Here is a 40,580-nt window from a genome sequence, read left to right as displayed (position 1 = left end):
GTATTGCGAAATCTGGCACCTGTCTCAGAGGCATTAGACGCTTCTCTGGATCGCGATGCGTTGGAGGAACGGATTGCTGAATTGGAAGCTCTAGTGGACCGCCTGACTATTGAGCTTTCTGATCAGACCAACGCCCGAAAAGCCGCCGAGGAACTGGCCGCTAGCGATGGCTTCAGAGCGAATTTTTTAAGGTCGGCAGGAAAAGCCGCGGGGTATGGGAGTTTTTCCGCCGCCGCTTCAATTGTTGCGGTCGGAGTGCCCACGGTGGCTGTGCATTTCCTAGGCGTTGACCATCCAGTTGTTACCGCATTTCTCACCGTCCTAGGACGATTGCCAAAATAAATGTTATCTTGCCGCCATTTCTCCACGCAGCCGCATTGACCGTCCGCAAAGTCCCGCAAAGCCGCCCCACCCCACACCCCCGCTTGACACCCGCCGCCGTTTCCCGCATAGGACAGCTTCCGTTCGGGCATGCGGTCCGCGCGGGGTATGGGTATTGCCCGCAAATGCGGGCACGCCGCCCGAGGCAGATCAACGCCCGCATCAGCGCGGGGGCCACAGGGCGCGGCAAAAGATGAAGGAACAGACCGATGTTTGCGGTCCTTAAAACTGGTGGCAAGCAATACCGTGTGCAGGCAGGCGATGTGCTGCGCGTGGAACGTATTGCCGCACAAGCTGGTGAAAAAGTCCAGTTCAACGAAATTCTGATGCTGGGCGGTGATGCGCCTGTGATCGGCGCGCCTGTTGTTGACGGTGCTGCCGTGCAGGCCGAAGTGATCGACCAGATCAAGGCCGACAAGGTCATCCATTATGTCAAGCGCCGCCGCAAGCACAGCTCGCAGCGCACCAAAGGCCACCGCCAGAAACTGACACTGGTGCGTGTGACCGACATTCTGGCATCGGGTGCAGATAAAACCGGCGTCATGGCCGCCATCGGCACCGGCTCCGTGTCCGGCTTCGCGATCGAAGCGGCCGCCCCTGCAAAAGCGCCCAAAGCGGCCAAGAAGCCTGCAAAAGCCGCCAAGGCCGAAGCAGACGCGCCCGCCGTCGAAGGGTCCAAGCCCGCCAACCTGCTAACCGAAGCGCGCGACGGCAAGGCAGACGACCTGAAAAAGATTTCCGGCGTTGGTCCCAAGCTGGAAGGGTTGCTGAATCAGAATGGTGTGTTCCATTTTGACCAGATTGCCGCTTGGAATACCGCCGAGATTGCCTATATGGATGATCAACTGTCATTCAAGGGCCGGATCGAACGTGATGGCTGGATTGACCAAGCCAAACAATTCGCAGCCGAGAAGGAGTAAAACCTCATGGCACACAAGAAAGCAGGCGGTTCCTCCCGCAACGGTCGCGACTCAGCCGGTCGCCGCCTTGGCGTCAAGCTCTATGGTGGGCAGCACGCGATTCCCGGCAACATTATCGTGCGTCAGCGCGGCACCAAGCATTGGGCCGGCGAAGGCGTGGGTATGGGCCGCGATCACACCCTGTTTGCACTGTCCGAAGGGCGTGTAACCTTTACCAAGGGTCTGAAGGGTCGCAGCTATGTGTCCGTAACCCCTATGGTGGATGCAGCAGAATAAGCCGAACTTTTACATTTGAAGTGTAAAAACAGGGTCGGCAGAAATGCCGGCCCTGTTGCTTTTCGGGCATTCCCGCGCCTGGAGGAGGGCGCAGGGCCGTGTCAAAGACTTGTTGGAGGAGTGGAATGACCGTGACGACCCAGATACTTGCGGACCAACCGATACTGACATCGGAACGGCTGGTGCTGCGGCCCCTGCAGAAATCCGACTCGGCGCTTCTGGCCCTGCATTCGGGGGACAGGCGCGTGGCCGAAGGTACGCGGTCCATCCCGCACCCGCTGCCGCCGGGGGCCACCGAACAATTCATCGAACGCGCCCTGTCGGCCAAGCGCGATGAAGATGTGTGGGTCATGGACGGGTCGGCCACGGGATCGGCGCATGTTCTGGGCCTGTTGTCGCTGAAACCGCTGGACCGCCAGCAAAGCCAGATCGGCTTCTGGGTGGCGCCTGCCTTCTGGAATGCGGGCTATGCGTCCGAAGCGTTGCGCTGCGTCATCAAGGCCAACCCGCACCAGTCCCGCACCCTGTTTGCAGAAGTGTTTCAGGACAACACAGCGTCTGCGCATGTGCTGACGAATGCCGCGTTCGACTATCTGGGCGATGCGGAGGCGTTTTCCGTCGCGCGCCGCGCCACTGTGCCGACCTGGACCTATATCCGGCGCATGTCTGCCTGATCGGGGGCGCGTGGGGGCCGAAGCGGTCCTTCGCACTTTGATAAGGCCCGCGCTATCGGCAGGCCGCGGGACGGCCCGCCGATGGTGCGGGCCACCTACGGCCTTGTCCCGCACCTTGGGGGAATGCCTAACGCCCCCTGCAAGCCAAACACCGCACCGTCCAGCCGACTGATATGCCCCCCAAGTGATCAATTCTTGCACGCTGGCCACTGTTTTCCGACCTGCCCCCTCGACCTTTCGTCGGGGTTTGCTACACTGGCCTATCACTGCAACAGGACAGGCAATGCGCAGACCAGTCGTCGGGATTATCGGCAATTCATATCTGATCAATGATCAATACCCTGCCCATGCAGGCGGAACCATGAATTCGGAAGCCATCGCGCAGGTGTCAAGGTGTTTGCCACTTCTTGTGCCGTCAGACCCGCAGCTTGTCAGTGTTGCGGAATTGCTGGATGTCTGCGACGGGTTTTTGCTGACGGGCGGGCGGCCCAATGTCCACCCCGAGGAATATGGAGAGGCCGAAACCCCCGCGCATGGCGATTTCGACCGCGCGCGTGATGCGGTTGCCCTGCCGCTGGTGCGCGCCTGTGTGGAACGCGGCCAGCCGTTTTTCGGCGTCTGTCGCGGGTTTCAGGAAGTGAATGTGGCAATGGGCGGCACGCTATATCCCGAAATCCGTGACTTGCCGGGCCGGATGAACCACCGCATGCCCCCCGATGGCACGTTAGAGGAGAAATTCGCCCTGCGCCACAAGGTCCGGTTTTCGGATGGCGGGGTGTTTCACCGCCTGATGGGTGCGCCGGAAGTCATGACCAACACCCTGCATGGGCAGGGAATCAAGACGCCCGGTGCTCGGGTGGTGATTGACGGGCACGCCCCCGATGGCACACCAGAGGCGATCTATATCGAGGGCGCGCAGGGTTTCACCCTTTCGGTGCAATGGCACCCCGAATGGCAGGCGGGCGCGGACCCTGTGTCGCGCCCGTTATTCGAGGCATTTGGCGACGCGGTGCGCGCATGGGCCGACGGGCGCAGGGCTTGGCCGCTAAGCGCATAGGGACGGGCGTTTCTGGTCTTAAGATGCCCTTCGCACTTGGATAAAGCCCGCGCTATCGGTGGGCCGGGGTCTGCCGATCCGACGCTCAAGGAACGCACTTTATGCCGGCTGCATACTCCTGACTTCAAAGGCTTGGCCTGCCATCAGGGCAATCGGCAGGCCGCGGGACGGCCCGCCGATGGTGCGGCGGCCTGCGGCCTTGATTCCGCACCTTGGGGCAATACCCAATGACCGCAACAGGCCAAAAACGCTTTGCAGCCACGCTCAGGACATGCGCGGCCCCCCGCCATGCGCGCATTGTCAGATCGTCACAACGCGGGTGCCGTTGGGAACGCGGGAATACAGGTCGATCACGTCATGGTTGACCATGCGAATGCAGCCCGATGACACATATTGCCCGATCAGCCACCATTCCGGCGTGCCGTGAATGCGGTAGCCCCGATCCTGTCCGCCACTCATCAGATACAGGGCGCGCGCGCCCAGCGGGTTCTGTGGCCCCCCCGGCATGCCGCCCGCAAAGCGCTGCAACCCCGGATCGCGCCGGATCATGTTGGCCGTGGGCGTCCATGTCGGCCAATGCGCGCGCCGGTATATCGTGCCCGTGCCGCGCCAAGTGAACCCCTCGCGCCCGACTGCAATCCCGTAGCGCAGCGCATGCCCGTCCGGCAGCACCAGAAACAGCTTGCGCTCGGGGTTGTCGATAACAATCGTGCCGGGGCCGAAGCGGGTGGGGTAGGGCACCACATCGCGGTGAAACTCTGCCGGAATAATGCTCATGCCTGTGGCGCGCAGCTCATGGGCGCCATCGGGCCGCGCCTCATAGCTGATGGGGCCAATGCCATAGCGTTCGGCCACCGGCGACATGGGTTCTGTGCGCGTGGTCGCAATGGGGCGGCCGTCATCGGTCATGCGCGGGCTGGCCGCAGGCGCTGTTGATGTGGTGGTCTGACAGCCGCCCAATGCAAGGGCGGACGCCACTGTTCCAGTCGTGATAAACCCGCGTCGGGAAAAAATAGTCATGGTGCAACCTGTTGTGGTTGCCTGTTATTTGCCTGCCTCTGCACTGACGATACGCAGCTATGGTCAGTCGCGTCCAGTGGGCTTAAGGGGCAATGGCCCTGTGTCAGGGGTTTCGGGGCGCGCAGTGTTGCCAATGCGCCACCCCGCCTGTGTCAGCGTGGCAGGCCGGATGCAGCGCGCGCCAGTTCCGTAATACCGGCCCAGTCGCCCGCATCCATCATCGCCTTGGGCGCAACCCAGCTGCCGCCAACACAGGCCACATTGGGCAGTTTCAGGTAATCGGGCGCAAGCGCGGGCGTAATGCTGCCTGTCGGGCAGAAATTCACCTGCGGCAATGGCCCGCCAATGGATTTCAGCGCGCCCGCCCCGCCAATCGATTCGGCAGGAAAGAATTTCTGCAGGGTGTAGCCTTGCTCCAGCAGGGTCATCACCTCGGAACAGGTTTGCGCACCGGGCAGCAGCGCCATGTCATTCACGCGCGCTGCGTCGATCAGTGCGGGCGTGGACCCCGGCGAGACTGCAAATATCGCGCCAGCGTTGCGCGCCGCTTCCATCTGGGTGGGCGTCAGCACTGTGCCCGCACCCAGAACCGCCCCCTCGACCTGCGCCATTTGCGCAATGGCATCCAGCGCGCAATCCGTGCGCAGCGTCACTTCCAGCACCGGCAGCCCGCCTGCGACCAGTGCTTCGGCCAGCGGGCGCGCATGGGCGGGATCATGGATCACCAGCACCGGAATGACAGGGGCCAGCTGGCACAGTTTCAGGGCGCGTTCGCTTTGTTCGGTGGGGGTCATCTGGGCCTCCTGCGGGCGACAAGGGTGGGGGTGGTTGCGCTAACGGCAATACCGCGAAGCGCGCCCCCGCGCAAGCGCGCGCCTAAAGTGGCCAGAATATCGGGATGAAAAACGCGGCAACAATTGCAAGCACGACATTCATCGGAATGCCCACGCGCAAAAAGTCAGTGAACTTGTAGCCCCCCGGTCCGTATACCAATGTGTTGGTCTGATACCCTATGGGCGTTGCAAAAGATGCGGATGCCCCCATCATTACAGCGACAACCAGCCCGCGCGGGTCAATCCCCAGTGCAAGCCCCAACCCGATCACAATCGGCGTCAGAATGACCGCAACAGCGTTATTGGTCACCAGCTCCGTCAGAAAACTGGTCAATGCGTATACAGCCAGAACCAGCATCACGGGCGACAAACCTGCCATATAAGGCGCCAGCGTCGAGACGATCAAGCTGACTGCCCCCGAACTTTCCAGTCCTGCCCCAACCCAGAGCATTGCAAAAATCAGCGCCAGCAACCGCCCGTCAATGAACCCGAACGCCTCATCCGCATCAATGCAGCGCGTCAGCAGCACCACCGCCACACCGGCGAAGGCCATCAGCGAAATCGGGGCCAGATTCAGCGCGGAAAAAATGACAATCGCCATCAGCGTGGCAATCACGATCGGCGCATGCCCGCGCCGGTAGGCCCGTTCCGATGTCAGCGTCACATCGCCCAGGTTCATATCCTGCGCCAGCCGCTGGATATCCTCGGGCGCGCCTTCCAGCAGCAGGGTATCGCCCACGCGCACCACCAGATTTTCAAAATTCGTGCCGATATTCTGGTTCCTGCGATGCACGGCCAGCGGATAGACCCCGTAGCGCCTGCGCAACCGCATTCCCCCCAGCGCGCGGCCCACCATCTTGCAATCCGGCGGGATCAGCACCTCGACGGTGGTGGTCTGTACCGATGACAGGCGGTCAACATCGCGCGCGGCCCCAAGGTCGGTGGGCAGAATGCCTGTCTCGCGCGCTTCCTCGACCTGCGCCACGTCCTTGTTGGCCTTCAGGCCCAGCACTTCGGAAATCTGGGTGCGCAGGACCACGCGGTCGCCCGCCTGCAACACCACCCCGCCCATATCCCAACGCAACGAGGTGTCGCCGCGCAACACATCAATGACGCGCGCGCCTTCGCGTTTGAACAGGTCCACCTCGCTGATGCGCTTGTCAATCAGCCCCGATGATTCGGGAATCGCCACCTCGGTAAAGAATTTGGTGCGCCCCCGGTCGGCCATGATATCGCTCATGGAACTGCGCTCGGGCAGCAGGTGGCGGCCCACCACCAACAGATAGGCGACGCCCACCACCGCCATGATCGCGCCCAGTTTGGTGATCTCGAACACCGTGAACGGCGCCAGCCCGTTGGCGCGCGCCACCCCGTCCACCAACAGGTTGGTGGATGTGCCGATCAAGGTCAGCGTGCCCCCCATGATGGACAGGTAACTTAGCGGTATCAACAGCTTGGATGACGTGGTTTTCAAGGTCTTGGCCAATGTGATGAACACGGGGATCATGACAACCACAATCGGGGTGTTGTTCACGAAGGCAGACAGGCCCAGCACCGTCAGCGTCAGAATGGACAGCGTCAGCACAGGGGCCGTTTTCACATGCTTTATTGCCAGTTGCGTGATCCAGTCCAGCGCGCCTGTGCGCACCAGCGCGCCCACAATGATAAACAGCGCGCCAATCGTCCATGGCGCATGGTTTGACAATGCCGCAAAGGCCGCATCGCGCGGCAGAATGCCCAGAACCAGCATCGCCACCGCGCCGCCTATGGCGGTCACTTCCACAGGGTAGATCTCTTTCATGAAGGCAACGAACATGCCTGCAACAATAGCCAAGGCGATGATGGCCTGCGTTGTCTGACCCAGTTCCAAACCCAGCATTCTACCCCCTGATGCCGCGACCCTGCGGTCTGGCCATTTTTGCAACTTATTGCCAGTTCACTGCATCATTGCAAGCCCGCGCAAGCTGCGGGCGGGGTCCGCGCCACCCCCCCTGGACAATCGCTGCATTGCTGTGCACGCGCGCCATGTCGCTGCGCGCCCCTGCCCCGCGCCGGTCCTTCATCTTGCAAAAAATACTCTCGGGGGGTGCGGGGGGGCAGACAGCCCCCCGCCTTTGCGGCGCGTCGGCGCGCGCCTTACCAGAAACGCCTGCCTTGGGGCAGGCCCACGCGGTTCAACCCGAACCCCCTGCCAGCCCTGACAGGTCCAGCGCTTCGGGGCCCGCCTGTGGCAACCGCCCGCCAATGCGTACCATCTCGATGCGGGTGGCCTGACCTGTGCGGTCATCGGTTTCAATATAGGTGCCCGACACGGTCACAGCCCCTTGCGCGGGTTCAAACCTTGCGCGCGGCATGCCGGTGATGAAGCGGCGCATGGGTTCGTCTTTTTGCATGCCGATCACGGAATCATAATCGCCGCACATGCCCGCATCCGACTGGAACGCGGTGCCGCCTGCCAGAATCTGTGCATCAGCGGTGGGAATATGGGTATGCGTGCCCACCACAAGGCTGGCGCGCCCGTCGCACCACAGCCCCATTGCGGCCTTTTCCGATGTGGCCTCGCAATGGATATCGACAATCGCGGCCTGCACCATGCCGCCGCGCGGATGGGCGCGCAGCACCGGATCAATCGCGGAAAACGGGTCGCCATAGGGCTGTTTCATGAACACCTGCCCAAGCGCCTGCGCCACCAGCACGCGCCGCCCGCCCGGCGCATCATATACCCGCGCCCCCGCGCCGGGCGCGCCGGATTTTGCAATATTCAGCGGTCTTATGATGCGCGGCTCCTGCGCGCAGAATTCGCGCATGGTTTTCTGGTCGAAGGCATGATCGCCCAATGTGATGACATCGGCGCCCGCGTCCAGCAGCGCTTTCGCATGCTCGGGCGTCAGCCCCATGCCGCCGGTGGCATTCTCGCCGTTCACGACGGCGAAATCCAGCCGCCAGTCGCGGCGCATCACGGGCAGATACGCCGCCACAGCAGCGCGTCCCGCCCGTCCCATCACATCGCCCAGAAACAATATCCGCATGGCCGCAGGTCATAGGGCTGCGCGCCCGCAGGGGCAAGGCGAAACCGCATCCACGCGTCAGCGCGCACTGACCTCAAGGCGCACCAGTTGCGTCAGTGGCACGCCCAGCGCGCGGAACCCGTCCAGCGACAACTGGCTGCCTGCCCCCGCGGGCGCGCCAGAGGGGCGCAACTCCACCATCGCGGTGGTTCCGTCCGGTGCCCTGACACGGCCCTGCATGACTTGCGTGACCAGCCCCGTGCGCAGCCATAATCCCGTGTCCGTGGGGGCGCCGAGGCCGGCCAGCGTGTCGCCCAGCACCTGCCCGCTGGCTACTGGACCAAGCGGCGCGGCGGGCGCGTCCGCGCCCTGACTGTCCCCATCAGGGCGCGTCACGGGGCGCGGTGTCTGCCCGTCGGCCACCTGCGCCACCGCCGCAGGCTCGCCCCGTTCCGGTGCGGATTGCCCGAACGGACCAGTGAACTGCCCGCAGGCTGGCAGGGCCAGCACAGGCAGCAGGATGAACAGCTTGCGCAACAGTGTTTTCATGCCCGCCACGTTAAGTCCATTCCCGCGCAAGAACAATCATCTTCGCGCTTGCCCCACGCATCAGTGATGGTTACCTTCCCCCTATGACAGCACCGCTTATAGATCCGTTTGCCCGCCCGATTTCCTACCTGCGTGTTTCGGTCACCGACAGGTGCGATTTCCGCTGTGTCTATTGCATGGCCGAAAACATGACCTTCCTGCCCAAGAAGGAATTGCTGACGCTGGAAGAACTGGACCGCATGTGTTCGACCTTCATCCGGCTGGGGGTCGAGAAGCTGCGCATCACAGGGGGCGAGCCGCTTGTGCGCAAGGGGATCATGACCTTCTTTCAGTCCATGACCCGCCATCTTGACGCAGGCACGTTGCGCGAACTGACGCTGACCACCAATGGCAGCCAGTTGCGCCGTTATGCGCAGGATCTGGCCGATTGCGGGGTGCGGCGGGTGAATATTTCGCTGGACACGCTGGATGACCGGAAATTCGCCGACATCACCCGCTGGGGCCGCCTGCCGCAGGTGCTGGACGGTATTGATGCCGCCCAGAATGCAGGTCTGCGCGTCAAGATTAACGCGGTCGCACTGAAGGGCTTTAACGAGGACGAGTTGTTCCGCATGGTCGACTGGTGCGCCAGCCGCGATATGGACCTGACCTATATCGAGGTGATGCCCATGGGCGATCTGGGCAATGAGGACCGGCTGGACCAGTACTGGCCCCTGTCGGACCTGCGCGCGCGGCTGGCCGAACGCTTCACCCTGACCGATCTGGCCGAACGATCAGGCGGGCCTGCGCGCTATGTCCGGCTAGAGGAGACGGGCCAGAAAATCGGCTTCATCACGCCGCTGACGCATAATTTCTGCGAAAGCTGCAACCGCGTGCGCCTGACCTGCACGGGCGAATTGTATATGTGCCTCGGGCAGGAAGATATGGCCGATCTGCGCGCGCCGCTGCGCGCCAGTGGCGATGACGCGGCGCTGGAACAGGCGATACGCAACGCCATTGCGCATAAACCCAAAGGCCATGATTTCGACTATTCCCGCCAGAAGGTTGACGGCCAGATGACCCGCCACATGAGCCATACCGGCGGCTAGCCGCGTGTCCTGCCGGTTTGCACCCCTTGCGGTCAAGGCCCCTGGCAGACCTGATCCGCAACAGACCTGACCCCCAACAGACTTGGCCCCCAACACATCAGGCCGGTGATCGCAGGCCCATCCCGCCTGCATAATCTGCGTCCCTGAAATACCCAATGCCCCGCCGCACCCTGCGCGCGCGGGCATCTTTCGCATGCCCTGCCGCCGCCGGTGTCAAGGCGCTCCCCCCTTCAACCCGCCCCCCGAACAGGCAGCGCACGCGCCCTTAGCAGGGTGCACAGGGTTTTGCGCTATCTTTGGGTTTCCGTGATTGGCGGGGTCCGAGGGGCGGGGGCGCGGGGTGCTGCGTTGCCGCCCTATTGCAGGGGCCAGAAGGACAGGCAGAACCTTATGAACAACGACGCGCATCCCGATACGCGGTCCGACGGGGGGCCGACACCTGAAAACATGGTGTCCTATTCCGAGCAGTTGCTGAACCATTCCATCGCGCGGCTGACGCGCATTCTTGAAACCTATGACGATATGCCCGCTGCGCTGGCTGGCAAGGAACTGGCCGAGGAGTTCCGCAGCCTGCGCAAGGCGTTGGAGATTGCTTATCATGAACGTGCCAATATCCAGAAACTCAGGGGCGGCGAAGATGCCCGTTCCACCAGCCTTGACCTTGGGGCCGCAAGGGACGAAATCGCCCGCAGACTGGCTTGCCTGCGCGCCGCCGGAAACCGTGGCGGAATTTCTGGACAGCTTAAGTGATCAGGCGCTGGCCGCGCTGCCATGGCTGTTCGAATTCTGGGCCGCGCCCCACCAACTGCCCCCCGCAGGTGACTGGCGCACATGGGTGTGCATGGGCGGGCGCGGCGCGGGCAAGACGCGCGCAGGCGCCGAATGGGTGCGCGCGCAGGTAGAAGGGGCGCGCCCGCTGGATGCGGGGGGCGCGCGGCGCGTGGCGCTGGTGGGCGAAACCTATGATCAGGCGCGCGATGTGATGGTGTTTGGCGACAGCGGCATCATGGCCTGTTCCCCCGCCGACCGCCTGCCGCATTGGGAAGCGGGCAAGCGGCGGCTGGTCTGGCCCAATGGCGCGGTTGCGCAATGCTTCAGCGCGTCCGACCCGCAGGCCCTGCGCGGCCCGCAATTTGACGCGGCATGGTGTGATGAGCTGGCCAAATGGCCCAAGGCCGAAGACGCATGGGACATGTTGCAATTCGCGCTGCGTCTGGGCACCCATCCGCGCCAGCTGGTCACCACCACCCCGCGCAATCAGGCCACGCTGAAGGGTATTCTGCGCGCGCCGTCCACAGTGCTGACCCATGCCGCGACCGAAGCGAACCGCGCGTGGCTGGCCCCGTCCTTTCTGGAAGAAATCCGCCACCGTTATCGCGGCACGCGGCTGGAACGGCAGGAACTGGACGGGCAGTTGCTGGAGGATGCGCAAGGCACGCTTTGGCCGCAATCGCTGCTGGAAGGGGCGCGCGTGGTCCAAGCGCCCGAATGTTCGCGCATCGTGGTCGCGGTGGACCCAGCCGTCAGCGCGCATGCGGGGTCCGACCTGTGCGGGATCGTGGTGGTGGGGGCGGTGACCGAAGGGCCGCCCGCCGACTGGCGCGCCTATGTGCTGGAAGATGCCAGCCTGCGCGCCACATCGCCCAGCCAATGGGCGCGCGCGGCCATTGACGCGCTGCACCGCCATGGCGGCGACCGTATCGTCGCCGAGGTCAATCAGGGCGGCAATCTGGTGGCCGAAGTGCTGCGCCAGATCGACCCGCTGGTGCCATTCCGTGCCGTGCATGCCAGCCGCGGCAAGGTGCTGCGCGCCGAACCTGTGGCGGCCCTTTATGAACAGGGGCGGGTGTTTCACGCAGCCCCCCTTGGCCCGCTGGAGGACCAGATGGCGCAGATGACGGCCCAAGGGTTCGCAGGCACCGGCAGCCCCGACCGCGTGGATGCGCTGGTCTGGGCGGTGCATGATCTGGTGCTGGCCCCTGCCGCGCGCTGGTCGCGGCCCATGGTGCGCACGCTGTGATAAGGGGGAATTCACCCCCCTGCGCTAGGGTGTGTTGACTTGAGCCCGCACAAGGGCGGCGGCAGTCCCGCGATCTGGCGCACCGCCCCGCCGCTGCCGCCGGATTTGAGTATTTTTGGCAAGATGAAGGGGCCAGGGAATGGAGCATATCCGACATGTTTGATATCTTTCGCAAATCACAGCCATCCGTGACAGCGGCCACACAGCCGGAACAGGCCAAGGCATCGGCCGTGGGGCCGCTGACGGCAGGGCGCATCGGGGCGAAAACCGCCGCTTTGGGCGGGGCGGGCAGTGGGACCGTGTCCATTGGCCTGCGCGACGGGGTGTCACTGGCGCGGGCCGGGTTTCTGGGCAACCCGATCGGGTTTCGCGCGGTGCGCCTGATCGCGGAAGCCGCCAGCGCGCTGCCGCTGGTGGTGCAGGACAGCGCGCGCCGCTACGAGGTGCACCCGCTGCTGGACCTGATTACCCGCCCCAACCCCGCGCAGGGGCGCGCCGAATTTTTTGAAGCGCTGTATTCGCAACTGCTGCTGACCGGCAATGCCTATGTCGAGGCGGTGACCGGTGCGGATGGCGCGGTGCAGGAATTGCATATCCTGCGGTCCGAACGCATGAGCGTGGTGCCCGGCCCTGATGGCTGGCCTGTGGCGTGGGAGTATACGGTGGGTGCGCGCAAACACCGTTTTCATGTGCGCGACGGGCTGGCGCCTGTTTGCCATATCCGGTCCTTTCACCCGCAGGACGACCATTACGGCCTGTCGCCACTGACGGCAGCCGCGCGTGCGGTCGATGTGCATAATGCCGCGTCGAACTGGTCCAAGGCGCTGTTGGACAATGCCGCGCGCCCCTCCGGTGCGATCATCTATCGCGGGCCGGACGGGCAGGGCAGCATGAGCGCCGAGCAGTTCGACCGCCTGCAATCGGAGATCGAGACCAACCATCAGGGCGCGCGCAACGCGGGCCGGCCCATGCTGCTGGAAGGGGGGCTGGACTGGAAGCCCATGGGGTTTTCGCCCTCGGACATGGAATTCCACCGCACCAAGGAAGCGGCAGCGCGTGAAATCGCCATTGCCTTCGGGGTGCCGCCCATGTTGCTGGGCATTCCGGGCGATGCGACCTATGCCAATTATCAGGAAGCCAACCGCGCCTTTTACCGCCTGACGGTCCTGCCCATGGCGCAGCGTGTTGCGGCGTCTGTGGCGCATTGGCTGTCGGGCTTTGTGCCCGGTGCCGTGGTGCTGAAGCCCGATCTGGATCAGGTGCCCGCACTGGCCGAGGAACGCGAACAGCAATGGCGCCGCATCGGGCAGGCCGGTTTTCTGGATGACGCTGAAAAACGCGCCCTTCTGGGCCTGCCCGCCCGCGTCGAGGGGGCATGAGTGCGCGCCGCCAGATTGGCGGGTCGCGCTATCTGTATGACAGTTTTGAAGCGGCGCAGGCGCGCATTGACGCACAGGAACGCGTGTTCGAGGTGCGCAAGGAAGCGCTGGAATTCCGCATGACGCGGTTGGAAAGCGCTGTCGAGCGGCTGGAGCGGCGCTTGTGGCTGGCGGTCTATGCCGTGGCCGCAGGTGTGTTGCTGCATGGCGCGCTGGCATTGCTGGCTGCAACCCAATGAAAGGGGGCATTATGGAATATAAATTCTGCAAACCCGACACCGGCCTGACGCTAAGTGACGGGCACGCCATCGCGGGCTATGCCAGCGTGTTCGGCCAGCGCGACAAGGGCGGCGACACGGTCCAGCGCGGGGCTTACGCCGCATCGCTGCAACGGCTGGCCGCGCGCGGTGATCATGTGCGCATGCTGTGGCAACACGACCCCGCCCAGCCCATCGGCATCTGGGATCAGGTCATTGAGGATGCCCATGGCCTGTTCGTCAAGGGCCGTCTGCTGCCCGATGTGGCGCGCGCGCGCGAAGCGCTGGCGCTGGTGCAGGCGGGCGCGCTGGACGGGCTGTCCATTGGCTACCGCACGGTGCGCGCGCAGGCGCTGGCCACTGGCGGGCGCAACCTGATTGAACTGGATTTATGGGAGGTCAGTCTGGTGACCTTTCCCATGCTGGCGCAGGCGCGCATCAGCGTGAAATCCGACCTGCTGGCAGGGCTGGCCACGGCAACCGCCAGCCTGCGCGATGCGCGCGCCGCTGTTGCGCGCCTGTAGGGGCTGCGCACGCTGGCTTCACCTGATCTTGGGGTGTCTGCGCTACTGTAGCCCCTGATCGCAACAATGTTTCCCATCCGCAGGAGAGCGACATGACCAACCCCGCGCCACCGGCTGCGGGCCAGACCGGCACATCCGCGCCGGACGCGCCCGAACTGAAAACCGCCCTACAGGACTTCACCACCGAATTCGGCGGCTTTCAGGCTGAAATCATCCAAAAGTTCCAACAACATGAAGAGCGACTGACCATGCTGGACCGCAAGACTGCCCTTTCCCCCGCCCGCCCCGCCCTGAGCGGTGCAGATGCAGGCGCAACCCTGCACCACAAGGCGTTCGACGCCTATCTGCGCTCGGGCGATGACAGCCCCATGCGCGGGCTGGAGCTGGACACCAAGGGCCTGAACACCCAGATTGCTGCCGATGGCGGCTATCTGGTGGACCCTGAAACCGCGCAGGCCATTCGCGGCGTGCTGCATGCGACCGCATCCATCCGCGCGATTGCGTCAGTGGTCAGTGTGGAATCGACATCGTTCGATGTGCTGGTCGATCATACGGATGTGTCCACCGGCTGGGCGACCGAGGCCCTGGCCACTGCTGATTCCGATACCCCCAAGATTGACCGCATCCCCATCCGGCTGCATGAATTGTCGGCCATGCCCAAGGCCAGCCAGCGCCTGCTGGATGACAGCGCCTTTGACATCGAAGGGTGGCTGGCCGCGCGCATCGCGTCGAAATTCGCGCGTGCGGAAGCCGCGGCCTTCATCAACGGGGACGGCGTGGACAAGCCGCGCGGGTTCCTGACGCATTCCGACATTCCTGATGAAATCTGGGAATGGGGCAGTCTGGGCTATATCGCAACGGGGGCCGCAGGCGATTTCGCCGCCACCAATGCATCGGATGCGATTGTCGATCTGGTCTATGCGCTGGGCGCCAGCTACCGCGCGAATGCGGTATTTGTGATGAATTCCAAAACCGCAGGCGCGGTGCGCAAGATGAAAGATGCCGATGGCCGTTTCCTGTGGTCGGACGGGCTGGCGGCGGGTGAACCTGCGCGCCTGATGGGTTATCCGGTGCTGGTGGCCGAGGATATGCCCGATATTGCCAATGATGCCTGCGCCATTGCCTTCGGCGATTTCGAGGCGGGCTATACCATTGCCGAACGCCCCGACATGCGGGTGCTGCGCGACCCGTTCAGCGCGAAACCGCATGTGTTGTTCTATGCCACCAAGCGCGTGGGCGGCGATGTGTCCGATTTCAAGGCGATCAAGCTGCTGAAATTCGCTGCCAGCTAGTGCATGTCGCTCAAAAGTGGGAACCGGTTTTGAGCTTCTCGAACATGCTCTAACGGGTGATCAGGGCTGTTGCGCAGCCCTGTCCCCATCCCATCCCGCCGCGCCGCATTCGGGCGCATAGGCGGGCAGGGGGCGCGCGGTGGCAGGTTCTGTCTGTCCGGTGCCCCATCTCGCGCCCCTGCATATGCAGGCAGGGCGCACCGCGTGCCCCCGTTTTCATTTTGACCCTTGCGCAAAGGCTGCTGTCATGGACCTGCAAGCAACAAGCCCCATTCCCCCTGCCGCGCTGCCTGTGGCGGCGTTTCGCGATCATCTGCGCCTGTCATCGGGCTTTGCCGATGGCGTGAGCGAAGATGCGCTGCTGGAACAGTATCTGCGCGCCGCGCTGGACTGCGTCGAAGGGCGCGTTTCGCGCGCGCTGTTCCTGCGCGACTACACGCTGCGCCTGACGTGCTGGCGCGATAACTATGCGCAGGTGCTGCCCCGCGCCCCTGTGGTGGCGGTCAGTGCGCTGACCTTGCGCGACCGTTCCGGCGCGCAAACCCTTGTGCCTGCGGATCGCTACATCCTGCAAGCGGACGGCGCACGCCCGCGCATTGTGGCCGCAGGTGCCGCCCTGCCCGCGATCCCGTCGCGCGGTGCAGTGGAAATCGCGTTTTCAGCGGGGTTTGGCCCCGCATGGCCGGATATTCCCGCCGATCTGCGCCAGGCCGTGCTGCTGCTGGCCGCGCAATATTATGAACACCGCGACACTGGCGGCGCGCAGGATATGGATTTCGGCATCCGCGCCCTGCTGGAACGCTGGCGCGACATCCGCATGGGGGGTAGGGCATGAATGCGCCTGCGCTGACCCGCGCGCTGGTGCTGGAAACCCCTGTGACGGTGCCTGATGGTGCTGGCGGGTTTTCCACCACATGGCAGGCGCTTGGCACGCTTTGGGCCGATATCCGTGCAGGCAGCGGGCGCGAACGTCTGGCCACGCTTGGCCCTTCGGGCGAAGTGCGGCTGCGCATCACCCTGCGCGCGGCCCCGCACGGGTCCACCCGCCGCCCCCGCCCCGACCAGCGCCTGCGCGAAGGCGCGCGTGTGTTCCGCATTCTGGCCGTGGCCGAAGCCGACCCGCAAGGCCGCCACCTGATCTGCACCGCCATTGAGGAGGCCCCCGCATGAGCTACGCCATGGCCCCCGCGCTGCAATCCGCGATTTTCCAGCATCTGGCCAATGACGCGCCCCTGCAAGCGGCGTTGCAGGGCGCGATCTATGACGCCATCCCGCCCGCCACACCGCCCGCAACCTATGCGCTGATCGGCACCGAAGACGCGGTGGACCGGTCCGACAAAACGGCGGCGGGCGCCGAACACCGGCTGACCATTGCGGTGGTCACCAATGCCACCGGTTTTCTGGCCGCCAAGGATATTGCCGCGCGCATTTGCGATGTGCTGGCCACACAGCCCCTGCCTGCGCTGGCGCGCGGGCGTCTGGTGGGGCTGTGGTTTGACCGCGCGCAGGCGCGCAAGCTGGAAGGCAACCTGACCCGCCGCATCGACCTGCGCTTTCGCGCGCGGGTCGAAGACAACACCTGATTTCCCTTTTCCCCGGAGGTATCGCCATGGGCGCACAGAACGGCAAGGACCTGCTGATCAAGGTCGACATGACTGGTGACGGCCAGTTTGAAACAATGGCAGGGCTGCGCGCCACGCGCGTGTCCTTCAACGCCGAAACGATTGATGTCACATCGCTGTCGTCCCAAGGGGGTTGGCGCGAATTGCTGGGGGGCGCTGGCGCGAAATCGGCCAGCATTTCGGGCGCGGGGGTGTTTCGCGATGCGGGCACGGATGAACGCGCGCGCGCCATCTTCTTCAATGGCGAAACGCCCGCGTTTCAGGTCATCATCCCCGATTTCGGCGTCATTGAAGGGCCGTTCATGATTACCGGCCTTGATTACGCAGGCAGCCATAACGGCGAGGCCACATTCGAAGTGTCGCTGGCATCGGCAGGCCGGCTTGATTTCGTGGCGGCATGATCATGGCCAACCCTTTCGCAGGCGAGGTAACGCTGAGCATTGACGGGCAAACCCATGTGCTGCGCCTGACGCTGGGCGCGCTGGCGGAACTGGAAACCGCCCTGCAGGCCGACACGATTCTGGCGCTGGTCGAACGGTTCGAAGGGGGGCAGTTTTCCAGCCGTGACGTGCTGGCGCTGGTGGTGGCGGGGTTGCGCGGGGGCGGCTGGCAAGGCAGCGCTGCCGATCTGGTCAGCGCCGAAATTGACGGCGGCTTGCAGGGCGCGGCCCGCGTGGCCGCCAGCCTGCTGGCCCATGCCTTCACCCCGCCACAATGAACAGCACCCCGCCCCCCTTTGACTGGCCCGCGCTGATGCGCCTTGGCCTGCACCGGCTGCGCCTGCATCCGCGCGATTTCTGGGCGCTGACGCCGGTGGAGTTGATGATCATGCTGGGGCTGGACAGCGCCCCCGCGCCGCTGACCCGCGCACGGCTGGAAGATCTGGCCGCGCGCTATCCCGACCAAGTGAAAGGGCCACAACCATGAGCCGCATTTCCGATTTTGAAACCCAGATCGACGCGCTTGAAACCCGCCTTGGGCAGTCTGCCGGACTGGTTGCCGATTTTGACGCCGAACTGGCGCAGCTGGGCCGCAGCCTGACCTTCACGGGGCGCGAGGTTGACAGCCTGTCGCGCAATTTCGGGTCCGGCCTGCGCCGGGCTTTTGACGGGGTGGTGTTTGACGGGATGCGCTTGCAGGACGCGCTGCGCGGTGTGGCGCAAAGCATGTCGCAATCGGTCTATAATACCGCCATGCGCCCTGTGCAAAACGCCTTCGGGTCCGCATTGGCCCAAGGGGTGGCAGGGATGATGGGGTCGGTCATGCCATTCGCGCAGGGCGGCGCGTTCAGCGCGGGCCGCGTGATGCCCTTTGCCAAGGGCGGCGTGGTCAGTCAGGCGACAGTGTTTCCCATGCGCGGCGGTGCCACAGGACTGATGGGCGAGGCCGGACCAGAAGCCATCATGCCGCTGTCGCGCGGCCCTGACGGGCGGTTGGGCGTGCGCGCGGCAGGTGGGGGCGGCGGCGGCATGAATGTCACCATCAATGTCTCGACCCCCGATGTGGCGGGGTTTGAACGCAGCCAGACCCAGATTGCCGCGCAAATGTCGCGCCTGCTGGCCCAGGGCCAGCGCAACCGCTGACACCAGACAAAAGGACGCCGCATCATGGCATTTCACGACATAAGATTTCCGCCCGCGCTGAGTTTCGGGGCATTGGGCGGGCCGGAACGGCGCACCGAAATCGTGCGCCTTGCCAACGGGTTTGAAGAACGCAACAGCCCGTGGTCCGCATCGCGCAGGCGCTATGACGCGGGAACGGGATTGCGCGCGCTGGATGATCTGGAAACCCTGATCGCGTTTTTCGAGGCCCGCCACGGCATGCTGCATGCCTTCCGCTGGAAGGATTGGGGCGATTTCCGGTCCGCGCCCGCATCGGTCGCGGTCACAGCGCAGGACCAGTTGCTGGGCCATGGCGACGGGCAGACGCGCGATTTCGCGCTGCGCAAGGGCTATGCATCGGGCGCGCAGACCTATTGGCGCGCGGTCACCAAACCCGTTGCGGGCAGTGTTCTGGCTGCGGTGGGGCAGGATGCGTTGCAGGCAGGCGATGACTACAGCGTGGACACTGCGCGCGGGGTCATCACCTTCCTGCGCCCGCCCGAAAACGGCGTGGAAATCCGCGCTGGGTTCGAATTCGATGTGCCGGTGCGGTTTGACACCGACATGTTGCAAATTTCCGTGGCCAGTTTCCGCGCGGGCGAAGTGCCCAAAGTGCCGCTGATCGAGGTGCGCCTATGACCGGCCTGCACCCCCATCTGGACAGCGGCGCGACCACGGTTGCGCGCGCATGGGCGGTCACGCGCGCCGATGGTGTGGTGCTGGGGTTCACCGACCATGACACCGATCTGGCCTTTGACGGCGTGACATTTGCCGCGCATTCGGGCCTGTCGGCGCGTGCGCTGGAACAGGTCACAGGGCTGGCGGTGGACAATTCCGAAGCTGTTGGCGCGCTGACGGATGCGGGCCTGCGCGAGTCTGACATCATGGCGGGGCGCTATGACGGGGCGGGGCTGGTCATCTGGCAGGTGAACTGGGCCGATGTGGCGCAACGCCAGATCCTGTTTCGCGGAACTCTGGGCGAGGTGACGCGCGCGGGCGGGGCCTTCCGCGTCGAATTGCGCGGGCTGTCCGAGGTTCTGAACACCCAGGGCGGCCGCGTCTATCACGCGGCCTGTGCGGCGGTGCTGGGGGATGGCGCGTGCCGGTTCGACCTGAACACGCCGGGGTATTTTGCGCAGGTGCCGCTGGTTGCTGCGGCGGGCGGGGTGTTGCGTTTTGCCGCCCTGCCATCCTTCACCGCAGGCTGGTTCAACCATGGCCGCGTTCTTGTCCAAAGCGGGCAGGCGGCGGGGCTGGTGGGGCTGGTGCGGACGGACCGGACGGACGCGGACGGGGCGCGCGTGATCACGCTGTGGGACAGCATTCGCGCGCCGCTTGTGGCGGGCGATCTGGTGCGGCTGGAAGCGGGCTGTGACAAGCAGGCGGACAGCTGCCGCCTGAAATTTGCCAATTTCCTGAATTTTCGCGGCTTTCCCCATATTCCGGGCGATGACTGGATGACGGCCTATCCCCGTCAGGGCCAGCCCAATAGCGGCGGCAGGATCAGGGGCTAGGATGATGGCCCCAGCACCCCATCTGAACGCGCGCGCGCTGGCGATTGCGCGCGGCTGGATCGGCACCCCCTACCGCCACCGCGCGGCGCTATGCGGGGCAGGGGCGGATTGTCTGGGCCTTGTGCGCGGTGTGTGGTGCGCGCTTTACGGGCGTGCGGGGCCGGATGTGCCGCCCTATGTGCCCGACTGGTCCGAACCGGCGGGGGTGGAGCCGCTTTGGGCCGCGTTGCGCACCCATCTGGCCGAAGTGCCGCAGCCCTGTGACGGGCAGGTGCTGCTGTTTCGCATGGGCCCCAATGCCATGGCCAAACATCTGGGCCTGCAATCGCGCGGGGGCGCAGCATTTGTCCATGCCTGCCCGCGCGCCGGCGTGACCGAGGCGCCGCTTTCTGCCCCATGGGCGCGGCGCATCGTGGCGCGGTTTGATTTTCCCGCCCTGCCAACAGGGTGACAACGGAGTAGCTTATCATGGCAACCATAGTGCTTGCAGCGGCCGGTGCGGCCATCGGATCAGGGTTTGGCGGGGCGGTGTTCGGCCTGTCGGGCATGGTTATCGGGCGCGCGGTGGGCGCAACGGTGGGGCGCATGATCGACCAGCGCCTGATGGGGGGCGCGGGGGGCGGTTCGCAAATCGTGGAAAGCGGGCGCATGGACCGGCTGCGCCTGACCGGCGCATCTGACGGCACGCCTGTTGCACAGGTCTGGGGGCGCGTGCGGCTGGGCGGTCAGGTGATCTGGGCCAGCGATTTCGTGGAACGCAGGCGCACCAGCGGGGGCGGGGGCGGCGGGGGCAAGACGCCGCCGCAACCCACGGTGCGCAGCTACAGCTATTCGGTGTCGCTGGCGGTGGCGCTGTGCGAAGGCCCCGTTCTGGGGGTCGGGCGTATCTGGGCGGACGGGCAGGAAATAACGCCTGCGGATCTGAACCTGCGCATCTATACCGGCACCGAGGACCAGTTGCCCGACCCGCTGATTGACGCGGTGCAGGGCGCTGGGCACGCGCCTGCCTATCGCGGGATTGCCTATGTCGTGATCGAGGATCTGGCCCTTGGGGCCTATGGCAACCGCGTGCCGCAGCTTAGTTTTGAAGTGATCCGCGCCACACCTGCCGACCACCCCCAGACGCTGGCCGGTCATGTGCGCGCGGTGGCCCTGATGCCCGGCAGCGGGGATTTCGCGCTGTCCACCACGCCCGTCTATACCCAAAAAGGCCCCGCGCTGCTGAACCGCCCGAAGGAAGTGCCCGAAAACCTGAACTCCCCCACCGGGCGGGTTGACCTGCTGGCCTCGCTCGATACGCTGGCGCGCGAATTGCCGGATTGCGGATCAAGCCTGCTGATCGTGTCATGGTTTGGCGATGATCTGCGCGCGGGGGACTGCCGGATCGAACCCAAGGTTGAATATTCCGACCGCGTGGCCCCTGCCGCGCCGTGGGTTGTTGCAGGGCGCACAGCCGCGCAAACCCCGCAAGTGCCCCGCGTGGACGGCAGGCTGGTTTACGGGGGCACCCCGTCAGATGCATCGGTGCGTCAGGCGATTGCGGCGCTGAAGGCGCGCGGGCAGAAGGTGGTCTATTACCCGTTCATCCTGATGGATATCTTGCAGGGAAATGCCCTGCCGGACCCGTGGTCGGACGCGAGTGCGCAGCCGCATTTGCCATGGCGCGGACGCATCACCACCGCCAAGGCCGCAGGCCAAAGCGACAGCACCGACGGCACAGCCGCAGCGGCGGCCGAGGTGGCTGCGTTTTTCGGCACCGCGTCGGCCAGCGATTTCGCCATTTCCGGCAGCAGTATCAGCTATTCCGGCCCATCCGAGTGGCGCTACCGGCGGTTCATCCTGCATCAGGCGGCGTTATGCGCGGCGGCGGGGGGTGTGGATGCGTTTTGCATCGGCTCGGAAATGCGCAGCCTGACGCAAATTCGGGGCGCGGACAACAGCTTTCCCGCCGTTGATGCCCTGATCGCCCTTGCCGCCGAGGTGCGCGCCATCCTTGGGCCGGATGTCAAGCTGACCTATGCCGCCGACTGGTCGGAATATTTCGGCTATATCACGGCGGACGGGGACCGTTTCTTCCATCTGGACCCGCTTTGGGCCGATGACACTATCGATTTTATCGGCATCGACAATTACATGCCCCTGTCGGACTGGCGGGACGGGACCGACCATCTGGATGCGCATTGGGGCGATGTGCATAATCTGGCCTATCTGAAGGCCAATGTCGCGGGCGGCGAGGGGTATGACTGGTATTATGCCAGCGACGCCGACCGCGCTGCACAAAACCGCACCCCGATTGTCGATGCGTCCGGCTGGGCCGAGGACTGGATCTGGCGCACCAAGGATCTGGCGGGCTGGTGGGGCAATGACCACCATGACCGCGTGAATGGCGTGCGCAGCGCCCAACCCACGGCATGGGTGCCGCGGTCCAAACCGGTCTGGTTTACCGAATATGGCTGCGCCGCGATTGATCGGGGCACCAACCAGCCCAATGTGTTTGTCGACCCCAAATCCAGCGAGAGTTTCGTGCCGCATTTTTCGCGCGGCTGGCGTGATGACGCCATCCAGATGCAATATTTCCGTGCAATGGGCGAATACTGGGCCGATCCCGCGCATAACCCTGTGTCGGAAATCTATGGCGGGCCAATGGTCGATATGTCGCGCGCGCATGCATGGGCATGGGATGCGCGGCCTTATCCGTGGTTTCCGGGCAATCGGGGCTTGTGGTCGGACGGGGCGAATTGGGCGCGCGGCCATTGGCTGACGGGGCGCGCAACGGGCCAGCCGCTGGATGCGGTGATTGCGGCGATCTGTGCGCAGGCCGGTCTGCGGGATGTGGATGTGTCGCGCGTGCATGGCGTGGTGCGCGGGTTCGCGGCCCCGTCCACGGACAGTGCGCGCGCGATGGTGCAATCGCTGATGCTGGCATACGGGGTCGAGGCTGCGGAACGCGACGGCAAACTGGTGTTTGCCATGCGCCATGGCCGCGCGCAGGCGCGGCTGACGCGCGATGATCTGGTGCAGGGGCAGGCGGGGGATCTGACGCTGCTGCGCGCGCCACAGGCCGATCTGACAGGGCGCATCCGGCTGGGCTATGTCGAGGAAGGCGCGGATTTCGACCTGCGGCTGGCCGAAGCGGCGTTTCCCGATGACAGTGCGCTGCGCGCGGCGGGGTCCGACCTGCCGCTGGTCATGACAGCGGGCGAGGCGCAGTTGATCGCGCAGCGCTGGCTGGCGGAATCGCGCGTGGCGCGCGACACGGCGCGGTTCGCGCTGCCCCCCTCCAGCCGTCTGGGCGCGGGCGATGTGGTCGCGCTGGACCATGATGACGGGCCGGATGTGGTGTCGGGGCTTTGGCGGATTGACCGCGCCACATTGTCCGACGCGAGAGAGGTCGAGGCCACCCGCGTGGAGCCGGACCTGTATGGCTGGGGCGACACAGACGGCGCGCGCGAGATGCTGACAGGCTATGAAGCGCCCGCGCCGGTGCAGGCGCTGTTTCTGGACCTGCCGCTGATCACCGGCGAGGAAGTGCCGCAGGCCCCATGGCTGGCGGTGACCGCGCAACCCTGGGGCGGGGCGGTGGCCGTGCACCGCGCGCGTGCCGCTGGCGCGTTTGATCTGGAGGCGGTGATCGGGGCGCCGGCACGCGTGGGGATCACGCAAACCGCGCTGTTTGCCGCGCCGGCAGGGATATGGGATCGCGGGCCTGCGCTGCGCGTGCATATGCTGTCGGGAGAGTTGGACAGCCGCGCGCCGCATGATGTGCTGGCGGGGGCAAACGTGATGGCCATAGGGGCGGGCGGGGATTGGGAGCTGTTCCAGTTTTCCGAGGCGGAACTGGTGGCGCCCGACACCTATGATCTGCGGCTGCGGTTGCGCGGCCAGCAGGGCACGGACGGGGTGATGCCGCAGGTCTGGCAGGCAGGCGCGGTGGTGGTGATGCTGGACGACCGGCTTGCGCAGCTTGGCCTGCCGCTGGACGCGTTGGGGCTGGAGCGCAGCTACAGGATCGGGCCTGCCAGCCGCCCGCTGAGTGATGCCAGCCATCGTGACCAAACTGCGGTGTTTGCAGGCGTGGGGCTGCGCCCCTACCGGCCGGTGCATCTGCGTGCACAGGTGCAGGCGGGGGGCGATGTGGCGATCACCTGGGTGCGGCGCACGCGGCGCGGTGGCGATGGCTGGGGGGCGGCGGATGTGGCGCTGTCGGAAGTGGCCGAACGCTATGCGCTGCGTGTGGTGCAGGGCGGGCAGGTGCTGCGCGAACAGCTGGTGGACAGCCCGGCCTGGAGCTACGCACTGGCCGCGCAGCAGGCCGACGGGGCAGGCACGTCCTTCGGGGTCGAGGTGGCGCAACTGTCCGACATCGTGGGCGCGGGGCCATTCGCGCGGCTGGATGTCACGCTGTGACCCGCAGCGCCATCCGGCCCCCGCGCAGATGGCCCACCCGCCCGCCCCGCTGTGGCACATGCGTGCCACAGCTTGCCATCCGCGCGCGGGCCGGATGGCGCTGCGGGTCCGGTGATGCGTGAAATCACCCATGGCGATATGCACGCGGCCGCCTGCGTCTTGCTGGCGTGCCCTTGCGGTGACTGGCCGCAGGTGATGGCGGGGTTGCTGGCGGATGCGCATAGTGCGGATTGCTATCGCAAGCATTCGGGGCGGGTGCATCCGCGCCTTGGCAATGGCACATTGATGGCTGTGGCACTGGCGCGCGCGCCTGATGCCGCTGCCAGCCGTGCGCGCCCGTCCGCGCCGCGCTATCAACAAGCGCTGGCTTGCGTGTTGTCCGCGCTCGAACTGTGGCGTGCGGCGCGGCAGGGGTAGGGCGCTGCACTGCCCCTTTCCCCCGTGCGCGCCAATCGCAAATTTCCGCTTTTCCCTGCGCGCGCACGCGCCTATACCGCGCGCATGGCACAAGCACCCCTTCTTCAGTTATCCGGCATTTCCCTGACCTTCGGGGGGGACCCCGTTTTTGACGGGCTTGATCTTGTGGTTCAGCCCGGCGACCGTGTGGCGCTGGTGGGGCGCAACGGGTCGGGCAAGTCCACCCTTTTGAAGGTCATGGCCGGTCTGGTCGAGGCGGATCGCGGGGCGCGCGCCCTCTCGCCCGGGGTGTCGGTGGGCTATATGGAGCAGGACCCCGATTTTTCGGGTTTTGCCACATTGGGGGCCTATGCCTGTCAGGGGCTGGACCCGGCCGAGCATTACAAGGTCGAAATGGCCGCCGAAGGGCTGGATTTCAACCCCGATCTGGACCCCGCGCGGGCCTCGGGGGGGGAACGGCGTCGTGCGGCACTGGCGAAACTGCTGGCCGAGGCGCCGGAACTGATGTTGCTGGACGAGCCGACGAACCATCTGGATATTTCCGCCATCGGCTGGCTGGAGGCGCGGCTGCGCGAAACGCGCGCGGGGTTTGTGCTGATCAGCCATGACCGCGCCTTCTTGCGGGCCTTGACGCGGGCAACATTATGGGTGGATCGCGGGCAGGTGCGCCGGCGAGAGGCCGGATTTGACGGGTTCGAGGACTGGCGTGACAAGATCTGGGCCGAGGAGGACGAGGCCCGCCACAAGCTGAACCGCAAGATCAAGGCCGAGGCGCGCTGGGCGGTCGAGGGGATCAGTGCGCGGCGCAAGCGCAATCAGGGGCGCGTGCGCGCGCTGGCGGCGCTGCGCGATGAACGGGCCAGCCAGATCAAGCGTCAGGGCGTGGCCGCCATGGCGCTGGAAACGGCCGCGCCGTCGGGCAAGCTGGTGGCGGAGTTGGACGGCGTGACCAAAGCCTATGACGGGCGGGTGATCCTGCGCGATTTTTCCTTGCGGGTCATGCGCGGGGAACGTGTGGCCTTTGTCGGGCCAAATGGTGTGGGCAAGACCACGCTGTTGCGGCTGATTACCGGCGCGGAAGATCCCGATAGCGGCACCATCCGGCGCGGCACCAATCTGGAAACGGCGATATTCGACCAAAGCCGCGCGCAGCTGGACCCTGATGCCAGCCTGTGGGAAAACCTGACGGGCGACCCGTTGATGCGCGTGTCGGGGCAGGCCGATCAGGTGATGGTGCGCGGCACGCCCAAGCATGTGGTGGGCTATCTTAAGGAATTCCTGTTCGATGAGGCGCAGGCGCGCGCGCCCGTGCGGTCGCTGTCGGGCGGCGAGAAGGCGCGGCTGTTGCTGGCGCGGATCATGGCGCAACCGGCCAATCTGCTGGTTCTGGATGAACCGACCAATGATCTGGATGTGGAAACGCTGGACCTGTTGCAGGATTTGTTGGGCGATTTTGACGGCACCGTGCTGTTGGTCAGCCATGACCGCGATTTCATTGACCGTGTGGCCAGCACGACGCTGGTATTTGAAGGGGCCGGTCAGGTGACGGCCTATGCCGGTGGCTGGTCGGATTATGTCGCGCAGCGCCCGGAGGGCACGGCGCGCGCGGGCGGCGCGCAGGCGGGCAGTGCGCCCCGCAGCGTCGAGAAGGGCAAGCCGCGCGCGAAGCAGGAGCAGCGCAAGACGGCGCTAAGCTATACCGAGGCGCACCGTCTGGAAAAACTGCCTGCCGAAATCGCGCGTCTGGAGGCCGAGATCGCAAAACTGACAGAATTACTGTCAGATCCTGCGCTTTTTACCCGCGAGCCGTTGAAATTTCGCAAGGCGACCGAGGCCCTGACCGAACGTCAGGAGAAGCTTGCCGCCGCCGAGGAGGATTGGTTGACACTGGCCGAGAAGGCCGAGGGGTAGCGCCGTCCGGTGTCTGCCCCCATGCGCTTGCCCGCAGCGGCAGCCCGATCAGGCGGTGTGTCACATGGCCAGCAGCCCCGCGCCCATGGCAAGGCTTGCAGCGAAGACCGGAACCGACCACAGGTGGAACTCGCGCCAGATCCCGCGCTGATGGCCCAGCCGCAACGCGATCAGATTGGCAAGCGACCCGATCGCCAGACCAAAACCGCCGACATTGACGCCCCAGGCAAGGGCGCGCCAGTCATCGGTGAACGGGGCCAGAAAGATCGCGGCGGGCACATTCGACATGCCCTGTGACAGCACTGCGCCGATGGCATAGGCCCCGCCGCGCCATTCCATGGACGCCGTGGCAAGCGCTGCAACCGCAGGCAGTTGGCCAAACAGTCCCAGATTTATGAACATGAGCACGAAGACCAGCAATAGCGGCCAGTCCACCCCGCGCAGCACATCCCGAAAGGCAAGGGCAAAGGCGGCGGTAACAACGCCTGCCCCGATCACCGCGCCCCCTGCATTCACCGCAAGCAGGAACACCGGATACGCCCCAAGCGAGACCAGCATCAGCGGCCGCCGCACTGCCATCCGGTCCGGCGCAGCCTGCAACGCCAGCCGGACCCGATTGAAGCCCAGCGGAACAAGGGCAAGCACCAGCACCAGCATGGAACCGGCGATGGGAAGCATGGCAAATGTGAAGTCCCAAAACCCCACGCCGGACCGTTGCCACAGGAACAGGTTTTGCGGATTGCCCACAGGCGAGAGTGCGGAGCCTGCATTCACTGCAAGCGCCTGAAATATGACCAGCCGCGCCACTGGCAAAGCAACAACCCGCGCCAGCCCGAGGGTCAGCGGCACGGTCACGAAAAGTGCGACATCATTGGTCACAACCGCTGATAGCAGGGCCGCGAATACCACAAGGGCGCATGCAAGGCTGCGTGCGCTGCGCAACCTTGCAAGCACCATGCGCCCAAGCCGGTCAATCAGCCCCGACAGTTCCAGCCCGCGGCTGAGCACCATCAACCCTGCAAGGGCCGCGACTGTTTTCCAGTCAACAAGCCGGACCAGATTGTCCGGCGCTGTCGGAACAGCCCAAAGCAGGACCGGCAACAGGCCGGTCAGGACCACCAGTAGCCATTCTGCCACCAGCCATGTCCCTATGCGCCGCAAGGTATAGATCATACGCTCAAGGATCGTGAAATGACGCCCAAGTCAATTCCGATCATGTGGCGCGCCTGCGCAGTGGACGCGTTCGGCCCTTGTTCGGGCGTGGCCTTCGCGCGTGCGACTGTGCGCATGGTATTTTTTGACTGGTTCCCGTGCAAAACAGCCCGCGCACCGGCGGCCCCCCGAACGCGGGATTCCCTGTTGCGCTTCTTGAAACGAGGTTGTAACCCTCTCAAGCTGAGCGGTGATGTTGTTTCTGCTTTACATCAAGGATCATGAGATCCCAAGGCGCCTTGCAGGCAGTCCTTGTGCGGTAGCCTGCAAGAATGCCCCTGTAGTTTGACCACCCGGCGCGACGCGCTGCGCGAGGATGTGCAATTTCGTATTCACGCGACATGCTTATTGGTTTGCATGTTCCATAAGCTCGAAACCGGTTCCCACCTTTGAGCAACATGCTCTTGTCCCTTGCCGTTTCAGCTGTCGGGCGGGCAAGGGCGTGTTCGGGCCGCGTTGCCCCCCACATAAGAACCACGATTTTTGCGGATAGTTCATTTTCAGAAGGGCCCGTGATTTGAGAACGGCATTCATTACTGGCACGGCCGGATTCATCGGGTTTCATCTTGCAGAATTACTGCTGCAAGAAGGGTGGGCCGTCCACGGCTTCGACGGGGTGACAGATTACTACGATGTCACCCTGAAGGAGCGCCGGTTGGAGGTCCTTGGCCAGCATGCGCAGTTCACCTTCACGCGCGCAATGCTTGAGGACAGTGACACACTGCGTCGGGCGGCCTGCGCCGCGCAGCCGGAGGTGATTGTGCATCTGGCCGCGCAGGCCGGTGTGCGCTACAGCCTGCAAAACCCGCGCGCCTATATCGATGCCAATATTGTCGGCACCTTCAATGTCATGGAAGCCGCGCGCGCAGTTCAGGTGCGCCACCTGCTGATGGCGTCGACCAGTTCGGTATATGGTGCGAATACCGATATGCCCTTTGGTGAAACGCAAAAGGCCGACACCCCCCTGACCATCTATGCCGCCACAAAAAAGGCGAATGAGGCGATGGGCCATTCTTATGCCCATATCTATGGCCTGCCGACCACAATGTTCCGGTTCTTCACTGTTTACGGGGCGTGGGGGCGGCCGGATATGGCGCTGTTCAAGTTTACCAAGGGTATTTTGGAAGGCACGCCCATCGACATCTATAACAACGGCGAGATGTGGCGGGATTTTACCTATGTCACGGACCTTGTGCGCGGCATTCGCCTGTTGATCGACGCGGTGCCCGGTGGTCAGGATACGGCCGTCGAAGGCGACAGCCTGTCACCGGCAGCACCGTTCCGCATTGTAAATATTGGAAATTCCGACAAGATTCGCCTGCTGGATTTTATTGAAGCGATTGAAGAGGAACTGGGGCAAAAAGCCATCCGGAATTACATGCCGATGCAAATCGGGGATGTGCCGGCAACATGGGCCGATGCCTCGGTGTTGAAGAATTTAACAGGATACCGCCCGCAAACACCGTTCCGCACAGGGGTGGCGCGCTTCGTGCGGTGGTATCGCGAGTATTATAGTACATGAGGCTGGAATGTTTGATCAGAAAATTGATGATGCGCGACTGGCCGTCATTGGGCTGGGCTATGTTGGTTTGCCGCTTGCGGTGGAATTTGGCAAAAAAACACCTGTCATGGGGTTCGATATCAACACCGCGCGCATCAGCACATTGCGTTGCGGCCATGATACAACACTTGAAGTGGGCGATGATGACCTTCGCGCGGCCCGATACCTGAATTTCACCCATGATGTCCGTGATCTGGCTGAGTGCAATGTGTATATCGCAACGGTTCCGACCCCGATTGATGCGCATAAACGTCCGGACCTGACGCCACTGATCAAGGCATCGGAAACGATTGGCAAGGTGCTTAAACGTGGCGATGTGGTCATCTATGAATCCACAGTCTACCCCGGTGCGACCGAAGAGGATTGCGTTCCGGTGCTGGAGCGCGTTTCGGGGCTGCGTTTCAACATCGATTTTTTCGCAGGCTACAGCCCTGAAAGGATCAACCCCGGTGACAGGCAGCACCGGCTGCCGACAATCACCAAGGTGACCTCCGGCTCTACTCCGGCGGTTGCCGAGTATGTTGACGCGCTTTATGCCTCGATCATCACGGCGGGGACGCATAAGGCACCGTCAATCCGCGTGGCAGAGGCCGCAAAGGTGATCGAGAACACCCAGCGCGACCTGAATATCGCATTGATCAACGAACTGGCCGTGATTTTCAACAAGCTGGGGCTTGATACAGAAGCGGTTCTGACGGCCGCAGGGACGAAATGGAACTTCCTGCCGTTTCGTCCCGGTCTGGTGGGCGGGCATTGCATAGGGGTTGACCCCTATTACCTGACCCACAAGGCCGAAGCGACCGGCTATCACCCGCAGATCATCCTTGCAGGGCGGCGCCTGAATGACGGGATGGGGGCCTATGTGGCGGGGCAGCTTGTCAAGGAAATGTTGCGAAAATGCATTCAGGTGCATGGTGCGCGGGTGCTGGTGATGGGGCTGGCCTTCAAGGAGAACTGCCCCGACCTGCGCAATACCCGTGTCGTTGATGTGGTGGCCGAATTATGTGATTTCGGGGTCGAGGTTGACATATTCGACCCTTGGGTTGATCCCGCCGAGGCGCGCCACGAATACGGGCGGTCCCTGATCACCGCGCCCGACGCAGGTGCATATGATGCAATCGTTCTTGCTGTGGCGCATGACCAGTTCCGCCAGATGTCCGCCGCCGAATTGCGCAGCTTCGGCAAGGATGCGCATGTGCTGTATGACCTGAAATACCTTTTGCCGGCAGACGCCAGCGATATTCGACTTTGACAAGGGGATTTCCATGAAACGATTTGCCTTGATCGGGGCGGCCGGCTATATCGCACCCCGTCATATGACGGCCATCCGCGATACGGGAAACGACCTTATTGCGGCCCTTGACCCCAGTGATTCAGTGGGCATCATCGACAGCCATTTTCCGGAAGCAAAGTTCTTTACCGAGTTCGAGCGCTTCGACCGGCATATCGACAAGCTGCGCCGCGCCGGAACGGGTGTGGACTATCTGTCGATCGCATCGCCAAACTACCTGCATGACAGCCATATGCGGTTTGCCCTGCGGTCCGGGGCCGATGCCATTTGCGAAAAACCATTGGTGCTGAACCCCTGGAATATTGATGGTCTGGGCGAAATAGAAAAGGATACCGGCCGGAAAATCCACACCATTTTGCAACTGCGCCTGCATCCGGTCATCATTGCATTGCGTGAAAAGGTGGCGGCACGTCATGACGCAAAATTCGATGTCGACCTGACCTATGTCACCTCGCGCGGGAACTGGTATCTGCAAAGCTGGAAAGGGGAGGAGCACAAGTCAGGTGGGATCGCCACGAATATCGGGGTGCATTTCTATGACATGCTGCACTTTGTGTTCGGGGCTGTGCAGCACAATATCGTCCATCTTTCCACGCCCACGAAGGCGGCGGGGTATCTGGAATATGAACACGCCCGCGTGCGCTGGTTCCTGTCGATCGATGTGAATGATGTGCCTGCACAACGGCGCACTGAGGGCCAGCGCACCTACCGCTCGATCACGGTTGACGGCGGGGAAATCGAGTTTTCGGGCGGGTTCACGGATTTGCACACGCGTTCCTACAGCGAAATTCTGGCGGGCCGCGGGTTCGGGTTGGACGAGAACCGCACCGCCATCCAGACAGTGGCGGATATTCGTCGCGCCGCAATCTCGACCACCGGCGAACGGCATCCTTTTGTTACAGGGGCACAATGATGGACATATCGCTACACCCAAGTGCCATTGTCGATGACGGCGCGCAAATCGGCGAGGGGAGCCGTGTGTGGCATTTCGCACATGTCTGTGCCGGTGCCCGAATTGGCTGTGGCGTGTCCTTGGGACAGAATGTTTTTGTGGGAAACAGGGTCACCATCGGGGACCGCTGCAAGATCCAGAATAATGTGTCCGTGTATGACGGGGTAACGCTTGAAGCGGGGGTGTTCTGTGGCCCTTCGGTGGTTTTCACCAATGTGCATAACCCCCGCGCGCTGATTGAACGCAAGACCGAATACAAGGATACACTTGTAAAGCATGGCGCGTCGCTTGGGGCGAACTGTACCATCATTTGCGGGGTCACCATTGGTGAATACGCCTTCGTTGGTGCAGGGGCGGTTGTCACCAGGGATGTTGCCCCATTTGCCTTAATGGTCGGAACGCCTGCGCGCCAGACCGGCTGGATGAGTGCTTTTGGCGAACGGCTGGACCTGCCGCTTTCGGGCAAGGCTGAATGCGTGTGTCCGCATACCGGTGACAGCTATGTGTTGCGCGATGGCCGCGTTTTGCGCAGTGCGGCGCCCGCATGATCCCCTTCATTGACCTTGCGGCGCAACAAGACCGCATTCGCCCGCAGATCGAGGCGGGGATCGCGCGTGTGCTGGCGCATGGGCAATATATTCTGGGGCCGGAAGTGTCCGAACTGGAAGAACGGCTTGTTGCCTATACAGGGGCCGCGCATTGCATCACTTGCGCCAATGGCACTGATGCGCTGCAAATCGCGCTGATGGCCTTGGGCCTTGGGCGTCGGACCGGGGGATGAGGTCATCACGCCGGGTTTCAGCTATATCGCCACTGCCGAAGTGGCGGCGCTTCTGGGGGCAAGGGTGGTTTATGTCGATATCGACCCGATAAGCTGCAATCTGGACCCCGACCTGCTTGAGGCCGCGATTACCCCGCGCACCAAGGCGATCATTCCGGTGTCGCTGTATGGGCAGCCTGCTGATTTTGACGCGATCAATGCGGTGGCTGGACAATACGGTATTCCGGTTATCGATGATGGCGCGCAAAGTTTCGGCGCGTGCTACAAGGGCCGTAAATCCTGCAACCTGACGACCATCGCCTGCACCAGCTTTTTCCCCTCCAAGCCCTTGGGGTGTTATGGCGATGGCGGGGCGATCTTCACCTCGGACCCCGCGCTTGCCATGGCGCTGCGCCAGATTGCGCGCCACGGGCAGGACCGCCGCTATCATCATGTCCGCGTGGGGGTGAATTCGCGGCTGGATACGCTGCAGGCGGCAATCCTGCTGCCGAAACTGGGGATACTGGACGACGAGATCATGGCCCGCCAGCGTGTCGCCGATGCCTATGGCACAGCGCTACGAGGGGTCGGGATCGACCCGCCGCAGATCGCCGCACACAGCCAGAGCGCGTGGGCGCAATACACCATCCGCGTGCAAGATCGCGTGGCAGTTCAGGCCGCGCTGAGGGATGCGGGCATCCCGACTGCGGTGCATTACCCCCTGCCGCTGAACCGCCAGCCCGCTGTGGCCGACCCCGCCGCCCATCTGCCCCACGGCGACCGCGCCGCGGATGAGGTGATGAGCCTGCCGATGCATCCGTATCTGACTGATGCATGTATCGGCACTGTTGTCGCGGCGCTGAAGCAAAGCGCCGGTTGAACGGGCCATGAGCATAAAGGACAGGATCGGGGCGCTGCGCCGCAGCAGTTTCGTGCGTTCGGCTGGTGTTCTGGTGGGGGGAACCGCCGCTGCGCAAGCCCTGACCATTCTGGCGCTGCCTGTCCTGACGCGGTTGTATTCACCCGAAGAATTCAGCATTCTTGCTGTCTATATTGCCCTGCTGACGATGATTTCGGTCATTGCCTGCCTGCGACTGGAAATCGCCATTCCCCTGCCGCAGGATGATGCCGAGGCCGCCAATCTGCTGGCGCTGGCGCTTGGGCTGGCCTTGGGATCGGCGCTGCTGGTCGGTGTTTGTGTATTCGCCTTCGGTGGCTGGTTTTTCGGGGCGCTTGGCCAGCCGCACCTGCGCCCGTATGGCTGGCTTTTGCCGTTCGGGGTGTGGCTGGCGGGCAGTTACGCGGCGCTGCAGTTCTGGAGCACGCGCAAGAAGCGATTCCCCACGATCGCGCGCACAAGGATGATGCAGGCCGGCAGCGGGCTGGGCGCGCAGCTTGGGCTGGGCTGGACAGGCGCGGGGCCGGTCGGGCTGCTTCTGGGGCATGCATTGATGGCGGGGGCAGGAGGCGTAAACCTTGCGCGGCAGGCATGGCGCAGCGACCGCCCCGCGCTGCGCGGCATCTCTCGCGCGGGAATGGCGCAAGCCCTGCGGCAGTATCGCCGCTTTCCGCAATATTCGACCTGGGAAGCGCTGGCAGATAATGCTTCAGTACAAATCCCGATGGTATTGATTGCGGTGCTCTTGGTCGGGCCAGAGGCGGGATTTATTTTGCTGGCGACGCGCGCGATGGGAGCGCCTGTAACGCTCCTAGGAAAGACAATAGCACAAGTATACTTGTCGCGCGCACCGGAAGAAATGCGCGCCGGCCGGCTGCCGGAATTCACGACAGATGTGCTCAAGGGGCTGGCGCGGGTCGCGGTTGCGCCGCTGGTCTTCATCGCCGTCATAGCCCCCCCGGCCTTCGCGCTGGTCTTCGGCGAGGAGTGGCGGCGCGCGGGCGAGCTGGTGATGTGGATGACGCCGTGGTTTATTTTGAAGCTGCTTTGCTGGCCGGTGTCAATGGTCATGCACGTCAAGATGATGCAGCGGACGATGTTGGGGTTAATGCTTTTTGGCCTTGTGTTGCGCGTTGGCGCAACGTTTGCGGCATACTCGATTGCACAGATATACATCGCTGAAAGCTACGCTATATCGGGATTTTTGTTTTATTTAGTGTCACTTTCCCTTTTTCTGTCAAGGGCTGGAATAAATATAGCTGATTCCATTTCGATTCTTAGAGTCGTTTTCGTTGCAATTTTTGCGGCAGCGGCGATAGCAACTACGATTCGGTGGGTCTTTTTGTCTTGAGGGTGGCGCGTTTTGTTAAATATAGTTAAGATTCTGTATTTTATATCTATTTCGACATCATCAATATACTTATTTCAAAGTGGGTTGCCGCAGCCAGCAGACTTTGTGATGTCGTCGGCAATACTTTTTGGATTCTTTTATGCATTAATCCATCGTGGGGATATGGGGCTTGGGTCTATCCCAAATAGTTTATTTTTTTTGAGTATATGGGTTGCTTTGGTTGGCATTGTTTGGGCAATTGTTTTTTCAAGCGGTCTGTTTTTAATGGAGCCAATTTTCTGGGTATATAATGTCCTTGTTTCTTCAATGACGTTGTTTATTTTACGAGATGGAAAAAATGGTCAGGGGTTGATTTCACAAGCCATAATCATTGCACTTACCCTGTCTGCACTAGGCGCGACACTAGCGCTACGTGATCCTATGGGTAGGAATGCAGGTTTCTTCAATAATCCAAATCAGCTTGCATACTTTTCTATTTGCGCGACAGCGTGTTTGATGGTGTTGAACGATTTTCGTATGTCGGCTACAAAAATTATAGTCGGATACGTTCTCGGCGGTGTGGGGTTGATGTCCTCAGCGTCACTCGGGGCGATGGCAGCGGCAACTAGCCTTGTTTTAGCGCTGATTGTCGCGAACGCTCGTAGCTTTGTTGGGTTTGTTTCTCTGCCACTTGGTGTGGTCGTAATAATCTTCGCACTTGTGAACTTTGATAACTATTTCGACAGCGCAATTACCAATACTTTAGAATCAAGAATTGAGCGTGCAGCGACAAAGGTTGACGATCTGTATACAGAAAGAAACTATCAAAGGATTTTTTACTTTCCAGAGTATAATTTTCTAGGGGCAGGGTCTGCTCTTCATGAGGAGCGTTTTTTTCCCCATGGTAGGCACGAGATTCACTCATCATTTGGGGCGTTGCTATTTAACTATGGTATTATAGGGTTGTTGCTATTCATGGCATACCTTTTTTCTGTTGTTAGAAGGGCAAATATAGCAATGCTTCTCACAGCTTCTGCGCCACTTATATATTCACTCACTCATATGGGCTTGAGATTTACAATGTTCTGGGTTCTGCTTGCCATCATATTGCATAAATCTAGGGCCTTGTCTGCTCTGGATAAACCATGACCTTCCTCATCCTCGCCTCGTCCTCCCGCTCGCTGTGCAATTTCCGCGGGCCGCTGATCGAAGCGATCCTTGCGCGCGGGCATAAGGTTCATGCCTGCGCACCGGGTTTGCCGGCCGACCGGCCGACCCGCGACTGGCTGGAGGGGCGTGGCGTCATCTGTCATGATGCGCCATTCGCGCGGACCGGTCTGAATCCGGTCAGTGACCTTCGCGCGCTGGTGCATCTGACACACCTGATGCGGCGTGTGCGTCCTGATGTGTATCTGGGCTACACGATCAAGCCGGTGATCTGGGGGGGGCTGGCCGCCCGCCTTGCCCGCGTGCCCCACCGTGTGGCGTTGATCACGGGCCTTGGTTATGCCTTCACCGGACAGGCCAGCGGCAAGCGCGCGGTCATCCGGCAGATTGCGCGCAGGCTATACAAGCTGGCGCTGCGGGGGGCGCACAGGATCGCGTTCCAGAACCATGACGACCCCGCTGACATGGCCCGTCATGGCATATTGCCGCGCAATGTGCCGGTCCAGGTTGTGAACGGTTCGGGCATTGATCTGGCTGCGTTCCCGCATCGCGATATGCCGGACGGGCCGATACAGTTCTTGCTGATCGCGCGGTTGCTGGGCGACAAGGGGCTGCGTGAATATGCTGCCGCGGCGGCTGCGCTGGTCCGCAAATGGCCCGGCGCGGGGTTCCATCTGGTCGGCGGGCTGGACCCGAACCCTGATGGCATTTCACGCGACGAGGTCGAAGAATGGGTGTCGGCGGGCCATATCATCTGGCATGGCCCGCTGGAGGATGTGCGCGCAGCGCTGGCCGCGTGCCATGTCTATGTGTTGCCCAGCTACCGCGAAGGCACACCCCGCACTGTGCTGGAGGCCATGGCCACGGGCCGCGCCATCATTACCACCGATGCGCCGGGCTGTCGCGAAACCGTGACTGACGGGCAAAACGGCTTTTTGGTGCCGGTTCGTGACAGCGCCGCGTTGACACGCGCCATGGAGCGGTTTCTTGCGTCGCCGGATCTGGTGTCACGGATGGGGGCGGCGTCGCATGTCGTGGCGGCGCAGAAATACGACGTGCACAAGGTAAATGCAGCCATGCTCGACGCGTTGCAGCTTTAGTCGGGGGGCTGGATGTCGTTGTCGATGCTTGTCAGGCCAAGCCGGTCCAGCATGCCGCGCCCCGATGCCCCCAAGATGACAAGGATCGAACCGGCCTGTGGCAAGGTCGCGGTGTTTGCGGCCTTCTGTATCTTCAGGGCGGCTTGTGCGCGTGTCGCGGCATCCATGTCAACGGCCCAATCCGGCGGGGCCAGCGGTGCCGGAAGTCGCGACAGCCAGGTGTCGCTGGCGCGGAATGCTGCGACCGCATAGCTGCCGGTGTCGTGTGAAAACCCGAGCGCGTCGAATGTGTGTCCATCCTCGGGGCCATTCCCGAGCGCGGACATCAAGGCGTTTGCGTCCGCCCGAAGGGGGGCAGGTGTGCAGATCAGGATTTGCGTCATAGGGAAACCCCTGCTGATGTTGCAAGATATTGAAGTGTCGGCCCTTCATGGGGCGGCGGAAGCCCACCTTGAAGGATCACGATTGCACTTAATCCGGCCTCGCAGGCCGCGACCCCGTCCGCGCGTGCGCCAAGGGCCATATCATTCAGTACCGCGGCCTTGCCCTGTGTCGCCACAGCCGGTCCTTGTGTGGCGTTGTAGCGAAGCGCTGCGCTGTCGTTTGTGATATGATACCTGCCGACATGAGGGGTGTTCAGCAAGACCCCATACCCGTCCCCGTCAAGCGTGTCGTTGGCGAATGACGCAACCCACCTGCCAGAGGCGCTGGCCCACAGGTCGGTGTTGCTGGTGCTGCGGTTCATGATCCGGCCGGATGTGCCAATCACGCCCGCATAGGCCATCAGGATGCCGTCCAATGCCGGGAAGCCCAGATCGAAACGCAGGCAATCGTCGATCCCGTCGAAATGCAGCCGGTGCGCGTGCCCGAGCAGGTCGTAAACGGGTCTGCGTGTTGTAACGGGTTGGGTCGCATGGTTTCCCGCCAGCGTTCTGATTGCATAAACGCGGAACCGCGCTGCCAATGGGAAACTGGGCAGGTTGATCCGCAGGGTGCCCGAAGGGCAGCGCAAAATGCGGCGCGTCCTGCCGTGGCCGGGTCCGGCGCTTGTCAGCACGCTGCTTCCGTCCCGCAGCACAATTCCCGCGCCGCCGCCTTCTTGAAATACCTCGATGTCAATCTCGACCGACCGGTCTACAGGGACAGCAAAATGAACCTCGCCGCCGCCAGACTGCGTCCGCGCGATCTCGTAATAATCCTGCGGGGCCGAATATGCGGCGTATTCGGTCGCGCCGGCAAACTGCGCCTGTGCGGGGCTGCCAATATTGGGGCCACGCACCAACCCGCGGCTTTTGTCCAGAACCAGCCCGACTGTCTGGCCGGGGGCTGTGACCGGACTGGCGCCCGCCGCGTCCTGAAACAATGTGCCCGCGTCGGACGGATCATACCACGCGCCCTGCGCGCCATTGCGAAACAGCCAGCCCGGATGCCAGCCATGCCGTGCGCGGTGCGGCGCGGATGTGATGGACAGATCAGGGACAAGTTTCATGCCAGCACCAGCGCGTGGATTCCGCTGGCCGTTGTGCCCGTTGCGCGCACACGGCGCACACCTATGGGCAGGATCGCGAAGTCGGCCACGATCAGGCTGCGTGTTTCGCCCCTGACTGTATCAACACTGATTTCCCCGCCGGTTTCCACATACAGCGCAAGGGCGATATGGGGCAGGTCGGTTGCGTCATCGGGGGTGACCGGCAGGGCATCGGTGGCGGGGCCGGACAGCGATCCGGTGCGGTTGGCAAAGGGGTTCATGGGCGCTCCTGTAGGGTTTGCCAGCGCTGCAAGGCGCGGCGGATTGAACATGCGGTCACTATCGCGCATTCGGGTAAAGACCGCCTGACACGAGCGTGCGCCGCGTCAAGAGAGGATTTTAATGAAACGATTGATGGACATTCTGGGTGCCGGATTCGGCCTGATTTTGCTGTCGCCGGTCCTGATCGTGGTCGCTGTTCTGATCCGGCGTCAGATGGGAGCGCCGGTTTTCTTTTGCCAGACCCGTCCGGGTCTGCACGGCAAACCTTTCACGATGATCAAGTTTCGCAGCATGCGCGATGCCGTCGATGCGCAGGGCCGCGCGTTGCCCGATGCCGAACGTCTGACACGGCTGGGGCGGTTCCTGCGATCATCTTCGCTGGATGAGTTGCCGGAAGTGTGGAACGTGCTGAAAGGCGACATGAGTCTTGTGGGGCCACGGCCATTGTTGATGGAATACCTGCCGCTCTATTCCCCCGAACAGGCCCGCCGCCACGAGGTCCGACCCGGTGTGACCGGCTGGGCGCAAGTCAACGGGCGCAATGCGATTTCGTGGGATCAGAAATTCGCGCTGGATGTCTGGTATGTGGACAATCGCAACCTGTGGCTGGATCTGAAGATCATCTGGCTGACGATCCGCAAGGTGGTCACGAGAGAGGGGATTTCTGCTGCGGGTGATGCGACGATGCCCAGATTTACCGGAGAAAAGAGATGAAATTATACGGTGTATATGGTGCTAGCGGGTTCGGGCGCGAAATAATGCCGCTTTTGCGTCATCAGGTTCAGGCCGTTTCAGACGCGCAATGCGTCTTTGTGGATGATGCAGCCGCAGATGACATTGTTAATGGTCACAGATGTATGACCTTCGCGGAGTTCTTGAGGGATCCGGCGGAAGACCGCGCTGTGACACTGGCTATCGCAGACGGCCGGATCAGGCGTAAACTGGCTGAAGAATGCCAGAAGGCAGGCGTTGGATTTATCGATGTCAGGGCTTCAAATAGTATTGAGCTGGACGCGCTGAGTGTAGGTGAGGGGTTGGTGTTGTGCGGCTTCACAACCATCACATCGAACGCAACAATCGGGCGCCATTTTCACGCCAATATTTATTCCTACGTAGCGCATGACTGCGTCATCGGCGATTTCGTGACCTTCGCACCCGGTGTACGTTGCAATGGCAATGTCCGTATAGAAGACGGGGCCTATATCGGGACGGGCGCGGTTCTTCGCCAAGGCACGCCTGACACGCCGTTGGTTATAGGCGCTGGCGCTATTGTCGGCATGGGCGCGGTTGTCACGCGTGACGTGCCTGCGGGGGCGACTGTTGTGGGCAACCCCGCCAAACCATTGATCAAAGGATAATTTATGCGCATCTACCTGTCCCGCCCCCACATGTCCGGCCATGAACAGGCCTGTGTGGCGGACGCGTTCGCGTCGAATTTCGTGGCACCGCTGGGTCCGCAGCTTGACGCCTTCGAGGAGGCGGTCGCCGCATATCTGGGCGGGGGCGTGTATTGCGTTGGCCTGTCATCCGGATCGGCCGCGCTGCATCTGGCGTTGCGCATTGCAGGGGTGGGGCAGGGCGATGAGGTCTGGATTTCGTCCATGACCTTCGCGGGGGGTATTTTCCCGGTGAATTATCTGGGGGCCGTGCCGCGTTTCTTCGATCTTGACCCTGCAAGCTGGACCGTGGACACGGATTTGCTGGCCGCAGAACTGGCGAAGGCGTCACGCGAAAACCGTCTGCCCAAGGCGATTGTGCCGACCGACCTGTATGGCCAGTCCGCTGATCTGGACAGGCTGGAAACCCTGG

At 63.1% G+C, this 40,580-nt stretch carries 46 protein-coding genes; 37 read left to right on the top strand and 9 right to left on the bottom strand.

Annotated features, from left to right (window positions below; translation table 11 throughout):
* The 5 genes from ACTIE1_RS14995 to ACTIE1_RS14975 all read left to right on the top strand — a co-directional run.
* Positions 1 to 342: hypothetical protein (locus tag ACTIE1_RS14995; protein ID WP_439563468.1), on the top strand; the 342-nt coding region annotated here is incomplete at its 5' end.
* A gap of 248 nt (positions 343 to 590) precedes the next feature.
* Entirely contained in the window at positions 591 to 1,301 is a 711-nt protein-coding gene (locus ACTIE1_RS14990; protein WP_439560529.1) for a 50S ribosomal protein L21, read from the top strand.
* Positions 1,302 to 1,307: 6 nt separating this feature from the next.
* On the top strand, positions 1,308 to 1,577 hold the full coding sequence (rpmA, locus tag ACTIE1_RS14985; RefSeq protein WP_439560528.1) for a 50S ribosomal protein L27: 270 nt from the start codon (positions 1,308 to 1,310) through the stop codon (positions 1,575 to 1,577).
* Positions 1,578 to 1,702: 125 nt separating this feature from the next.
* On the top strand, positions 1,703 to 2,251 hold the full coding sequence (locus ACTIE1_RS14980) for a GNAT family N-acetyltransferase (protein ID WP_439560527.1): 549 nt from the start codon (positions 1,703 to 1,705) through the stop codon (positions 2,249 to 2,251).
* Positions 2,252 to 2,534: 283 nt separating this feature from the next.
* On the top strand, positions 2,535 to 3,308 hold the full coding sequence (locus tag ACTIE1_RS14975) for a gamma-glutamyl-gamma-aminobutyrate hydrolase family protein (protein ID WP_439560526.1): 774 nt from the start codon (positions 2,535 to 2,537) through the stop codon (positions 3,306 to 3,308).
* A 300-nt stretch (positions 3,309 to 3,608) separates the two neighbouring features.
* On the opposite strand, the gene ACTIE1_RS14970 is transcribed toward ACTIE1_RS14975, so the two are convergent.
* From ACTIE1_RS14970 to ACTIE1_RS14950, 5 genes are all read right to left on the bottom strand, one after another.
* The gene (locus ACTIE1_RS14970; protein ID WP_439560525.1) at positions 3,609 to 4,328 is read right to left on the bottom strand and encodes a L,D-transpeptidase; all 720 of its coding nucleotides are present in this window, start codon (positions 4,326 to 4,328) and stop codon (positions 3,609 to 3,611) included.
* A 152-nt stretch (positions 4,329 to 4,480) separates the two neighbouring features.
* A complete protein-coding gene (eda, locus tag ACTIE1_RS14965) occupies positions 4,481 to 5,122 on the bottom strand; it encodes a bifunctional 4-hydroxy-2-oxoglutarate aldolase/2-dehydro-3-deoxy-phosphogluconate aldolase (protein ID WP_439563467.1) in 642 nt (213 codons plus the stop codon).
* 82 nt (positions 5,123 to 5,204) lie between these two features.
* Positions 5,205 to 7,040 carry an SLC13 family permease gene (locus tag ACTIE1_RS14960; protein WP_439560523.1) on the bottom strand — a complete coding sequence of 612 codons (1,836 nt, stop codon included), beginning with the start codon at positions 7,038 to 7,040 and terminating at the stop codon, positions 5,205 to 5,207.
* A 295-nt stretch (positions 7,041 to 7,335) separates the two neighbouring features.
* Positions 7,336 to 8,190 carry a TIGR00282 family metallophosphoesterase gene (locus tag ACTIE1_RS14955; protein ID WP_439560522.1) on the bottom strand — a complete coding sequence of 285 codons (855 nt, stop codon included), beginning with the start codon at positions 8,188 to 8,190 and terminating at the stop codon, positions 7,336 to 7,338.
* 57 nt (positions 8,191 to 8,247) lie between these two features.
* The gene (locus tag ACTIE1_RS14950; RefSeq protein WP_439560521.1) at positions 8,248 to 8,718 is read right to left on the bottom strand and encodes a D-galactarate dehydratase; all 471 of its coding nucleotides are present in this window, start codon (positions 8,716 to 8,718) and stop codon (positions 8,248 to 8,250) included.
* Positions 8,719 to 8,801: 83 nt separating this feature from the next.
* Between ACTIE1_RS14950 and moaA the strand changes: the two genes are divergently transcribed.
* From moaA to ACTIE1_RS14850, 20 genes are all read left to right on the top strand, one after another.
* Positions 8,802 to 9,806 (top strand): GTP 3',8-cyclase MoaA, encoded by a 1,005-nt coding sequence (moaA, locus tag ACTIE1_RS14945; RefSeq protein ID WP_439560520.1) that lies wholly within the window; start codon positions 8,802 to 8,804, stop codon positions 9,804 to 9,806.
* Positions 9,807 to 10,196: 390 nt separating this feature from the next.
* Positions 10,197 to 10,556, top strand: a complete 360-nt coding sequence (locus tag ACTIE1_RS14940) for a hypothetical protein (protein ID WP_439560519.1) — start codon at positions 10,197 to 10,199, stop codon at positions 10,554 to 10,556.
* Positions 10,444 to 11,826: a DNA-packaging protein gene (locus ACTIE1_RS14935; RefSeq protein ID WP_439560518.1), complete on the top strand. Its 1,383-nt coding sequence runs from the start codon at positions 10,444 to 10,446 to the stop codon at positions 11,824 to 11,826. The genes ACTIE1_RS14940 and ACTIE1_RS14935 overlap by 113 nt, the downstream gene beginning before the upstream one ends.
* Positions 11,827 to 11,981: 155 nt before the next feature.
* Positions 11,982 to 13,205 carry a phage portal protein gene (locus tag ACTIE1_RS14930; RefSeq protein ID WP_439563466.1) on the top strand — a complete coding sequence of 408 codons (1,224 nt, stop codon included), beginning with the start codon at positions 11,982 to 11,984 and terminating at the stop codon, positions 13,203 to 13,205.
* A complete protein-coding gene (locus ACTIE1_RS14925; RefSeq protein WP_439560516.1) occupies positions 13,202 to 13,444 on the top strand; it encodes a GTA head formation protein, RCAP_rcc01685 family in 243 nt (80 codons plus the stop codon). The genes ACTIE1_RS14930 and ACTIE1_RS14925 overlap by 4 nt, the downstream gene beginning before the upstream one ends.
* An 11-nt stretch (positions 13,445 to 13,455) precedes the next feature.
* Positions 13,456 to 13,986 (top strand): HK97 family phage prohead protease, encoded by a 531-nt coding sequence (locus tag ACTIE1_RS14920; protein ID WP_439560515.1) that lies wholly within the window; start codon positions 13,456 to 13,458, stop codon positions 13,984 to 13,986.
* Positions 13,987 to 14,078: 92 nt separating this feature from the next.
* Positions 14,079 to 15,278, top strand: coding sequence for a phage major capsid protein (locus tag ACTIE1_RS14915; RefSeq protein WP_439560514.1), 1,200 nt, complete (start codon positions 14,079 to 14,081; stop codon positions 15,276 to 15,278).
* Between the two features lie 247 nt (positions 15,279 to 15,525).
* Positions 15,526 to 16,113 (top strand): head-tail connector protein, encoded by a 588-nt coding sequence (locus tag ACTIE1_RS14910; protein WP_439560513.1) that lies wholly within the window; start codon positions 15,526 to 15,528, stop codon positions 16,111 to 16,113.
* Positions 16,110 to 16,448: a head-tail adaptor protein gene (locus ACTIE1_RS14905; RefSeq protein WP_439560512.1), complete on the top strand. Its 339-nt coding sequence runs from the start codon at positions 16,110 to 16,112 to the stop codon at positions 16,446 to 16,448. Before ACTIE1_RS14910 ends, ACTIE1_RS14905 begins: the two co-directional genes overlap by 4 nt.
* Positions 16,445 to 16,861, top strand: coding sequence for a DUF3168 domain-containing protein (locus ACTIE1_RS14900; RefSeq protein WP_439560511.1), 417 nt, complete (start codon positions 16,445 to 16,447; stop codon positions 16,859 to 16,861). The genes ACTIE1_RS14905 and ACTIE1_RS14900 overlap by 4 nt, the downstream gene beginning before the upstream one ends.
* Positions 16,862 to 16,887: 26 nt before the next feature.
* The gene (locus tag ACTIE1_RS14895; RefSeq protein WP_439560510.1) at positions 16,888 to 17,301 is read left to right on the top strand and encodes a phage major tail protein, TP901-1 family; all 414 of its coding nucleotides are present in this window, start codon (positions 16,888 to 16,890) and stop codon (positions 17,299 to 17,301) included.
* 2 nt (positions 17,302 to 17,303) lie between these two features.
* Positions 17,304 to 17,618 carry a gene transfer agent family protein gene (locus ACTIE1_RS14890; RefSeq protein WP_439560509.1) on the top strand — a complete coding sequence of 105 codons (315 nt, stop codon included), beginning with the start codon at positions 17,304 to 17,306 and terminating at the stop codon, positions 17,616 to 17,618.
* On the top strand, positions 17,615 to 17,827 hold the full coding sequence (locus ACTIE1_RS14885; RefSeq protein WP_439560508.1) for a rcc01693 family protein: 213 nt from the start codon (positions 17,615 to 17,617) through the stop codon (positions 17,825 to 17,827). Before ACTIE1_RS14890 ends, ACTIE1_RS14885 begins: the two co-directional genes overlap by 4 nt.
* Entirely contained in the window at positions 17,824 to 18,483 is a 660-nt protein-coding gene (locus ACTIE1_RS14880; protein ID WP_439560507.1) for a phage tail tape measure protein, read from the top strand. The genes ACTIE1_RS14885 and ACTIE1_RS14880 overlap by 4 nt, the downstream gene beginning before the upstream one ends.
* A 24-nt stretch (positions 18,484 to 18,507) precedes the next feature.
* Complete coding sequence (locus tag ACTIE1_RS14875; RefSeq protein WP_439560506.1) at positions 18,508 to 19,140, top strand: phage distal tail protein, Rcc01695 family; 633 nt, start codon at positions 18,508 to 18,510, stop codon at positions 19,138 to 19,140.
* The gene (locus ACTIE1_RS14870) at positions 19,137 to 20,015 is read left to right on the top strand and encodes a DUF2163 domain-containing protein (protein WP_439560505.1); all 879 of its coding nucleotides are present in this window, start codon (positions 19,137 to 19,139) and stop codon (positions 20,013 to 20,015) included. The genes ACTIE1_RS14875 and ACTIE1_RS14870 overlap by 4 nt, the downstream gene beginning before the upstream one ends.
* A gap of 4 nt (positions 20,016 to 20,019) precedes the next feature.
* The gene (locus ACTIE1_RS14865) at positions 20,020 to 20,466 is read left to right on the top strand and encodes a peptidase (protein WP_439560504.1); all 447 of its coding nucleotides are present in this window, start codon (positions 20,020 to 20,022) and stop codon (positions 20,464 to 20,466) included.
* A gap of 17 nt (positions 20,467 to 20,483) precedes the next feature.
* On the top strand, positions 20,484 to 24,422 hold the full coding sequence (locus ACTIE1_RS14860; protein ID WP_439563465.1) for a baseplate multidomain protein megatron: 3,939 nt from the start codon (positions 20,484 to 20,486) through the stop codon (positions 24,420 to 24,422).
* 114 nt (positions 24,423 to 24,536) lie between these two features.
* On the top strand, positions 24,537 to 24,839 hold the full coding sequence (locus tag ACTIE1_RS14855; protein ID WP_439563464.1) for a DUF7742 family protein: 303 nt from the start codon (positions 24,537 to 24,539) through the stop codon (positions 24,837 to 24,839).
* 84 nt (positions 24,840 to 24,923) lie between these two features.
* On the top strand, positions 24,924 to 26,750 hold the full coding sequence (locus tag ACTIE1_RS14850) for an ABC-F family ATP-binding cassette domain-containing protein (protein WP_439560501.1): 1,827 nt from the start codon (positions 24,924 to 24,926) through the stop codon (positions 26,748 to 26,750).
* Between the two features lie 60 nt (positions 26,751 to 26,810).
* On the opposite strand, the gene ACTIE1_RS14845 is transcribed toward ACTIE1_RS14850, so the two are convergent.
* Positions 26,811 to 27,923: an SLC13 family permease gene (locus tag ACTIE1_RS14845; RefSeq protein WP_439560500.1), complete on the bottom strand. Its 1,113-nt coding sequence runs from the start codon at positions 27,921 to 27,923 to the stop codon at positions 26,811 to 26,813.
* Positions 27,924 to 28,479: 556 nt separating this feature from the next.
* Here ACTIE1_RS14845 and ACTIE1_RS14840 point away from each other — a divergent pair.
* Genes ACTIE1_RS14840 through ACTIE1_RS14800 form a run of 9 tightly spaced genes read left to right on the top strand, consistent with a single transcriptional unit; the run spans position 28,480 to position 37,021 of the window.
* Positions 28,480 to 29,484 (top strand): NAD-dependent epimerase/dehydratase family protein, encoded by a 1,005-nt coding sequence (locus ACTIE1_RS14840; protein WP_439560499.1) that lies wholly within the window; start codon positions 28,480 to 28,482, stop codon positions 29,482 to 29,484.
* 7 nt (positions 29,485 to 29,491) lie between these two features.
* Complete coding sequence (gene tviB, locus ACTIE1_RS14835) at positions 29,492 to 30,775, top strand: Vi polysaccharide biosynthesis UDP-N-acetylglucosamine C-6 dehydrogenase TviB (RefSeq protein WP_439560498.1); 1,284 nt, start codon at positions 29,492 to 29,494, stop codon at positions 30,773 to 30,775.
* Between the two features lie 13 nt (positions 30,776 to 30,788).
* The gene (locus ACTIE1_RS14830; RefSeq protein ID WP_439563463.1) at positions 30,789 to 31,727 is read left to right on the top strand and encodes a Gfo/Idh/MocA family protein; all 939 of its coding nucleotides are present in this window, start codon (positions 30,789 to 30,791) and stop codon (positions 31,725 to 31,727) included.
* Entirely contained in the window at positions 31,727 to 32,314 is a 588-nt protein-coding gene (locus ACTIE1_RS14825; RefSeq protein ID WP_439560496.1) for an acyltransferase, read from the top strand. The genes ACTIE1_RS14830 and ACTIE1_RS14825 overlap by 1 nt, the downstream gene beginning before the upstream one ends.
* Positions 32,311 to 32,547, top strand: coding sequence for a DegT/DnrJ/EryC1/StrS family aminotransferase (locus ACTIE1_RS14820; RefSeq protein WP_439560495.1), 237 nt, complete (start codon positions 32,311 to 32,313; stop codon positions 32,545 to 32,547). The genes ACTIE1_RS14825 and ACTIE1_RS14820 overlap by 4 nt, the downstream gene beginning before the upstream one ends.
* Positions 32,525 to 33,406: a DegT/DnrJ/EryC1/StrS family aminotransferase gene (locus tag ACTIE1_RS14815; RefSeq protein ID WP_439560494.1), complete on the top strand. Its 882-nt coding sequence runs from the start codon at positions 32,525 to 32,527 to the stop codon at positions 33,404 to 33,406. The genes ACTIE1_RS14820 and ACTIE1_RS14815 overlap by 23 nt, the downstream gene beginning before the upstream one ends.
* Before the next feature lie 7 nt (positions 33,407 to 33,413).
* A complete protein-coding gene (locus tag ACTIE1_RS14810) occupies positions 33,414 to 34,775 on the top strand; it encodes a lipopolysaccharide biosynthesis protein (protein WP_439560493.1) in 1,362 nt (453 codons plus the stop codon).
* Between the two features lie 12 nt (positions 34,776 to 34,787).
* The gene (locus tag ACTIE1_RS14805; protein WP_439560492.1) at positions 34,788 to 35,903 is read left to right on the top strand and encodes a hypothetical protein; all 1,116 of its coding nucleotides are present in this window, start codon (positions 34,788 to 34,790) and stop codon (positions 35,901 to 35,903) included.
* Positions 35,900 to 37,021 carry a glycosyltransferase family 4 protein gene (locus ACTIE1_RS14800; protein ID WP_439560491.1) on the top strand — a complete coding sequence of 374 codons (1,122 nt, stop codon included), beginning with the start codon at positions 35,900 to 35,902 and terminating at the stop codon, positions 37,019 to 37,021. The genes ACTIE1_RS14805 and ACTIE1_RS14800 overlap by 4 nt, the downstream gene beginning before the upstream one ends.
* Here ACTIE1_RS14800 and ACTIE1_RS14795 read toward each other — a convergent pair.
* The 3 genes from ACTIE1_RS14795 to ACTIE1_RS14785 are packed head-to-tail and all read right to left on the bottom strand — an operon-like array spanning position 37,018 to position 38,770.
* Entirely contained in the window at positions 37,018 to 37,404 is a 387-nt protein-coding gene (locus tag ACTIE1_RS14795) for a hypothetical protein (protein WP_439560490.1), read from the bottom strand. The genes ACTIE1_RS14800 and ACTIE1_RS14795 overlap by 4 nt on opposite strands.
* The gene (locus ACTIE1_RS14790) at positions 37,401 to 38,510 is read right to left on the bottom strand and encodes a hypothetical protein (protein ID WP_439560489.1); all 1,110 of its coding nucleotides are present in this window, start codon (positions 38,508 to 38,510) and stop codon (positions 37,401 to 37,403) included. The genes ACTIE1_RS14795 and ACTIE1_RS14790 overlap by 4 nt, the downstream gene beginning before the upstream one ends.
* Complete coding sequence (locus tag ACTIE1_RS14785; protein ID WP_439560488.1) at positions 38,507 to 38,770, bottom strand: spike base protein, RCAP_Rcc01079 family; 264 nt, start codon at positions 38,768 to 38,770, stop codon at positions 38,507 to 38,509. The genes ACTIE1_RS14790 and ACTIE1_RS14785 overlap by 4 nt, the downstream gene beginning before the upstream one ends.
* Positions 38,771 to 38,891: 121 nt before the next feature.
* Here ACTIE1_RS14785 and ACTIE1_RS14780 point away from each other — a divergent pair, with 121 nt between their 5' ends.
* From ACTIE1_RS14780 to ACTIE1_RS14770, 3 genes are all read left to right on the top strand, one after another.
* Entirely contained in the window at positions 38,892 to 39,485 is a 594-nt protein-coding gene (locus ACTIE1_RS14780) for a sugar transferase (RefSeq protein ID WP_439560487.1), read from the top strand.
* Positions 39,482 to 40,129 carry an acetyltransferase gene (locus tag ACTIE1_RS14775; RefSeq protein ID WP_439560486.1) on the top strand — a complete coding sequence of 216 codons (648 nt, stop codon included), beginning with the start codon at positions 39,482 to 39,484 and terminating at the stop codon, positions 40,127 to 40,129. The genes ACTIE1_RS14780 and ACTIE1_RS14775 overlap by 4 nt, the downstream gene beginning before the upstream one ends.
* A 3-nt stretch (positions 40,130 to 40,132) precedes the next feature.
* A partial coding sequence (locus tag ACTIE1_RS14770; protein WP_439563462.1) for an aminotransferase class I/II-fold pyridoxal phosphate-dependent enzyme occupies positions 40,133 to 40,580 on the top strand: 448 nt, incomplete at its 3' end.

The organism is Roseinatronobacter sp. (assembly GCF_051859525.1).
Taxonomy (GTDB): domain Bacteria; phylum Pseudomonadota; class Alphaproteobacteria; order Rhodobacterales; family Rhodobacteraceae; genus Roseinatronobacter.
The sequence above is the reverse complement of the archived record's forward strand: the minus strand, read 5'-3'. Positions and strand labels throughout refer to the sequence as shown.

Excerpts from the sequence above, each read along its gene's own strand:
- ACTIE1_RS14890 (WP_439560509.1), top strand. The coding sequence starts at position 17,304 with ATGGCCAACCCTTTCGCAGGCGAGGTAACGCTGAGCATTGACGGGCAA.
- ACTIE1_RS14910 (WP_439560513.1), top strand. The coding sequence starts at position 15,526 with ATGGACCTGCAAGCAACAAGCCCCATTCCCCCTGCCGCGCTGCCTGTG.
- ACTIE1_RS14920 (WP_439560515.1), top strand. The coding sequence starts at position 13,456 with ATGGAATATAAATTCTGCAAACCCGACACCGGCCTGACGCTAAGTGAC.
- ACTIE1_RS14820 (WP_439560495.1), top strand. The coding sequence starts at position 32,311 with ATGATCCCCTTCATTGACCTTGCGGCGCAACAAGACCGCATTCGCCCG.
- ACTIE1_RS14960 (WP_439560523.1), bottom strand. The coding sequence starts at position 7,040 with ATGCTGGGTTTGGAACTGGGTCAGACAACGCAGGCCATCATCGCCTTG.
- ACTIE1_RS14845 (WP_439560500.1), bottom strand. The coding sequence starts at position 27,923 with ATGATCTATACCTTGCGGCGCATAGGGACATGGCTGGTGGCAGAATGG.
- ACTIE1_RS14830 (WP_439563463.1), top strand. The coding sequence starts at position 30,789 with ATGAAACGATTTGCCTTGATCGGGGCGGCCGGCTATATCGCACCCCGT.
- ACTIE1_RS14975 (WP_439560526.1), top strand. The coding sequence starts at position 2,535 with ATGCGCAGACCAGTCGTCGGGATTATCGGCAATTCATATCTGATCAAT.
- ACTIE1_RS14935 (WP_439560518.1), top strand. The coding sequence starts at position 10,444 with ATGCCCGTTCCACCAGCCTTGACCTTGGGGCCGCAAGGGACGAAATCG.
- ACTIE1_RS14850 (WP_439560501.1), top strand. The coding sequence starts at position 24,924 with ATGGCACAAGCACCCCTTCTTCAGTTATCCGGCATTTCCCTGACCTTC.
- ACTIE1_RS14860 (WP_439563465.1), top strand. The coding sequence starts at position 20,484 with ATGGCAACCATAGTGCTTGCAGCGGCCGGTGCGGCCATCGGATCAGGG.
- ACTIE1_RS14940 (WP_439560519.1), top strand. The coding sequence starts at position 10,197 with ATGAACAACGACGCGCATCCCGATACGCGGTCCGACGGGGGGCCGACA.
- ACTIE1_RS14990 (WP_439560529.1), top strand. The coding sequence starts at position 591 with ATGTTTGCGGTCCTTAAAACTGGTGGCAAGCAATACCGTGTGCAGGCA.
- moaA (WP_439560520.1), top strand. The coding sequence starts at position 8,802 with ATGACAGCACCGCTTATAGATCCGTTTGCCCGCCCGATTTCCTACCTG.
- ACTIE1_RS14915 (WP_439560514.1), top strand. The coding sequence starts at position 14,079 with ATGACCAACCCCGCGCCACCGGCTGCGGGCCAGACCGGCACATCCGCG.
- ACTIE1_RS14970 (WP_439560525.1), bottom strand. The coding sequence starts at position 4,328 with ATGACTATTTTTTCCCGACGCGGGTTTATCACGACTGGAACAGTGGCG.
- ACTIE1_RS14905 (WP_439560512.1), top strand. The coding sequence starts at position 16,110 with ATGAATGCGCCTGCGCTGACCCGCGCGCTGGTGCTGGAAACCCCTGTG.
- ACTIE1_RS14855 (WP_439563464.1), top strand. The coding sequence starts at position 24,537 with ATGCGTGAAATCACCCATGGCGATATGCACGCGGCCGCCTGCGTCTTG.
- ACTIE1_RS14775 (WP_439560486.1), top strand. The coding sequence starts at position 39,482 with ATGAAATTATACGGTGTATATGGTGCTAGCGGGTTCGGGCGCGAAATA.
- ACTIE1_RS14870 (WP_439560505.1), top strand. The coding sequence starts at position 19,137 with ATGACCGGCCTGCACCCCCATCTGGACAGCGGCGCGACCACGGTTGCG.
- ACTIE1_RS14865 (WP_439560504.1), top strand. The coding sequence starts at position 20,020 with ATGGCCCCAGCACCCCATCTGAACGCGCGCGCGCTGGCGATTGCGCGC.
- ACTIE1_RS14810 (WP_439560493.1), top strand. The coding sequence starts at position 33,414 with ATGAGCATAAAGGACAGGATCGGGGCGCTGCGCCGCAGCAGTTTCGTG.
- ACTIE1_RS14800 (WP_439560491.1), top strand. The coding sequence starts at position 35,900 with ATGACCTTCCTCATCCTCGCCTCGTCCTCCCGCTCGCTGTGCAATTTC.
- tviB (WP_439560498.1), top strand. The coding sequence starts at position 29,492 with ATGTTTGATCAGAAAATTGATGATGCGCGACTGGCCGTCATTGGGCTG.
- eda (WP_439563467.1), bottom strand. The coding sequence starts at position 5,122 with ATGACCCCCACCGAACAAAGCGAACGCGCCCTGAAACTGTGCCAGCTG.
- ACTIE1_RS14930 (WP_439563466.1), top strand. The coding sequence starts at position 11,982 with ATGTTTGATATCTTTCGCAAATCACAGCCATCCGTGACAGCGGCCACA.
- ACTIE1_RS14955 (WP_439560522.1), bottom strand. The coding sequence starts at position 8,190 with ATGCGGATATTGTTTCTGGGCGATGTGATGGGACGGGCGGGACGCGCT.
- ACTIE1_RS14780 (WP_439560487.1), top strand. The coding sequence starts at position 38,892 with ATGAAACGATTGATGGACATTCTGGGTGCCGGATTCGGCCTGATTTTG.
- ACTIE1_RS14785 (WP_439560488.1), bottom strand. The coding sequence starts at position 38,770 with ATGAACCCCTTTGCCAACCGCACCGGATCGCTGTCCGGCCCCGCCACC.
- ACTIE1_RS14875 (WP_439560506.1), top strand. The coding sequence starts at position 18,508 with ATGGCATTTCACGACATAAGATTTCCGCCCGCGCTGAGTTTCGGGGCA.
- ACTIE1_RS14980 (WP_439560527.1), top strand. The coding sequence starts at position 1,703 with ATGACCGTGACGACCCAGATACTTGCGGACCAACCGATACTGACATCG.
- ACTIE1_RS14925 (WP_439560516.1), top strand. The coding sequence starts at position 13,202 with ATGAGTGCGCGCCGCCAGATTGGCGGGTCGCGCTATCTGTATGACAGT.
- ACTIE1_RS14950 (WP_439560521.1), bottom strand. The coding sequence starts at position 8,718 with ATGAAAACACTGTTGCGCAAGCTGTTCATCCTGCTGCCTGTGCTGGCC.
- ACTIE1_RS14885 (WP_439560508.1), top strand. The coding sequence starts at position 17,615 with ATGAACAGCACCCCGCCCCCCTTTGACTGGCCCGCGCTGATGCGCCTT.
- ACTIE1_RS14790 (WP_439560489.1), bottom strand. The coding sequence starts at position 38,510 with ATGAAACTTGTCCCTGATCTGTCCATCACATCCGCGCCGCACCGCGCA.
- rpmA (WP_439560528.1), top strand. The coding sequence starts at position 1,308 with ATGGCACACAAGAAAGCAGGCGGTTCCTCCCGCAACGGTCGCGACTCA.
- ACTIE1_RS14880 (WP_439560507.1), top strand. The coding sequence starts at position 17,824 with ATGAGCCGCATTTCCGATTTTGAAACCCAGATCGACGCGCTTGAAACC.
- ACTIE1_RS14895 (WP_439560510.1), top strand. The coding sequence starts at position 16,888 with ATGGGCGCACAGAACGGCAAGGACCTGCTGATCAAGGTCGACATGACT.
- ACTIE1_RS14900 (WP_439560511.1), top strand. The coding sequence starts at position 16,445 with ATGAGCTACGCCATGGCCCCCGCGCTGCAATCCGCGATTTTCCAGCAT.
- ACTIE1_RS14795 (WP_439560490.1), bottom strand. The coding sequence starts at position 37,404 with ATGACGCAAATCCTGATCTGCACACCTGCCCCCCTTCGGGCGGACGCA.
- ACTIE1_RS14825 (WP_439560496.1), top strand. The coding sequence starts at position 31,727 with ATGGACATATCGCTACACCCAAGTGCCATTGTCGATGACGGCGCGCAA.